We start from the raw sequence: 43,872 nt of genomic DNA, 5'->3' as shown, positions 1-43,872 counted from the left end.
CACCTCGCCCGGCCGGCTCCGGCTCCGGCTCCGGCTCCGGCTCCGGCTCCGGCTCCGGCTCCGGCTCCGGCTCCGGCTCCGGGGATGCTCCTCCGTGAGGGGGCGTCATCGCGACGGCGGGCGTCTCCTGGTGAGCGGGCGTCACGACGGCGGGAGGCGTGCCTCCGGCAGCAGCGGGGGCCACCGCCGTCCCTCCGGCAGCGGGCGCCACCGCCGGGCGAGCCAGTGCGAAGTCGCCGTCGTGGGTGGCTGGGGCGGCTGTCACGGGGGCGGGGGCTCGGCGGGCGGCGGTTTCGCGGGCGACGGTCTTGTGGCCGGCGAGGGCGCCGGAAGACTGTGCGGCCGGGGAGGCCGTCGCCGTGCCGGGGGCGGGCTCGGCCGGGCGGGCCGCCGATGTCCCGGGAACCGGTTCGGCGGGCGCCGGAATGCCCGGCCCCGACTCGTCGCGGGCCGTGTTCTCGCCGGACGGCGTCACCGTCGGCGCCGCCGTGTCCGCGGCGGGGGCCCGGTCGGCGGGACGCGGGGTCCGGTCGCCGTCGTGCGCGGGCTGCGGTGTCGCGGGTGCGGTCGGTTCGACGTCGCCGTCCGCGTCCCCGTCCCCGTAGGCGGCGCGGACGCGCTCACCCGCGCCGGACACCGCGGCCTCCTCAAGGCCGCCCCGCGGCCGGTTCCACCACTTCGCCTTCGGGGGCTTGCCGTCGTCGCCGTCGTCCATGCTGTGCTTCCCGCTCCCTGCTGACCGCGGCAGACGGGCGGGCCGCCTCCCGGCACGCCCCGGCGCCCGCATGCCTGCTCGACTCCGCGCTGTCGCCGCGGGATCCCTGCGGATACCGGCGGCTCCGTGCCGCTCCCCGTCCGGCGCTCGGCGTCCGAGGTCACCGCGGCTCGTGGACCACGCGCACCCGGCGGACGAGCACGGCGAGCGGCCCACCCCGGATTCAACCAGGTTCGTGGGCCGCTGCGCAGAGAGGCCGGGTCAGCGCCCGGCGGGAGGGAAGGACGGGAAGGGCGTCGCCTCGGGGGCGGGTGCGGCGGACAGCGAGGGGAGGGCCGTGATCCCGGTGTCCGGGGACCACGAGGTCAGCGTGAGCGGAGGCGCGGCGCTGAGCGGACGTATCAGCGGGGACATGGCGGCGGCGCCCGCCACCACGGGTGCCGTCAGGGTGTCCATCGTCATGTCGGCGGGCCGGACCGGCATGCCGGGCAGCAGCGGGGCCGACACCTGGGTCGGGGCGACCCGGGTCTCCTGCGACCGCTGGCCCTGGCCCTGGGCGAGCAGGGGTCCCCCGCCACGGCGGCGCTGGCTGTCGGGGGTGGTCGCGGTACCGCCGCCCTGGGTGCGCGCCGGGGTGACGTTGCTGCCGCCCGAGCCGCCGCGTGCCTCCACGTCGGCGGGCGCGCTGGTGGTGACACCGCCGAGGGCCAGGGCGGCCAGCGACACCGCGCCGGCCGCGACGAACGCGAACCGCATCCGCGAGGAGGCGAAGCGGTCGGCGTCCTGACGGCCGCCCACGGGATGGGTGCGGAAGCCGCGCTCGGCGGCCGGGAGCGCCGGGGCGCGGGTGTGCGCGGGCACGTAGCCGAACGGGAAGCCCTCGTCGCGCTTGGTGCCGAAGACACCCCCGGCACCGGGCCGGCCGGTCAGCTGTCCGAACCCTCCCCCGCCCAGCGGCGGTCCGCCGCCGTCCAGGTCGCCTCCGCCGGGAAGGCCCTGGAGGCGGGCGAGGAAGCTCTCGGAGGGCGGCGGCGGGGCCGCCTCCGCGAAGACGTTCTTCAGCCGGCGCTGGGCGTCGACCTCCGACTTGCACCTGGCGCAGGTCGCCAGGTGCGCGAGGACACGTTCGCGCGCCTCGTGACCGAGTTCTCCGTCGACGAGCGCGGAGAGCCGGTCGCCGAGGTGCTGCTCGGCCAGGAGCCGTTCGGCGGGGTCGGGTCGGGAGCCACTCACGCGGTCGCGCCCCCTCCTCCCAGAGCGGCCACACGCGGCACGAAGGAGCGGCGCTCGGCGCGCGCCTCCGGCGAGCGGTGGGCGAGGGCCTTGCGCAGCTGCGAGCGCCCGCGGTGGATCCGGGAGCGCACGGTGCCGAGCTTGACGCCCAGCGTCGCGGCGATCTCCTCGTAGGACAGGCCCTCGATGTCGCACAGGACGACCGCGGCGCGGAACTCGGGCGCGAGGGTGTCGAGCGCCTGCTGGACGTCCGCGTCGAAGTGGGCGTCGTTGAAGATCTGCTGGGGCGTGGGCTCCTTGCTGGGGAGCCGCTCGGCCGCGTCGTCGCCGAGCGCGTCGAAACGGATGCGCTGCTTGCGGCGGACCATGTCCAGGAAGAGGTTCGTGGTGATGCGGTGCAGCCAGCCCTCGAAGGTGCCGGGTGTGTAGGTCGACAGGGAGCGGAAGACGCGGACGAAGACCTCCTGCGTGAGGTCCTCGGCGTCGTGCTGGTTACCCGTGAGGCGGTACGCCAGGCGGTAGACCCGGCCGCTGTGCGTGCTGACGATCTCCTCCCAGGTGGGCGGAGTCCACGCCTGCCCGTCCGCGTCGGTGGAGAAGCTCGCGGTCTGGGCGAAGTCGCCGGCGTGACTGTGGTCAGCGGTGTCGTTCACGGATTTCGGCCTGCCCGCCGATCCGAGGAAGCGCCGGAGCGTTCCCCTGCGATCCACAGGCGCAGCCGCACCTCCCCTGTCGGCTCTGGTGGTGTCCAGTGGAGCCCCTACCATAGCCACCTCGCCCGTTAGCTCCGGATAAGCGGTTTTACGAGAATTTGATGGGGGCTGAGACCCCTGGTCCGCCCGCTCCGCGGCCCGCTCAGGGCCCCGCTCGCCGTCGTGATCCAACCGTGTCCCCCCACTCCTCTTCCCACCCCTCTCAACGCGCGGTCCCATCTGCGGGTTCCCGGCCGCAGCGGATACAGTCACGCCCAGGCAACCACGGGGACAGGAGAGGGTCATTACCGGCAACCGGCAGACGAGCTGGGCGTTCGCCGACGCCTACGTCGCCGAGGACGACGTCCTGCTCTGGGCCCGTGACCGGGCCCGCGAGGCGGGACTGCGCTCGGTGTCGCCCGGCACGGGCGCCGCGCTGAGTCTGCTGGCCGCCGCCGCGGACGCCAAGGCGGTCGCGGAGATCGGCACCGGTACCGGTGTCTCCGGGATCCACCTCCTGCACGGCATGCGCCCGGACGGCGTGCTGACCACCGTGGACCCCGAGCCGGAGCACCAGCAGTTCGCCCGCCAGGCGTTCCGGGCCGCCGGCTTCGCCAGCAACCGCGCCCGCTTCATCCCCGGCCGCGCCCTGGACGTCCTGCCCCGCCTCGCCGACGCCGGTTACGACCTGGTCTTCTGCGACGGCGACCGGCTGGAGTTCCTCGACTATCTCGCTGAATCGTTGCGTCTGCTGAGGCCCGGCGGGCTCGTCGTGTTCGAGGGCGCCTTCACCAACGGGCGCACCGTCGACTCGGGGCCGCAGCCCACCGAGGTGATACGGGTCCGGGAGCTGCTGCGCGCGGTGCGCGAGAGCCAGGAGCTGGTGCCGTCGCTGCTGCCCGTCGGGGACGGACTGCTCTGCGCCGTGAAGCGCTGAGAGCCGCGGGCACGATCCGCCGGACAAAGCAGCGACCCCGGCGGATGAGGAATGCCGGGGCCACCGAAAGGGTAGGGTCGCGCCCGCGTCAGCCGACGACCTTCTTGAGGGCGTCGCCGAGCGCGTCGGCCTCGTCAGGGGTCAGCTCGACGACGAGCCGACCGCCGCCTTCGAGCGGAACGCGCATGACGATGCCCCGCCCCTCCTTGGTCACCTCGAGCGGGCCATCGCCCGTCCGCGGCTTCATGGCCGCCATGCTCGTACCCCTTCCTGAAACCAGCTCATCGCCAAAGCCGGCGGCCCCATGGAGGGCACGCGTGTCACGCGTGGGACACGCGTGACCGGCATCGAACACATTGCTTCCCGGCCATTATCCCGCATCTCAGGACCCGATGACCAACATCAGTCGGCATCGCTTGGACAACGCGCGCGAGCAAAACCACCCAATTCGGCGATGGGACTGCGATACTGCGCCACCGCACGCACTTCGGCCGTACGGAACCGGCCAGGATTCGTTTGACGCAGGTCACACGTCCGGCCGGAGCCGTCGCCTGTGATCTCCGCCATGCTGTCCTCAGACGAGGCGTACCGACGAGTACGCCGCCGAGCCGCGACACCCGGAGGGGATACGCCATGGCCGACACCGTGCTCTACGAGGTGAGCGACGGACTGGCGACGATCACGCTGAACCGCCCGGAGGCGATGAACGCGCTGAACGTCGCCGCCAAGGTCGCCCTGCGGGACGCGGTCCGGGCCGCCGCGGACGACGGCGCCGTACGGGCCGTGCTGCTGACGGCGGCCGGGGAGCGCGCGTTCTGCGTGGGGCAGGACCTCAAGGAGCACATCGGCCTGCTGACGGCGGACCGGGAGACCGGCTCGGGCGAGACCATGAGCACCGTGCGGGAGCACTACAACCCGATCGTGCGCGCGCTGGCCGGGATGGCGAAGCCCGTCGTCGCCGGGGTCAACGGCGTCGCGGCCGGCGCCGGCTTCGGCTTCGCGCTGGCGGCGGACTACCGGGTGGTGGCGGACACGGCCGCGTTCAACACCTCGTTCGCCGGGGTCGCCCTCACCGCGGACTCCGGGATCTCCTGGACGCTGCCGCGGGTCGTCGGACCGGGCCGCGCCGCCGACCTGCTGCTCTTCCCGCGCAACATCACGGCGCGGGAGGCGTACGAGCTGGGTGTCGCCCACCGCGTGGTGCCTGCCGGGGAGCTGCGCGCGGAGGCCGAGAAGGTGGCGCGCGCCCTGGCCGAGGGGCCGACGGTGGCGTACGCGGCGATCAAGGAGGCGACGGCCTTCGGGCTGTCGCACTCCCTGGAGGAGACCCTGGAGAAGGAGGACGAGCTGCAGACGCGCGCGGGGTCCTCCGAGGACCACGCGATCGCGGTGCGGGCCTTCGTGGACAAGGAGAGGCCGAGGTACCTGGGCCGGTGAGCCCGCCGCGGCGGACCCGGCCCCTCACCCGGCGCCGCGTGCGGCGCACTCCCGCAGGTGGTCGTCCACCAGGCCGCACGCCTGCATCAGGGCGTACGCGGTGGTGGGCCCCACGAACCGCAGTCCCCGCTTCTTCAGGGCCTTGGACAGGGCCGTCGACTCCGGGGTGACGGCGGGCACGTCGGCCAGGGTCCTGGGCGCGGGGCGGCCGGCCGGGTCCGGGGCGTGGGACCAGATCAGCTCGTCCAGCTCGCCGGGCGCCCACTCGGCGAGCACGCGCGCGTTGGCCAGGGTCGCGTCGATCTTCGCCCGGTTGCGGATGATGCCCGCGTCCCGGAGCAGGCGCTCCCGGTCGGCGTCCGCGAAGGCCGCGACCTCGGCGATGCGGAAGCCCGCGAAGGCGGCGCGGAAGCCCTCGCGGCGGCGCAGGATCGTGATCCAGGACAGGCCCGACTGGAATGCCTCCAGGCTGAGGCGTTCGAAGAGGGCCTGGTCGCCGTGGACCGGGCGGCCCCACTCCTCGTCGTGGTACGCCACGTAGTCCGCGGTGGACAGGGCCCAGGGGCAGCGCAGGGCGCCGTCCGCGCCCGCGACCGCCGCGCCCTCGCTCACTGCTCGTCCTCCGGGGCGGGCTTGTCCATCGGCACACGGTGGCCCGGGGCACGGGCGCCGGACAGCGCGGACTCCAGGTCGGCGATGCGGGAGTCGCGCTCGGCGAGTTCGGCGCCCAGGCGGGTCAGGGCGTCGTCGACGTCGGCCATGCGGTAGCCGCGGGCGGCCAGCGGGAAGCGCAGGCTCTCCACGTCGGTCCGGACGACCGGGCGGTCCGGGGGCAGCGCGTCCTGGAGGTGCTCGGGCGCCACGTCGGGCAGCGGTCCCTCGCCGTCGCCGCCGCCCACCACGGCGAGGGTCACCGCGGCGACGACGACGGCCAGCGCGACGACCAGGAACAAGAACATAACCATCGCGGTGGCCCCCACGGTCGGTGATGCGAGCGGTCGAGTGTGTCAGGGGACGATCGTGCCATGCGAGGCTGGCGGTTAGGGTCGCAGGCGGCCCGAAGGCCGGGACGGACCGGCACGATCGAGGAGAGGTCACAGGGGATGCTCAGGCTGGGCAGGCGTGAGTTCGGCACGCACGAGCCGGTGATCATGGCGATCGTGAACCGGACCCCGGACTCCTTCTACGACCAGGGGGCGACGTTCCGCGACGAGCCCGCCCTCGCGCGCGTGGAGCAGGCCGTGGCCGAGGGGGCCGCGATCGTCGACATCGGCGGGGTCAAGGCGGGACCGGGGGACGAGGTGAGCGCCGAGGAGGAGGCGCGGCGCACGGTCGGGTTCGTGGCCGAGGTCCGGCGGCGCTTCCCGGAGGTCGTGATCAGCGTGGACACCTGGCGTGCCGAGGTCGGGGCCGCGGTGTGCGAGGCGGGCGCCGACGTGCTGAACGACGCGTGGGGCGGGGTGGACCCGGGCCTCGCGGAGGTCGCCGCCCGCTACGGCGCGGGGCTGGTGTGCACGCACGCGGGCGGCGCCGAGCCGCGGACCCGGCCGCACCGGGTGACGTACGACGACGTCATGGCGGACATCCTGCGGGTGACGGTGGGACTCGCGGAGCGGGCGCTGGCCCTGGGGGTGCCCAGGGAGTCGATCATGATCGACCCGGGGCACGACTTCGGGAAGAACACCCGGCACAGCCTGGAGGCGACGCGGCGGCTCGGCGAGATGGTGGAGACGGGGTGGCCTGTGCTGGTCTCCCTGTCGAACAAGGACTTCGTCGGGGAGACGCTGGACCGGCCGGTCAAGGAGCGCGTCCTCGGGACGCTCGCGACGACCGCGGTGTCGGCCTGGCTGGGTGCGCGGGTCTACCGCGTCCACGAGGTGGGCGAGACCCGGCAGGTGCTGGACATGGTGGCCTCGATCGCGGGCCACCGCGCTCCCGCGGTGGCCCGGCGGGGGCTGGCGTAGGACACGCGCCCCCGCGGTGCCGCTCCCCCGCGACCCTCCTGAGCCGGTGGCCGCCCTGGTGCGTGCGATCGCAAGACGGAGGGTCGCCCCGATACCGGATGTATCGGGGTGATCCCGACAACGCGGCGAGCGTGCGTGCCAGACGCCGCCGGGCAGGCGGGGCTTTCGAAGCACGCCCTAGCGGCCGGCCTCCTTGGACACGAGGGCGACGGCCTCGTCCACGTCGTCGGTGACGTGGAAGAGCAGGAGGTCCTTCTCGGACGCCTTGCCCTCGGCCACCAGGGTGTCCTTCAGCCAGTCGACCAGGCCGCCCCAGTACGCGGCGCCGAACAGCACGATCGGGAAGCGCGTGACCTTCTGCGTCTGGACGAGGGTGAGCGCCTCGAAGAGCTCGTCGAGGGTGCCGAGCCCGCCCGGCAGGACCACGAAGCCCTGGGCGTACTTGACGAACATCATCTTGCGGACGAAGAAGTACCGGAAGTTCAGGCCGATGTCGACGTAGGAGTTGAGCCCCTGCTCGAAGGGGAGCTCGATGCCGAGGCCGACCGAGATGCCGCCCGCCTCGCAGGCGCCCTTGTTGGCGGCCTCCATGGCTCCGGGGCCGCCGCCGGTGATCACCGCGAAGCCCGCGTCGACCAGGCCCCGGCCGAGGCGGACCCCGGCGTCGTACTCGGCGCTGCCGGCCGGTGTCCGGGCGGAGCCGAACACACTGATCGCGGGCGGCAGTTCGGCGAGGGTGCCGAAGCCCTCGATGAACTCCGACTGGATGCGCAGCACGCGCCAGGGGTCGGTGTGGACCCAGTCCGTGGGGGCGCGCTCGTCCAGCAGCCGCTGGTCGGTGGTGCCGGTCTGCACCTGGTCGCGCCTGCGCAGCACGGGGCCCAGCCTCTGCTCGTCGGGCGGCTGCTGCTTCCCCTCGGGGTTACCGGTAGCCATGTGCGCTCCCTCCGTGTGCCGGGTCGTTCGACCTCATCGTAGATCCGCGCGGGTTACATACGAGGGACGTCAGCATGTCCGGGACACCGCGCCCGAAACCCGCCGGGCACCCCGTCCGCCTCACGAGGTGAGCCAGGCGCGCAGCCGCTCCTCGCCCGCGAGGATCTTCGCCGTGTCGACCCGTTCGTCGCGCTTGTGGGCCAGATGCGGGTTGCCGGGGCCGTAGTTGACGGCCGGGATGCCCAGGGACGCGAAGCGCGAGACGTCCGTCCAGCCGAACTTGGGCCGGGGCGTGCCGCCGACGGCCGCCGTGAAGGCCGCCGCGGCCGGGTGGGACAGTCCCGGCAGGGCGCCGCCGCTGTGGTCGTCGATCACGAACTCCTCGACTCCGCAGTCCGCGAAGACCTCGCGCACGTGCGCGACGGCCTCCTCCCCGGTGCGGTCGGGCGCGTACCGGAAGTTCACGGTGACGACGCACTCGTCCGGGATGACGTTGCCCGCGACGCCGCCCGAGACACCGACGGCGTTCAGGCCCTCGCGGTACTCCAGGCCGTCGATCACCGGGCGGCGCGGCTCGTACGAGGCCAGCCGGGCGAGGATCGGCGCCGCCGCGTGGATCGCGTTGGAGCCCATCCAGCCGCGCGCGGAGTGGGCGCGCTCGCCCGTGGTCCGCAGCAGCACCCTCAGAGTGCCCTGGCAGCCGCCCTCCACCTCGCCGTCGGACGGCTCCAGCAGGACCGCGAAGTCGCCCTCCAGCCAGTGCGGGCGGTGCTCGGCGAGGTGCTTGAGGCCGTTGAGGTCGGCGGCGACCTCCTCGTTGTCGTAGAAGACGAAGGTGAGGTCGCGGTTGGGGGCCGGGACGGTCGCGGCGACGCGCAGCTGGACCGCGACGCCCGACTTCATGTCGCAGGTGCCGCAGCCCCACAGGACGCCGTCCTCGTCGAGGCGCGAGGGCACGTTGTCCGCGAGGGGGACGGTGTCGATGTGCCCGGCGAGGATCACCCGCTGCGCCCGCCCCAGGTCCGTGCGCGCCACGACGTTGTTGCCGTACCGCTCGACCGTCAGGTGCGGCAGGGTCCGCAGCGCCTGCTCGACGGCGTCGGCCAGGGGCTGCTCGGTGCCGCTGACGGACGGGAAGTCGACGAGCCGCGCGGTGAGCCGGGCGGCGTCCAGCGTGAGGTCAAGGGAGGTGTCGGCCATGGTGCCGACCCTAACGCCCCGGTGCGCGGCCCCACTTTGCGCACCCGCCTCATACCACTCAGTAACCTCGGCTACCTTGTACGCGTGCCAGAGACGTCACCCTCTCAACGCCGTGGCCGCCTCCTTCGCCGGGGGGCGTCCTTCCTGGTCCTGCTCGCCGTCACGGGCTATCTCGTGGTGCAGTACGTCACCGGCAGCCGGAGCACCCCGGGCTGCGTGGTCGTCTCGGGCCGGGCCGACGGGGCGCGCTACGAGTTCAGCCAGGAGCAGGCCGTCAACGCCGCGACGATCGCCGCCGTCGGCACCGGCCGCGGGCTGCCCGAGCGGGCCGTGACGATCGCGCTGGCGACCGCGCTGCAGGAGTCGGCGCTGCGCAACATCGAGTACGGCGACCGGGACTCGCTCGGCCTCTTCCAGCAGCGTCCCTCGCAGGGCTGGGGCACCCAGCGGGAGATCCTCGACCCGGCCTTCTCGGCGGGCGCCTTCTACGAGCACCTGGTGAAGGTCCCCCGCTACACCGAACTGCCGCTCACCGTGGCCGCGCAGCGCGTCCAGCGCAGCGGATTCCCCGACGCCTACGCCAAGCACGAGCCGAACGCCGCCCTGCTGGCCGCCGCGCTGACCGGGCGCTCGGCGGCCACGCTGACCTGCCAGGGGCTCGCCGGGACCGCGCGGGCCACGGGCGCCGACGCCGTACGGGCGGCGCTGCTGCGGGACTTCGGGCGCGACGCGCTCCAGCCGGCCGCCGCGGAGGTGGGCCGCCGCGGGACCGCGCCCACGCCCACCGCGGTCGACGACGGCGACGGCGACGGGCAGACCGTGGTGCTGCCGGTGCCCCGCGACGGGGGCGGGGGCGCCGGGCGCGGGGCCCGTGAGCGGGGCTGGCAACTGGCCCACTGGGCCGTGGCCAACGCCTCCGATCTGCGGGTGACCCGGGTGGTGTACGCGGGGCGGCAGTGGACCGCCGGCAGCACCGACAGCCGGTGGCGGACGGCCGGGCCGGCCGAACCGGGCGGCCCGGGGGCGGACGGGGCGGCGGACTCGGTCCGGATCACGACGAGCCGGTAGTACGGTCAGGCGTTCACCCGATCCCTCGTCCGGGTTACGGGCGGTGTCGTCCGGCGCCGGGCCGGGCAGGTGTGCACGCGGGTACCCCCGTATCCGCCAACACCCTTGGGAACAAAGGGCTGTAAGGATTCGGCGCACCTCACACGGGGGTGCGCTTTGCCCATTTTTATCCGCAGGCGATTATGCGACGCATTGCCAACTCTTTACATTGCCGCGCCGCAACCTTCACGGCCTTCGAGCGGTAGTCACTGCGTCCGAGCCCGGAGATCAACAGCCAGTCGGTCAACTGCCCGGCGCGGTCGGACACTTCATCGTTCTCATCCGACTTACCCGTCGAAGGAGCATCATGTCCCTCCCCCTGACCCGCCGGATCGCCCGTGCCGCGCTCATCGTCGCCGCGGGAGCGGCTGCCGGGGTCGGTGCGGCCGGCTCCGCCAGCGCGGCCCCCGAGCTGCCCGCGGCCCCCAAGGTCGGCGGACTGACCGCCCTGGACGGCTCCAGCGTCGTCGACGGTGCGGCCCAGAACGCCACGGGCCTCGCGGGCGGTGCCGTCGACACGGCGGTGGACCAGGCGCTGCCCGCGGCGACGAAGGCCGGCGGCAAGGTCACCAAGACCGGCGGCAAGGCGGCCAAGAAGGCCGGCGGCAACGTGGCCAAGACCGGCGGCAAGGTCGCGAAGAAGGCGGCGCCCGCCGCGCAGGCGACCGCGGGCGGCGTGGCCGGGTCGGTCGGCTCCGTCCTCGGCGAGACCGCCGGTGCCGCGACCCAGGGCGGCCTGCCCACCGGTTCGCTGCCGGTGCAGGGCCTTCCGGTCGGCTGACGCCCGCCGCCAGGCAGGCAGGGGCCGGCGGGCCCGGGATCGTCCCGGGCCCGCCGGCTTTCGCATGGACGGGCGAAGGCGCCCGCGGCGCGGCCGGCACCGCAGCGGGCGGCGTTCGCCCCCGTCGCGACGCCCGGCACGCCCTCTCACCGCACCGGACGCCGCTCCTTGACGGGCAGACCCAGCCTGCCGCGGCCCTGGCCCAGCCGCTCGACCGCGGCGCGCACCCGCTCGTCCGTGGCGGTGAACGCCACGCGCACGTGCCGGGCGCCCGCCTCGCCGTAGAAGTCGCCGGGGGCAACGAGGACGCCCCGGTCGGCCAGGGCGGCCACCGTGGTCCAGCAGGACTCGTCCCGGGTCGCCCACAGGTAGAGGCTGGCCTCGCTGTGCTCGATACGGAAGCCGTGGCCCTCCAGGGCCGCGCGCAGGGCCGTACGGCGGGCCGCGTAGCGCTCGCGCTGGACACGGACGTGCTCGTCGTCGCCGAGGGCGGCGACCGCCGCCGCCTGGGTGGGCGCCGGTGTCATCATCCCGCCGTGCTTGCGGATCTCCAGGAGCGGGGCGAGGACCGCCGGGTCACCGGCGAGGAACGCGGCGCGGTAGCCGGCCAGGTTGGAGCGCTTGGACAGCGAGTGCACGGCCACGATGCCCTCGTACGAGCCGCCGTTCACGTCCGGGTGCAGGACCGAGACGGGCTCGGCGTCCCAGCCGAGCTCCAGGTAGCACTCGTCGGAGAAGACCAGCACGCCGTGCGCGCGGGCCCAGGCCACGATCCGGGTCAGCTCCTCGCGGGAGAGGACCTTGCCTGTGGGGTTGGACGGGGAGTTCAGCCAGAGCAGCTTCAGGCCGCGCGGGTCCAGCCCGGCAGGGTCGTCGTAGACCTCGTACGCGGCGCGGGCCAGGCGGGCGCCCACCTCGTAGGTCGGGTAGGCGAGGCGCGGGTGGGCCACCCGGTCGCCGGGGCCGAGCCCGAGCTGGGTGGGGAGCCAGGCGACGAGTTCCTTGGAGCCCACGACGGGCAGGACGTGCCGGTGGGTGATGCCGCGGGCGCCCAGGCGGCGCTCCACCCAGCCCGTGATCGCGTCCCGCAGGGCCGGGGTGCCCCAGACCGTCGGATAGCCCGGGGAGTCCGCCGCGTCGGTCAGGGCCCTCTGGATCAGGTCGGGGACCGGGTCGACCGGGGTGCCGACGGAGAGGTCGACGATGCCGCCCGGGTGCGCGGCGGCCGTCTTCTTGTACGGCTCCAGCCTGTCCCAGGGAAAGGTCGGAAGGCGGTCGGAGACTGCGGACACGGATCTGGCTCTCTTTCTGCTGCTGCCGGACACGACGACGCCCCGGTCCCGTACGGCGATCTCGGGGATCGGGGCGTACGGGACCGAGGCGGCGCGCGGTGCGGGTCGCCGACGGGGATTACTCGGCCTGCGGCGGCAGCGCGGCGACGAAGGGGTGGTCCCGCTCGATCAGGCCCAGCTTGCTGGCGCCGCCCGGGGAGCCGAGCTCGTCGAAGAACTCGACGTTCGCCTTGTAGTAGTCCTTCCACTCCTCCGGAGTGTCGTCCTCGTAGAAGATCGCCTCGACCGGGCAGACCGGCTCACAGGCACCGCAGTCGACGCATTCGTCCGGGTGGATGTACAAGGACCGCTGGCCCTCGTAGATGCAGTCGACCGGGCACTCCTCGATGCACGCCTTGTCCTTGACGTCGACACAAGGCTGCGCGATGACGTAGGTCACGCTGTCGTTCCTCCTCGATAGGGCGCTGGCGGGCCTCTTCAGGCTCCGCCGCCTGGCGCGCGGGAGCGCGGCGTCGTCGATGCCCGCCCCTAGTATCTCCGTTCCGGGGCATGATCCGAACAGGAGGGGTGAACTGACCCGTGGAAATCTCTGCGACGGGGCGGCTTGAGGTCCGTGTCACCGCCTCTGACGTGGGCAAACGCGTCTCAGTACGCCGCCTGAACGATCCTGCGTCCAAGGGTGAGAAGTTCACCGACACGGTGGGTGTTCTCGCATCATGGGACGACGGTGTGCTGCTGATCACACGGAGGAACGGCGAATCCGTCCGCATCCCGGAAGCGTCGCTGGTCGCGGGGAAGGTCGTGCCCGCCGCCCCGGCGCGGCGCCGGGGCCCGGCCGCCTCCTTCGAGGAGCTCGCACACGTGTCCTCGCGCGCGTGGCGGCCCCTGGAGAGCGAGCGGCTCGGCGAGTGGGAGCTGCGGGCCGCCTCCGGCTTCACCCGCCGCGCCAACTCGGCGCTGCCGCTCGGCGACCCCGGGCTGCCGCTGCCGGACGCGCTGGAGGCCGTACGGCGCTGGTACGGCGAGCGCGGGCTCCCCGCGTACGTGCAGGCCGCGACCGGCGCCGAGGGCACCCAGGAGCTGCTGTGCGCGCAGCTGGAGCGGCTGGGGTGGACGCGGGAGGTCAGCGCCGCGGTGTGGACCGGGGCCCTCGCGCCCGTCGCCGACCGGGACGGGGGTGGCGGGGTGGCGCTGTCCCGGCGGGCCGACGAGGCGTGGCTCGCGCGGTATCAGCGCAAGGGCCTGAGCGAGGTGGCCCTGGAGGTCCTGGGCGGGGGGCCGTCGGTGTGGTTCGCGACGGTTCCCGCCGCGGACGGCGGCCCGCCCGCCGCGATCGGCCGGTGCGTGGTGGACGGCCGGTGGGCGGGCTTCGCCGCCGTCGAGGTCGATCCGGCGCTGCGCCGCCGGGGGCTCGCCACCCGGGTGATGGCCGCGCTCGCCCGGCGGGCGCTGGACGAGGGCGCCTCGGCCGCCTGGCTCCAGGTCGAGTCGGAGAACGCGGGCGCCCGGACCCTGTACACCGGGCTGGGGTTCACCGCGCACCACGCCTACCACCACTACCGCGCGCCGCGGACGGCGGGCGCGGACGACGACGGGCGGCGGTGACGATTTCCGTGGAAGGACACGAGCCGGCCCCGTGTCCCCCGCCGCCCGGACGGTCCGCCGGGCTGCGGCGGCGGTTCGCCGAGGAGGCGCGGTCCGAGCGGCCCGATCTGGCGGAGCTGTGCCTGCTGGTGGCGGCGCAGGCCGACGGCACCCTCACGGACGACGGCGTGGACGCCGCGCAGATGGAGCTGGACGACCTCGCGGGCCGGCTGCCGTTCCGCCCCGGGGGGCCGCGCGCGTGGGCGGAGGCCCTGCGGGAGCTGCTCGGTGAGCGCCTCGGCTTCCACGGGGTGGCCGCGGACTACGGGCGGCTGGAGTCGTCGCTGCTGCATCAGGTGCTGAAGCGGCGCAGGGGGCTGCCGATCCTGCTGTCGGTGGTGTGGCTGGAGGTGGCGAGACGGGCCGGGGCGCCGGTCTACGGGGTCGCGCTGCCCGGCCACTTCGTGATCGGCTTCGGCCCCGCTGGCGAGCAGGTGCTCGCCGACCCGTTCGACGGCGGGCGGGTGCTGGCGGGCGGCGACGCGCGGCTCCTGGCGTCCGGGGCCACCGGCACACCGCTGGAGCCGTCGATGCTGACGCCCGCCGATCCGCTGGAGGTCGTGCTGCGCATCCTGAACAACGTCCGCGCCTGGGCGGCGACCCGGCCCGAGCGCACCGATGTGGCGCTGTGGGCGGTGGAGTTGTCGCTGCTGCTGCCCTCGCATCCGGCGAAGCTGCGCTTCGAGCGGGCCCGGCTGCTCGTGCGGCGGGGCGAGTTCGCCGACGGGGCCGTGGAGCTGGAGGAGTACGCGGAGCTGATCGGCGCGGTGGACGAGGGGGCCGCGGAACGGGTGCGCGGCGAGGCCAGGGCGGCCAGGGCGATGCTCAACTGACGCCTGCGCGCGGCGGTTCCCAGCGCCGCCCGCGCGGGCCGCGTACCGCCCGCCTCCGCCGGATGCGGGCCGCGTACCGCCCGCCTCCGCCGGATGCGGGCCGTGTACCGCCCGCATCCGGCGGAGGCGGCCAGCGCGGCAGCGCGAAGGCCCGTCCGCGCGGGACGGGCCTTCGGGGCGGTGGCGCGGCGCGCGTCAGGTGGGGTTGGTCTCGATGGCCTGGGTGCGCTCGGCGGGCGTCTTGCCCCGCAGCGCCGTGCGCAGCGCGGCGACGACGTCGTTCGGGAGCACCCCGCGCTTGCCGGTCGCCGTCTGGACCTGCACGCCGTCGAAGGTCGTGCCGTACGCCTCCTTGAGCGCGGCCAGGTCGTAGCTGTCCACCAGCTTGCCGCCGATCGCCTTGAAGCTGAGGATCTTCGGCAGCGAGACAGGGCCGAAGCGGATGCTGGGCCCGGAGTCGGCCTTGATCGTGACGATGGCGGACATCGCGGGCTGCGCGAACTCCTTCATCATCCGGTCGACCTCGGCGTTGGAGACCGTCGGCGCCTGGGCCGTGGTCGGGACGCCGACCGGGCCGGCCGCGCCGGTCTCCACCTGGGTGCGGTAGGCCCGGGTGATCGCCGCGGCGGACCCGGCGGCGTCGATGCCCTTGCCCGGCTTGCCGTAGACGGCGACGGCCTTGCCGTTGCGGAACTCGATCCCGCCCTCGGTGACCGAGCCGGAGCCGCCCGAGGCGGCCCTGAGGGCAGCCTGGAGCTTCTCCTCGTCGACCGGCATCACCGGGTCGACGACGCGCTGGTTGCCGAAGAGCGAGCCGATCACGGAGACGGGGTTGTAGTCGCTGCGCGCCGCCGCGCTGACCGTCCGCTGCATGTCGAACTGGAGTCCGGCGTTGTCGGGCTCCAGCGCCACGGTCTTCCCGCCCACGGAGAGCTTCACCGGCTGGCCCACCCGCTTGTCGAAGGCGTCGCCGAGCTTCTTGACCGCGTCGTCGCGGGTGCCGCCGCCGATGTCGACGCCGAGCACGGTGGTGCCCTTGGGCACGTCGGAGGAGTTCATCAGCAGCCCGGCGCCGTACAGGCCGCCCGCGAGGACGATCAGGCCGCCGCTGAGCAGGGCCAGCTTGCTGCGGCCCTTCTTCTTCGGCGCGCGCGGGGCGGAGGCGCCCGACGGGGCCGGGTCGGGCAGCCTGGGCGGGGTGTGCGGGCCGGGCGCGTCACCGGCACCGGATCCGAAGGGGCCGCTCCGGGCGCCGGTGACGACGGGGATGCCGCTGGTGACGGTGTCGCCGGAGACGTTGTCCTGGACGCCGTGGCGCCCGGTGGCCGGCTTCTGCGGGGTGAGGATCGCGGTGTCGTCGCTGAGCCCGCCGCCGGGGTGGTGCGGCACGGGGCCCGACGGGATGCCGGGGGCGCCGGGCCCGCCCTGGCCCGCGGGGAGGGCGGGTACGACGGGGCCGGTGCCGGTGACGGGACCGGTGGTCGGGCCCGAGGGGCCCTGCGGGCCGCCCCGGCCGGGGGAGCCGCCGAAGCCGGTCGGGCCGTCGAAGTCGCCCAGACCGCCGGAGTCAGCCGGGGGGTTCGGGGCGTTGAAGTCCGCGGCCGGGTCGAAGCCGCCGTGCCCGGCCGGGCGGGGCAGACCGCCCTGGGGGCCGTAGCCGCCCTGGCCGTCCTGGCCGCCCTGGCCGTTGTCGGCGAAGTACGGCAGGTCGTCGCGGCGTGCCTCGCCGCCGGGGCGGGCGCCGTTGCCGCCCGCCGCCAGGGCCTCGGTGACGTCGAAGGAGCCGGTGCCTCCGCCGTGTCCCGGGGCGACGGGTCCGCCGGTGGCGCCGGGAAGTCCCGCGCCGCCCGGCCGGGGTCCGCCGGGACGCGCGCCGGGCACGCCCATCGAGCGGACCACACCGCCGGGACGGGCGCCGCCGCCCGGACCCTGGGGCCCCGCGGCCGTGCCGGAACCGCCGCTCTGCGCGGCGCCGTTGGACTGCGGGCCGCCCTGACCGCCCTTGCCCGGGGCGGACTTGCGCGGGACGAACCAGTCGCTCGCCTTCTCCTCCCCGGGCGCTGCGGGTTCGGCCGGCGGCTCGGCGGCGCCGGGTCCGGCGGCCGGGGCGGCGGACTGCGCCGGCACCTCGGTCTCCGCGGTGTCCCGGGAGGAGTTGCCGACGACGGGCTTGCGCATGACGACCGGCGGAATGGGGCGGGATCCGGGGATGTTGATCCGGATCCTGGTCGTCAGCGTGGTCTCGGTCTTGCGTTCCTCCGGCTGCGTGCCCGAACGGCCCGCGTCCGCGCCGGTGTCGGAAACCATGGGGGTCCCGTACGGCGGCGTGCCCGAGGGGTATGCGGCTCCGCCGCGCCCGTCGGGCCCGGAGGACGGAGTGTCAGTTTCACGACTCAAGGCTGGTTCTCCCGGTTGGCTCCACCGCCCGTTGCGACCTTCATTGCGAGTGGGGGTCCCCCCTGCTCGAACGGATTCGAGCGCTGGGGGAGGCTCGGCGGCGCGCACCACCATACTGGCCACTTCTGGCGCGTATCCCACGACCGCCGGGGAAATACGCACGGGACTCGCACGTGTGCGGCAGGCGGAAGTGGTACGTCACTTGCCAAGTCGGGCGCCGTCCCCGTCCGGTTGCCGCAGCGGCCCGAGGGTGGCGCAGATCACAGCAACTGCCATACCGCCGAGCAGGAAGAGGTAGGAGGCGGCTCCCGTGCCGAAGAGGAAGTCGCCCTCGGGACGGCTGGCGGTGAGCAGGATGACGGTGATGATCCAGCCACCCGCGGGCGCGGCGGCGGCGCCCCGGCTGCCCAGGGCCAGGCCCGCGCCCAGCACGAGCCCGGCCTCTCCGGCGAGCGCGAGCAGCAGTCCGCCCGGGAACAGGGCGGGCTGGACGAGGGCCCCGGCGACCGCGGTGAGGGCGCCGAGCACGAAGAGCCCGAGGAGGGCGAGCAGGCGCGTGGCGGACGGCTTCCTCAGCGGCTGGGCGAGCATCGAGCTCATGCGGTCTCCCCGGTGTCGAGGCCGGCGAACAGGTCGGACTCCGGCCGGGCGGCGGGCGTCGCGTCGACCAGTTCGTAGTACTCGGTGGTGAAGAGGGGCTGTGCGAGGTCGTTGGAGAGCGCGAAGTACCGGTCGGCCACCTCGATCTGGGTGGCGTGCGCGCGCATCGCGGCGGCCTTGGCGGCGGCGTGGGCGGTGCCGTCGATCACGGTCGTGATCCGCTCGTCGTCCACCACGCCCGGTACGTCCTCGACGGCGGCGCTCTCGGTGAACGGCAGGGCGGGCAGGTCCACCCGGAGCCGGGCGAACGCCTCTTCGGCGACCGTACGCGGGACGCGGTTCCAGTAGACCTTGCGGATCCGCCAGCCGGCCCGCGCCGCCAGGTCGACCGCGCGCATGGCGATGCGGTGGGCCTGGATGTGGTCGGGATGGCCGTAGCCGCCGTGCGGGTCGTAGGTGACCAGGACCTGGGGGCGGACCTCCAGGATCACGTCGGTCAGGGCGCGGGCGGCGTCGTCGACGTCCGCCTGCCACAGGCTCGCGGGGTCGTCGTTGTCGGCGAGGCCCATCATGCCCGAGTCCGCGTAGCGGCCCGTGCCGCCGAGGAGGCGGACGTCGGCCACGCCGAGTTCGCGCATGGCGGCGGCCAGTTCGCCCAGACGGTGTTCGCCGAGCCCGGCGCCGCTCAGGTGCCGCAGCTCCGGCGGAATGACCTCGCCGCGCTCACCGAGGGTGCAGGTGACCAGGGTCACCTGGGCTCCCTCGGCCGCGTACTTGGCCATGGTCGCGCCGTTGTTGATCGACTCGTCGTCCGGGTGCGCGTGCACCAGGAGGAGCCGACGGGCGGCGCGGGGTGGGGTCCCCCCGTGCCCGGCGGGCGCGGGGGAGGGCAGATCCGTCATGGCCCCACCCTACGGAACGTGCGCTTCGCTCAGAACTTGAAGCTGCCGATCATGCCCGCGATGTTGGTCGTCAGCGAACTGATGGTGGGAGCGACGGTCGACGACGCCAGGTAGAACCCCAGCAGCATGCAGACGATCGCATGGCCGGCCTTCAGACCCGATTTTCTGATCAGCAGGAAGACGACGATCGCCAGCAGCACTACCGCCGAAATCGAGAGTGCCACGGCGGCTCACCTCCAAGAATCCCGGACGCGGGGGGTTCGACTGTGGGTGCAGATAAATCCATGCAGCAAGCCAGCAGGTTCATACCCACTATGCGACAGTGATCATAACTATCGGTACGTGCGCATCGATCGGCGCACAGCCGCACAAGGGGGCGCACTGGCCAATATGGTCGGGGCATGACGACCGAGCCAGTGTCCTTCCCCCGCCGCCACGCCCGCACCCAGCGGTTCACGCTCGGCGCGCCCCGCGCGTTCACCGTGGCGCCCGACGGTTCCCGTGTCGCCTTCCTGCGCTCCACCTCCGGTTCCGATCCGGCGAGTTCGCTGTGGGTGCTCGACACGGCGGACGGAAAGGAGCGCGTGGCGGCGGACCCGCGCGCCCTCCTGGGAGGCGGCGCGGAGGACCTTCCGCCCGAGGAGCGGGCACGGCGCGAGCGCAGCCGTGAGGCGGGCGCGGGGATCGTGGCCCATGCCACCGACAGCGCCGTCGAGTTGGCCGCCTTCGCCCTGTCGGGGCGGCTGTTCACGGCGGAGCTGCGGGCCGGCACGGCACGTGAACTGCCGGTTCGCGGGCCGGTGATCGACCCGCGCCCCTCCCCCGACGGCCGGCACGTCGCGTATGTCGCGCGGGGCGCGCTGCGGGTGGTGGGAGCGCGGGGCGAGGGCGACCGGGCGCTGGCCGAGCCGGAGTCGGAGGGGGTCACCTACGGGCTCGCGGAGTTCATCGCCGCCGAGGAGATGGGGCGCCACCGGGGGTTCTGGTGGAGCCCGGAGTCGGACCGGCTGCTGGTGGCGCGGGCCGACGACACGCCGGTCGACCGGTGGTGGATCTCCGATCCGGCCCATCCCGGGCGTGAGCCGCAGCGGGTGGCGTACCCGGCGGCGGGCACGCCGAACGCGGACGTCCGGCTGTTCGCGCTCGGGCTGGACGGGGCCCGTACGGAGGTCTCCTGGGACCGGGCGCGCTATCCGTATCTGGCGCGGGTGCACTGGTCGGCGGCGGGGGCGCCGCTGCTGCTGGTCCAGGCGCGCGACCAGCGCAGCCAGCTGTTCCTGGCCGTGGACACGGCGACGGGGGCGACCCGGATGGTGCACGCGGACGAAGATCCACAATGGCTTGATCTTTTCCCTGGTGTGCCGTGCTGGAGCCCTGCCGGGCAGCTGGTGCGGATCGCCGACGAGGGCGGGGCGCGGGTCCTCACGGTGGGCGAACGCCCGCTGACCGGACCCCAGTTGCACGTCCGCGCGGTGCTGGACGTCACCTCCGACGACGTACTGGTCTCGGCGTCGGCGGGTGAGGCGGCGGCCGAGCCCGAGATCGGCGAAGTGCATGTGTACCGGGTGAACGAACTCGGCGTGGAGCGCGTCTCGCGGGAGCCCGGGGTGCACGCGGCGGTGCGCGCGGGCGGTGTGACGGTGCTGGTGTCCCACACGCCGGACCGGCCCGGGGCCGCGGTCCGGGTGGTGCGGGAGGGAAAGCGGATCGGCCTGGTCCGCTCGCACGCCGAGAATCCCGGGCTGACCCCGCGCGTGACCCTCACCGAAGGGGGCGCACGGCGTATTCCGTGCGCCGTGCTTATGCCTCGTGACTACGCCGGTGACACCCCTCTCCCGGTTTTGCTGGACCCCTACGGGGGACCGCACGGCCAGCGGGTGGTGGCCGCCCACAACCCGCATCTGACCTCGCAGTGGTTCGCCGACCAGGGCTTCGCGGTGATCGTCGCGGACGGCCGCGGCACACCGGGACGCTCTCCCGCCTGGGAGAAGGCCGTCAAGGACGACATCGCGGCGATCGTGGTGCAGGACCAGGTCGACGCGCTGCACGGGCTCGCCGAGCGCTTCCCGCTCGACCTGACCCGGGTGGCGATCCGGGGCTGGTCCTTCGGCGGCTATCTGGCGGGGCTCGCGGTGCTGCGCCGCCCGGACGTCTTCCACGCGGCCGTCGTCGGCGCCCCGGTCACCGATCTGCGCCTGTACGACACCCACTACCAGGAGCGCTACGTCGGGCACCCCGGGGAACAGCCGGAGGTCTACCGGCGCAACTCGCTGGTCGACGACTCGGGCCTGGTGGAGCCGGCCGGGCCGCACCGCCCGATGATGATCGTGCACGGGCTGGCGGACGACAACGTGGTCGTCGCCCACTCCCTGCGGCTGTCCTCGGCCCTCCTCGCCGCCGGCCGCCCGCACGAGGTGCTGCCGCTGTCCGGGGTGACCCACATGACCCCGCAGGAGGAGGTCGCGGAGAACCTGCTGCTGCTCCAGCTCGACTTCCTGAGGCGCTCGCTCGGCCTCGGGTGACGGGCAGCGGGCCGGGGCGGCATCCCGCCCCGGCCCGCTCACGGCACCCGCACGGCCGTACGCGGTACAGCCTGACGCGTCCGTATATCGGAGCCGGGTCGGCCGGGTTGCCCGGGTGTTAACGCGGTCGACGCGCCGTCGTGCGGCCGCGGCCGCACCGGTCACGGCGTCGGCGCCACCACCCGCTTCTCCTCCGCGAAGTGGCACGCCGACTCGTGCCCCGCGAGACCGCCCCGCAGCCGCTGCGGCACCGCGAGCAGCGGCACCTCCTCGGCGCACACGTCCCGGGCCTTCCAGCAGCGGGTGCGGAAGCGGCAGCCCGAGGGGACGGCCGCCGGGGACGGGACGTCCCCGGTGAGGATGATCCGCTCGCGGCGGGCGCGGGCCCGCGGGTCGGGCACGGGGACCGCGGAGAGCAGCGCCTGGGTGTACGGGTGCGTGGGGTGGTCGTAGATCTCGCTGTCGCGGCCGCTCTCCACGATCCGCCCGAGGTACATCACCGCGACCCGGTCCGAGATGTGCCGCACGATCGACAGGTCGTGCGCGATGAAGACGTAGGAGAGGCCGAACTCCCGCTGGAGGCGGGCCATCAGGTTGATCACCTGGGCCTGCACGGAGACGTCGAGCGCGGAGACGGGTTCGTCGGCCACGATGATCTCCGGGCGCAGGGCGAGCCCGCGCGCGATGCCGATGCGCTGGCGCTGCCCGCCGGAGAACTGGTGCGGATAGCGGTTGATGTGCTCGGGGTTGAGCCCGACCACGTCCAGCAGTTCGCGCACCCGGCGCCGCCGCTCGCCCTTCGGGGCGGCCTCGGGGTGGATGTCGAAGGGCTCCCCCACGATGTCGCCCACCGTCATCCGGGGGTTGAGGGAGGTGTACGGGTCCTGGAAGACCATCTGGATGTTGCGCCGTACGGCCTTCAGCGCGCGGCCGGACAGCCGGGTGACGTCCTCGCCCCGGTACGTGATCGAACCGGCCGTCGGGCGCTCCAGGCTGACCAGCAGCCGGGCCGCGGTCGACTTGCCGCAGCCGGACTCCCCGACGACGCCCAGGGTCTCGCCGCGGCGCAGGGTGAGGTCGACGCCGTCGACGGCCCGCACCGAGCCGACCTCCTTGCGGAACAGCACGCCACGGGTGAGGGGGTAGTGCTTGTGCAGCCCGCGCACCTCCAGGATCGCCTCAGCCATTCAGGCACTCCTTCCAGAAGTGGCAGGCGGCGGCCCGCGTCGCGGAGACCTCGTGCGGCGCGGGCACGTCGGTGCGGCAGACGTCCCGGGCCATCGGGCAGCGCGGGTGGAAGGCGCAGCCGCGCGGGACGTCCGTGAGGCTCGGCGGCAGGCCCCTGATGGCGTGCAGCTCGCGGCCCTTGAGGTCCAGGCGCGGCACGGAGTCCAGCAGACCGCGGGTGTACGGGTGGGCCGGCGCCTTGTAGATGTCGTCGACCGGCGCCGACTCGACGACGCGGCCCGCGTACATCACCGCGATCCGGTCGGCGACGTCCGCGACCACGCCGAGGTCGTGGGTGATCAGGACCAGGCCCATCCGGTACTCGCGCCGGAGCTCGGCGAGCAGGTCCATCACCTGGGCCTGGACGGTGACGTCGAGGGCGGTGGTGGGCTCGTCGGCGATGATCAGCGCCGGTTCCAGCGCGATCGCCATGGCGATCATGACGCGCTGGCGCATCCCCCCGGAGAACTGGTGCGGGTACTGCCTGACGCGCTCGCGGGCCGCGGGGATGCGCACCTGGTCCATCAGTTCGACGGCCTTCGCACGGGCGTCCTTCCTGGACATCCCGCGGTGCACGGTGAACATCTCGCCGAGCTGGTCGCCCACGGTGAGCACGGGGTTGAGGGACGACAGCGCGTCCTGGAAGACCATCGCCATCCCGGCGCCGCGGACCCGGCGCCGCTCCTCCTCCTTGAGCTTCAGCAGGTCCCGCCCCTGGAAGAGCACCTCGCCCCCGGTGACGCGGCCCGGCGGGGTGTCGAGGATTCCCATGACCGCCTGCGCGGTCACCGACTTGCCCGACCCGGACTCGCCCAGCACGGCGAGGGTCTCCCCCGCGTCCACGCCGAAGCTGACCCCGTTGACGGCTCGGGCGACCCCGTCCCGGGTCCGGAACTCCACGTGGAGGTCACGCACGTCGAGCAGCATGGCGCCGCCTCACCTCAGCTTCGGGTCGAGGGCGTCGCGCACCGCGTCGCCCAGCATGATGAAGGCCAGGACCGTGACCGCCAGCGCGCCGGAGGGCCACAGCAGGGCGTGCGGGGCGTTGCGGACGTAGGGCGAGGCGGCGGAGATGTCGATGCCCCAGGACACGCTCGGGGGCTTCAGGCCGACGCCCAGATAGGACAGGGTCGCCTCCAGGGCGATGTAGGTGCCGAGCGCGATCGTCGAGACCACGATCACCGGGGCCACCGCGTTGGGCGCGATGTGCCGCAGCAGCACCCGGGGGGAGGAGGCGCCCAGGGCCCGCGCGGCCTGCACGTAGTCGTGCTGCTGTGCGGTGATCACCGCGCCCCGGGCGATACGGGAGATCTGCGGCCAGCCGAGCAGCACGATGAAGCCGATGACGGGCCATACGGAGGTGCTGGTCACGACCGACAGCAGGACCAGCCCGCCGAGGACGACGGGGATGGCGAAGAAGATGTCGGTGACCCGGGAGAGCACCGCGTCCCAGGGGCCGCCGAAGAACCCCGCGAGGGCGCCGAGCACCGAGCCGAGGACGGCGACCCCGAGGGTGGCGAGGACGCCGACGGCGACCGAGGTGCGGGCGCCGTAGACGGTGCGCGTGTAGACGTCGCAGCCCTGGCCGTCGTAGCCGAAGGGGTGGCCGGGGCCGGAGCCCTGCTGGGCCTTGGCCAGGTCGCAGGCGAGGGGGTTGCCCGGCGCGATGGCGGAGGGCCACAGGGAGATCAGGACGAGGAAGAGGATGATCAGCGACGACACCACGAAGACGGGGTTGCGGCGCAGGTCGCGCCAGGCGTCCGACCACAGGCTGCGCGGCCGGCCGCCGGCGGGGTCCGGCGCGTCGGGGCCGGGCGGCGGCGCGGGTGAGCCGTCCGCGCCGGGGTCGCGGGGGTGCCGCTCCAGCGTGCCCGCCTCGCTCGCGGTCAGGTCCATCGCCCCGCCCGGCCCGGCGCCGGCGATGGCCCCCTCGGGCGGGAACGGCTGCTCAGGCATAGCGGATCCTCGGGTCGAGTACGGCGTACAGGAGGTCGACGACCAGGTTGCACAGCAGGAAGACCAGGACCAGGACCGTCACGAAGCCGACGACGGTCTGGGTGTTCTGGCGCAGGATCCCCTGGTAGAGCTGGAAGCCGACGCCGTGGATGTTGAAGATCCGCTCGGTGACGATCGCACCGCCCATCAGGAAGCCGATGTCGGCGCCGATGAAGGTGACCACCGGGATCAGCGAGTTGCGCAGCAGATGCCGGGTGACGACCCGGCGGCGCGGCAGGCCCTTGGCGACGGCGGTGCGCACGTAGTCGGAGCGCCGGTTCTCCGCGATTGAGGTGCGCGTCAGCCGGGTGACGTAGGCGAGGGAGACCGAGGCGAGGACGAGACCGGGCAGCAGCAGTTCGCCGAAGGGCGCCGCGGAGGAGACGGACGGTCTGATCCAGCCCCACTCGACGCCGAGCAGCAGTTGGAGCAGCAGGCCGGTGACGAAGGTGGGGACGGAGATCACGACGAGGGTGAGCAGCAGGACGCCGGTGTCGACGGGGCGGCCGCGGCGCAGTCCGGTGACGACGCCGAGGGTGACGCCGACGACGACCTCGATGAGGACCGCCACGATCGTCAGCCGGAGCGTGACGGGGAAGGCCGTGGCCATCAGCTCGGTGACCTTCTGGCCGTTGAACGCCGTGCCGAAGTCCCCGGTGAAGACGTTCCCCATGTAGGTCAGGTACTGCTGCCACACGGGCCGGTCGAGGCCGAACTCCGCCCTGAGCCGGGCCGCCGTCGCCGGGTCGCACTGCCGGTCGCCGCACAGTCCCGCGACGGGGTCGCCCATCACGTTGACCATCAGGAAGATCAGCAGCGTGGCCCCGGCGAAGACCGGGACCATCTGCACCAGGCGCCGCAGGACGTAGCGGCCCATGGCGCGCTCAGCCGACCTTGATCTGGTCGTAGACCGGGACGCTGAAGGGGTTGAGGGTCACGTTCGACAGCCGCTGCGACCAGCCCGCGCTGCCGTTCTGGTACCAGAGCGGGATGGCCGCCATCTGGTCCCGGACGACCTCCTCGGCCTGCTGGAACATCCGCACGGACCTGGCGGGGTCGGTCTCGGCGTTGGCCCGGTCCACCAGCCGGTCGAACTCGGGGCTTGACCACTTGCCGTCGTTGGAGGAGGCGTTGGTGTAGTAGAGCGGCTGGAGGAAGTTCTGCGTCAGCGGGTAGTCCATCTGCCAGCCCGCCCGGAAGGGGCCGGAGAGCTTCTGGGTGGTGGACTTGCTGCGGAAGTCGGCGAAGGTGCCGATGGGGTTGCCGACGCAGGCCCGGTCGTTGCCCAGGGCGTTGTTGATGGAGTTGCAGACGGCGTCCACCCACAGCTTGTGGGAGCCGGTGTCCGCGTTGTACGTGATCTTCACCTGCCCGCCGGGCAGGCCCCCGCCCTCCTTGATCAGCTTCTTCGCGGCCGCCGCGTCGTACTCGCACCACGCGCCGCACAGCCCGGCCTTGTAGCCGCCCTCCGCGCCGAGGACGGGCGAGGTCCAGTCGGTGGCCGGGGTGCGGGTCTTCTGGAAGATGGTCTCGGTGATCTGCCGGCGGTCGATCGCCCGGGACAGGCCCTGGCGCACCTTGACCGAGCCGGCCTTGTTCCAGTTCTTGTCGTAGTAGGGGAAGGCCAGGGTCTGGATGATGCCGGCCGGGGTGTTGAGGTAGCGGTCGCCGAGGTCGCCGCGGACGTTCTTCAGCTGCTGGGCCGGGACGTCGTCGACGAGGTCGAGGTTGCCGGCCATCAGGTCGGTGTAGGCCGTGTTGTTGTCCGTGTAGACCTTGAGCGTGACGCCGTCGTTGCGGGCGGCGTCCGGGCCCGGGTAGTCCCCCCACTTCGTCAGCCGCATCTCGGAGCCCTTGGTGTACGACTCCACCGTGTACGGGCCGTTGCCCACCGGCTTGGCCAGCCAGCCGGCGCGGTCGTCGTAGAAGGCCCGGGGCAGCGGCACGAACGCGTTGTAGCCGAGGGTGTCGGGGAAGCCCGAGAACTTCTGGCTGAGCGTGACGGTGAACGTCCTGTCGTCGACCGTCCTCAGCCCGGACATCGTCTCGGCGCTCTGCTCGCCGCGGGCGGGGTGGACCTTGTCGTAGCCCTCGATGTAGCTGAAGAAGTAGGCGTTCTTCTGGTTGTTCCTCAGGCTCGCGCCGTAGTTCCAGGCGTCCACGAAGGACTTGGCGGTGACCTTCTCGCCGTCGCTGAAGGTCCAGCCGTCCTTCAGGGTGACGGTGTAGCGCCGCGAGTCGGAGGTCTCGATCCGCTCGGCCAGCATGTTCTTCGCCTCGCCGGTCCTCGGGTCGTACTGCTTCAGCCCCCGGAAGATCATGGAGAGCACCTTGCCGCCCTGCACCTCGTTGGTGTTGGCGGGCTCCAGGGGGTTCTGGGGGTCGGTCCACGAGGAGCTGAGCACGGCGCCGGAGGCACCGGCGCTGTCGCTCCCGCCTCCGCAGCCGGTCGCCGCGAGCGCGACGGCCGTCACACAGGCGGCCCATCGGGTGGCTGTGGCTCCACGCATGGTGCCTCCTCCTGAGGGCGCCGCCCTTGTGCGTCGCGCCTTACCCGCAAATATCGGCAACCGCTGCGGGCCGGGCATGTCCACGGCACCCATCCGGGGCGGCGTTACCCCTATCGGCGGCATCCGCCGACCGCGCGGGGCCGGTGCCGCGCGACCTGCGTCCGGCGAGGGCGGAAGGCGCGGTGCGCGCGACCGGGGTGCGCCGCTGTGGACGGACGGCCGGGCGCCCTGCCGCCAGGGCCCGGTCGGCAGGGCTTCAGCGGTGTGGACCACTGCCTGCCTCACTCGCATGACTTCAGTTTTTCCGCGGGTCACACGGGGTTTCACGGGCCGCCGTCACGCGTGGCCGGGATCTCGCGGTGCTGGACGCGAGCGCACCCGCCCGGACGGCGTGCCCCTGGGCCGGGAGCCGAGGGCTGAACCCGGCGGTCCGGACCGGCCGTGAAAACACCTGTTCCCGGCACCTCGGTGGAGGTGCCGGGAACCGGGGCGCACGAGGTCGTCAGGCCGCGTTGACGACGTCCTTCTCCTCGGCGAAGTGACAGGCGGACTCGTGGGCCGCGGGGGTGTCCACGCCGCTGAAGCGCTCGGGGACGGCCAGCAGGGGCACCTCCTCGGCGCACTTGTCCTCTGCCTTCCAGCAGCGGGTGCGGAAGCGGCAGCCCGACGGCGGGTTGGCCGGTGAGGGCACGTCGCCGGTGAGGATGATGCGGTCGCGGTGCTCGCGGGCATCCGGGTCGGGGACCGGGACGGCCGACAGCAGCGCCTGGGTGTACGGGTGGGTCGGGTGGTCGTAGATCTGCTCGTCGGTGCCGATCTCCGCCATCTTGCCCAGGTACATGACCCCGACGCGGTCGGAGATGTGCCGGACGATCGACAGGTCGTGCGCGATGAAGATGTAGGACAGGTTGAACTCGTCCTGCAGCCGCTCCATCAGGTTGATGACCTGCGCCTGCACCGACACGTCCAGCGCCGAGACGGGCTCGTCGCAGACGATGATCTCGGGGTTCAGGGCCAGTCCTCTGGCGATGCCGATGCGCTGGCGCTGACCGCCGGAGAACTGGTGCGGGTAGCGGTTGATGTACTCGGGGTTGAGACCGACCACGTCCAGCAGATCCTGGACCTTGCGGCGCCGGTCGCCCTTCGGTGCCACCTCGGGGTGGATGTCGAAGGGCTCCCCGATGATGTCGCCCACGGTCATACGCGGGTTGAGCGAGGTGTACGGGTCCTGGAACACCATCTGGATGTTGCGCCGCACGGCCTTCATGGCCCGCCCGGACAGCCGGGTGATGTCCTGGCCCTTGTAGAAGATCTCGCCTGCGGTCGCCCGCTCCAGGTTCATCAGCAGCTTGGCCACGGTCGACTTGCCGCAGCCGGACTCGCCCACGATCCCCAGCGTCTCGCCCTGGTACAGGTCGAAGGAGACACCGTCGACGGCCTTGACCGCGCCGACCTGCTTCTTGAACAGGATGCCCTGGGTGAGCGGGAAGTGCTTGACCAGGTTGCGCACCTGAAGGATCGGCTCGCCCCGCTCGACCGGCGCCTCGATGGCGGCGACCGCCTCCGACTCGGAGTGGGCGTCCACGACCTCGACCTCGGAGACGTTCGGCGTGGACTCCTGCGACTCGTCGCTCTTGCTGAGCTCAGCCATGGATCGTCTCCTTCCAGAAGTGGCAGGCCGAGCCGCGGCCGTCCAGTTCGGTGCCGTCCTGCTCGGCGACCGGCTGCAGCGCCGGGACCTCGGTGCGGCAGATGTCCTGCGCCTGCGGGCAGCGCGGGTTGAACGCGCAACCGGTCGGGATGCGCAGCAGGTTGGGCGGCAGACCCTTGATCGCGTAGAGCTCCTGGCCCTTCTGGTCCAGGCGCGGGATCGAGTCCAGCAGGCCCTTGGTGTACGGGTGCGCGGGACGGTGGTAGAGACCGTGCACCGGAGCGCGCTCCACGATACGGCCCGCGTACATCACGGCGATCTTGTCCGCGACGTCGGCGACGACGCCGAGGTCGTGGGTGATGAGGATCAGGCCCATGTTGTACTCGCGCTGGAGATCGGCGAGCAGGTCCATGACCTGGGCCTGGACGGTGACGTCGAGGGCCGTGGTGGGCTCGTCGGCGATGATCAGGTCAGGCTCCAGGGCCAGCGCCATCGCGATCATGATGCGCTGGCGCATACCGCCCGAGAACTGGTGGGGGTAGTCGTTCACGCGGGCGGCCGCGGCCGGGATCTTCACCCGGTCCATCAGCTCGATCGCCTTGATCTTGGCGTCCTTCTTGGACATGCCCTGGTGGACCCGGAACATCTCGCCCAGCTGGTAGCCGACGGTCAGGACCGGGTTCAGCGAGGACAGCGCGTCCTGGAAGATCATGGCGATGCGCTGGCCGCGGATCTTGCGGCGCTCCTCGCCGGACATCTTCAGCATGTCCTGGCCCCGGAAGAGGATCTCGCCCCGCGGGATCCTCGCCGGCGGCATGTCCAGGATGCCCATGACGGCCTGCGCGGTGACGGACTTGCCGGAGCCCGACTCGCCAAGCACGGCGAGGGTCTCACCCGCGTTGACGCTGTAGTTGACGCCGTTGACTGCCTTGGCGACACCCTCTCGGGTATGGAACTCGACGTGCAGGTCGCGCACTTCGAGCAGCGGCACCCCGTCGCCGCCGGCGGGCGACTCCACGGGAACGACTTCTTCGATGGTGGTCACGTACGCCTCCCTCAGCGCATCTTCGGGTCGAGGGCGTTGCGGACGGCCTCACCGAGCATGATGAACGCCAGCACCGTGATGCTGAGCATGATCGACGGATAAAGCATGATCCACTGGGCCACACGGATCTGGTTGCCGCCGTCGGAGATGTCGTTGCCCCACGAGACGCCGGTCAGGCCCAGTCCCAGGAAGGACAGGGTGGCCTCGGCGGCGATGTAGACGCCGAGCGAGATGGTGGCGACGACGATCACCGGGGCGAGGGTGTTCGGCAGGATGTGCCGGAACATCACCCGCGGCGTACTCGCTCCCAGCGCCTTGGCGGCCTGGACGTAGTCCGACTGCTTGGTCGTGATGACCGCGCCGCGCATCACGCGGGCGATCTGGGTCCAGCCGAAGAAGCCGAGAGCACCGATGACGACCCAGGTCGTGCGGTCCTGGAAGGAGTTGAGCACGACCATGGTGCCGAGCAGGAACGGGATGCCGAAGAACACGTCGGTCAGCCGCGAAAGGACCGCGTCGACGACGCCGCCGAAGTATCCGGCGATCATGCCGACCACACCGCCGAGCAGCGTCACGGACAAAGTCGTGCCGAAGCCGACGGCTATGGAGGCCCGGGTGCCGTAGATGACGCGCGCGTACACGCTGCGGCCCTGCTGGTCGTAGCCGAGCCAGTCGGGCGAGCCGATGTTGCCCAGCCTGGGCTTCTGCAGATAGTTCTTGGCCAGGTCGCCGAGGATCGGATCCGTGCCGGTGAACATGCCCGGGAAGAAGGTGATCAGCAGCAGGATGAAGATCAGCGCGCTGGAGATCAGGAAGATCCAACTGCGGCGCAGATCGGCCCAGGCGTCGCCCCAGAGACTGCGCGCCTTCTCCGGCTTGGCCGGTTGGGGGGCGATCTCCGCGGCCACGGCCGCGTCCTGCGCCACCACGGCCGTCTTGGTGAAGTCAGGCATAGCGAATCCTCGGGTCCAGAACCGCGTACAGCAGGTCGACGAGCAGGCTGGCGAGGAGGTAGACGATGACCAGGATGGTCACGAGGCCGACGACGGTCGTTCCCTCGCGGCGCACGATGGACTCGTAGATGGTGCCTCCGACGCCCTTGATGTTGAACAGGCCCTCGGTGACGACGGCACCGCCCATCAGCGCGCCGATGTCGATTCCCAGGTAGGTGACCACCGGGATCAGGGAGTTGCGCATCAGGTGCACCCCCACCACGCGTCGCCTGGGCAGGCCCTTCGCGATCGCGGTACGGATGTAGTCGGCGCGCAGGTTCTCGGCGATGGAGGTACGCGTCAGCCGCGTCACATAGGCCAACGACGCCGCGGCCAGCACAAGGGCCGGCATCAGCAACTCGTTGATGTTCGAGGGATCGTTGACGTTCGGCGGCAGCCAGTTCAGCTGGAAGGCGAAGACCACCTTGAGGATGTAGCCGAGCACGAACACCGGGACCGAGATGAACAGCAGCGCGACCACGAGGATCACGTTGTCCGTCAGCCGGCCGGCGCGCATGCCCGCCACGATGCCGAGCGAGATGCCGAGGACGACCTCGATGGCGAACGCCAGGGAGGCGAGGCGCAGGGTCACGGGGAAAGCGTCGCCCAGCACGTCGGTGACCGGACGGCCACTGGCGATCTGCGTGCCGAAGTCGGCATGCAGGAGCATGCCCTTCATGTATTCGTAGTACTGCACCAGGATCGGCTGGTCCAGGCCGTACTCGCGTCTCAGGCTCGCGATCACCTGCGGGCTGCCGGCCTTGTCCCCGAACAGCCCTCGCACGGGGTCGCCGGGCAGGGCGTAGACCATGAGAAAGATGAGCAAGGTGGTTCCGAAGAACACCGGGATCATCTGGAGCAGTCGTCGTGCGACGTAGCGCCCCATCGTGCCTCCATGTCAATTCCAGCAACGGCAGCCGACGGGCCCCTTCCATACGCTCCCCGGAAGGGATGCATAGGGAAAGGGCCCCCCAGCCGCTGCCGTCCCCCCGAGGGCGGCGCCGTTCGGCGCCGCCCTCGGGCTCGCGGACTTCTCTGCTCTTACTTCTTCTTGACCTGAACCCCGGTCAGAACCGGGTCGCCGTCCTGGGCGTACGCGACGCCGGTGACGTTCTCGGAGTAGCCCGCGTTGACCTTGTAGTACCAGAGCGGGATGCTCGGCATGTAGTTCGGGAGCTTCTTCTCCAGATCCTGGTAGAGCTTCATCGACTCGTCCTGCGACTTGGCGGCGTCGGCCTGCGCGATCAGGTTGTCGACCTCCTTGTTGGAGAAGCCGCTCTGGTTGCCGGACGACTTGGTGCCGAAGAGGTCACGCAGGAAGTTGGCGTTGAAGGGGTAGTCCAGCACCCAGCCCGAGCGGTACATGGACTTGACCTCCTGCGCGTCACGCGCGTTGAGGTCGGCCTGGAAGTCCGCCTTGGAGTCACCGGTGCACTTCACGCCGGTGGCCTTGGTGATGGAGTTGCAGACGGCCGCGACCCACTCCTTGTGCCCGCCGTCGGCGTTGTACTGGATGGAGATGGCGTTCTTGGGAACACCGCCGCCTTCCTTGATGAGCTGCTTCGCCTTGGTGGGGTTGTACGTGAAGATGTCGGAGCCCAGGCTGTCCTGGTAGCCGAGAACACCCTTCGCGACCCAGCCGGTGGCGGGCTCACGCGTGCCCTGGAGCACCGTCTTGGTGATGGTCTGGCGGTCGATCGCCATCGACAGGCCCTGCAGGACCTTGGGGTCGATGTCCTTCCACTGCTTGGTGTAGAAGGCCGGGGCGATCGTCTGGACGGCGGAGTACGCCATGTCGACGCCGCGGTCGCCGAGGTCCGTCTTGTAGACCGGCAGGTCCTTCGGCGCGATCTGGCGCAGGACGTCGACGTTGCCCGACTTCAGGTCCTCGTAGGCCGTCTCCAGGTTGGTGTAGTTCTTGAAGATCACACCACCGTTCTTGGCCTTGTTCGGACCCTGGTAGTCGTCGTAGCGGGCGACCTCGATCTGCTTCTTGTTGTCCCAGCTGACGAACTTGTAGGGACCGTTGCCGATCGGCTTCTTGCCGGCGGCGGCCGGGTCCTTGTAGAAGGACTCCGGCAGCGGCGAGAAGACCTCGTAGCCCAGCTTGTAGACGAAGTACGGGATCGCGGTCGTGAGCTCGATGGTGAAGGTGGAGTCGTCGACGACCTTCAGGCCGGACATCTCCGTCGCCTTCGGCTTGCCGGACTCGGGGGCCACGTCGGAGTAGCCCTTGATGTCGGCGAACCAGAAGCTGTTGGTCTGCTTGTTCGCCGGAGTGGCGGCCCAGTTCCACGCCTTGACGTACGACTCGGCGGTGACCGGCGTCCCGTCGTGGAACTTCCAGCCCTTCTTGAGCTTGACCGTGAAGGTCTTGTTGTCCGTGGTGTCCACCGAGTCGGCGTTCACCATGACGATCTTGCCGCTCTTGTCGTAGTCGACGAGCGTGGAGAACAGCGCACGCGTGACGATGCTGCCGTTGGACTCCATGGTGTTCGCCGGCTGCAGCGGGTTCTGCGGCTCGCCGACCTCGATCGAGAACTTGCCGTTCGGGTCGATCGCGGCAGACTTGTCACCACTGCCGCTGTCACCACTGCCACCACCACAGGCGGTCGCGCCCAGCGCCACAACCGCGGCTATCGCGACCCACTTGGCGCTCTTGGCACCGCGCATGGGTTCCTCCTCATGAGTCCATTGGTACACCGCAAGAGGGGGCACAAGACACAAGCCCGCCACCGTGTTCGGTGGCGGAAACCGCCAAGTGCGACCCCGCGCTCGCAAGCCAGCACCCCGTCGATGCATGACCCGTTCGTCCGAGCTCTACGCGCCTAACTATCTGCCATGCGACCAGACCGAACCACATCCCTAAGGTCTCGGTTCGATCACACCTGGCGCGTACTTCTTCCAAAATCCGGACAAAGGGTTTGGCGAAAGATCCCTCCGAAACGGACTTGTTACACATCTATCGGGAATGAGTGTCCGTATTCCGGACGCATGTGTGTGAAATCCGATTGCGGCGACCCCTGTCGCCGTGCAAGGCGAGATCCAGCCCGCTTCCCCCGCGCGACTGCGCCGTTCGCCACCGTGGCTCCATGCCGCCGGGCGGACAGCCGCGTACCGCAGCGTAGTGGGCATCGCGTGAAGGCTGCCCGTCACACCTGTAAATAGAGGGTTATCCCTACCCCGTGACAACACCCGGCCCGCTGTCCGACGGCCGCCCCGAACGCAGCGACCTCGGGCACCCCGCCCGAAGGGGGTGCCCGAGGTCGCTGTGCCTGGAGGAGAGCCGGCGTCAGCCGTGCTTCGCGCGGCTCGCGGCGCGGGCGCGCTCGCGGGCGTCCAGGTTCACCTTGCGGATGCGCACCGCCTCCGGCGTCACCTCGACGCACTCGTCGTCGCGGCAGAACTCCAGGGACTGCTCCAGCGACAGCTTGCGCGGCGGGACGATCGACTCGGCCACGTCGGCCGTGGACGACCGCATGTTGGTGAGCTTCTTCTCCTTGGTGATGTTGACGTCCATGTCGTCGGAGCGGGAGTTCTCGCCGACGATCATGCCCTCGTACACCTCGGTGCCGGGCTCGGTGAAGAGCACGCCGCGCTCCTGGAGGTTCGTCATCGCGAAAGCGGTGACGGCGCCGGCGCGGTCCGCGACCAGGGAGCCGTTGTTACGGGTCTGCAGCGCGCCGAACCAGGGCTCGTGGCCCTCGTGGATGGAGTGGCCGATGCCGGTGCCGCGGGTCTGCGTGAGGAACTCGGTCCGGAAGCCGATGAGGCCGCGGGAGGGCACGACGAACTCCATGCGCACCCAGCCGGAGCCGTGGTTGGACATGTTGTCCATGCGGCCCTTGCGCACGCCCATCAGCTGGGTCACGGCGCCCATGTGCTCCTCGGGCACATCGATCGTCATGCGCTCGACGGGCTCGTAGACCTTGCCCTCGACGTCCTTGGTGACCACCTGCGGCTTGCCGATGGTCAGCTCGAAGCCCTCGCGGCGCATCTGCTCGACCAGGATGGCCAGCGCCAGCTCACCGCGGCCCTGGACCTCCCAGGCGTCGGGGCGCTCGGTGTCGAGCACGCGCAGGGAGACGTTGCCGATCAGCTCGCGGTCGAGGCGGTCCTTGACCTGGCGGGCGGTGACCTTGCGGTCCTTGACGGCCGACTTGGCCTCGGCGCCCTTGCCGGTGCCGCCGCGGCCGACCAGCGGGGAGGTGTTGGTGCCGATGACCATGGAGATCGCGGGCTCGTCGACCGTGATCAGCGGGAGCGGTACCGGGTTCTCCGGGTCGGCCAGCGTCTCGCCGATCATGATCTCGGTGATGCCGGCGACGGCGCAGATGTCACCCGGGCCTGCCACCTCGGCGGGCTTGCGGGTGAGCGCCTCCGTCATCATCAGCTCGCTGATGCGGACGTTGGCCACCGAGCCGTCGCGCTTCATCCAGGCGACGGTCTGCCCCTTCTTCAGCTCGCCCTGGTGCACGCGCAGCAGGGCGATACGGCCGAGGAAGTTGTCGGCGTCGAGGTTGGTGACATGGGCCTGGAGCGGGGCGTTCGCGTCGAACGTCGGGGCCGGGATGTGCTCCAGGATCGTGGAGAAGAACGGCTCCAGGCTGGTGGAGTCGGCGGGCACGGTCCCGTCGTCCGGCTTGGTCAGCGAGGCGATGCCGTCACGGCCGCAGGCGTAGACGATCGGGAACTCGATCTGCTCCTCGTCGGCGTCCAGGTCGAGGAAGAGGTCGTAGGTCTCGTTGACGACCTCGTCGATACGGGCGTCGGGCCGGTCCGTCTTGTTGATGCAGAGGATGATCGGCAGCCGGGCCTGGAGGGCCTTGCGCAGCACGAAGCGGGTCTGCGGCAGCGGCCCCTCCGAGGCGTCGACCAGCAGCACGACACCGTCGACCATCGACAGGCCGCGCTCGACCTCGCCGCCGAAGTCGGCGTGGCCGGGGGTGTCGATGATGTTGATCGTGATCGGGTCCCCGCCGTCCTTGGGGTGGTACTTCACCGCCGTGTTCTTGGCGAGGATCGTGATGCCCTTCTCACGCTCCAGGTCGTTCGAGTCCATCATGCGGTCGTCGACGGAGTCGAGCTGGTGCGCGGCGAAGGCACCGGCCTGCTTCAGCATGCCGTCGACGATGGTGGTCTTGCCGTGGTCGACGTGGGCGACGATGGCGACGTTGCGGATGTCGTGACGCGTGGACAACGCAGTCATATTGCGGCGTACTCCCGGAGTGTGTGGACGGCCCTGGTGTGTACGTCGGTGACGCGGGCCCTGCCGGGCGGTACAAGCCACGGCCTCACCCCATGGTACGGGGCGGCGGCGGCCGGGGCCTCGCGGGCTGCTGCCACGCAGGTCAGGGATGTGATCGGGGCAAAAGGAGGCGCCGGACGGGCCGTGTGCCCCGTCCGGCGCCCGTGATCGGCCAAGGGCCGGACGTCCTACCCGGCCGACGCCGTGGCCGCGGGCTTGAAGTCCTTCTTCAGGAAGCCCATGTCCTCGTAGACCGGGGTGCCGAAGCCGAAGGCGCCCGCGTTGGCGACCGAGGTCCGCGCCGCGGTGAGCTCGGGACGCTGGTACAGCGGGATCGAACCGACCGACGCCCAGATGCGGGAGTCCGCCTTGCGGATCAGGGAACGCGACTCGGACTCGTCGAGCGTGCCGGCGGCCTGGTCGAAGAGCTGGTCGACCTGGTCGGTGCCGATCCGGGTGTAGTTCTGCTCGACGTTCAGGGAGCCGTCGGCCGCCGGGACGGGCTTGGCGTAGACGGGCCGGGCGTCGGTGGCCGGGTAGGGGGAGCTGGGCCAGGAGTAGAGGGCGAGGTCGTACTGGCCGGAGGCGATGTGGTCCTTGAAGTAGCTCTCGTCCGGGACCTTGGTGACCTCGGTGCGGATGCCGACCCGGCGCAGCATCAGCCCGATCCGGTCCGCGACCGTGCGCAGGGTCTGCGAGCCCTCGCCCGCCGGCACCACGAACCGCAGCGTCAGGGCCTTGCCGTCCTTGGCGAGCGGGCGGGCCGCCGCGCCGGCCGGTGCGGCCGTGCCCTGCGGGGCGTAGGCGCCGGGTGCGCCGCCCTGCGGGAGCTGGTTGCCGCCGTACTGCCTGCCGTCCTGGGCGAGCTGCTCGCGCTTGCCGTCGTCGCCGGACTTGCCGTCCTCGCCGACGATATAGGTGTCGCTGCCGGAGCCGGAGTCCTTCGCGTCGGAGTCCTTGTCCTTGCCCTTGCCCTTGCTCTCGTCCTCGCTCTTCTTGTCCTTGTCTTTGCCCTTGTCCTTGTCCTTCGCGCTCTTCTCGTCCTTGTCGGCCTCGCCGCCCGCCGCCTTCTCGCCCTTCTCGCCCTTCTTCTTCTCCTTGACGGGCCCGCCCGGCACCCAGCCCGCGTCCGCGAGGAGGGCCTGCGCCTCGGCGGTGTCGGGGCCGCCGATCGCCCCGCTGTTGTCGGCGTAGGCGGCCTGGCCGGACAGGGCGAGGTGGCTGCCGACCGGCTCGGCGGGCAGGCCGAGCGGGGACAGCACCAGCTTCGCGAGCTCCTCGCGGTCGAGCGCGCGGGCCACGGCCCGCCGCACCCGCTCGTCGTTGAGCGGTCCGTCGTCGCCCCCGTTGAGAGCGAGCTGGGTGAAGGACGGCTCCAGCGACTTGCGCATCTCGACGCCGCGGAACCTCTTGCGGTCCCGCTGCTGCGCGGGCGTCAGCGGCGCGGGCCGGTCCGGCCCCATCAGCTGCGTCGCGCCGGCGCTCGCGCCGGCCGTCGGGGGCTTCGGGCGGGGGGCCGCGACGGCGATGCGGCGGGCCGCCGCGGGGTCGACATCGGCGAGGTCCAGCTCGCCGGCGGCCAGTTCGGCGGCCCGCCGGTCGCGCGGCACCGCCCGCAGCACGATCTCCTCCAGCCTGGCCGGCCGCCCCCACCAGCGGGGGTTGCGGGTCAGCCGGACCTGGTCCGCCTTGCGGTCGACCTTCTTCACGGCGAACGGTCCGGCGCTGACCTTGAGCTTGCGCCGGGCGCCGTCGTTGAAGGAGTCCGGGGTGCCCATGACCTCCTTCGGGTACAGCGGCGAGAACAGCGAGCGCCAGTCGGCGTAGGTCCGCGCGAAGGTGACCCGGACCTCCAGGTCGTTCGCACCCCGCTCGATCTTCTCGATGCGGTCGTAACCGGCGTTGCGGGCGGTCCAGTAGGCGCTGTCCTTGCCGGACAGGGCCCGCCACTGGGCGGCGAAGTCGGCGGCGCCGATCTCCCGGCCGTCGCTCCAGACGGCCTGCTGGTTGAGCTTGTAGAGCACGACCTGCCTGGGCTCGGTGGCGACGGTCTTGGCGGACTCCAGGTAGTCCGCGTTGCGCGCGGGGCGCCCGTTCGCGTCGAGCCGGAACATCGAGGGCAGCGTGGCCTGCGCGATGCGGGTGGTGGTCGCGTCGGCGTCCGACTGGAAGGTGTTCAGCGTCTCCGGCACCGCGTCGACGGCCCAGCGCAGGGTGCCGCCGTCGGCGAGGTCGGCGCGGGCGGCCGGGGCGATGTCCTGGCCGGCGAGCGGTTTGCCGGCCGGGTCGGGGTCGCTGCACCCCGCGAGCGCGGGCAGCGCGAGCGCCCCAGCGGTCAGAAAGGCGACCGAGCGCATGACCGCGCTGCGGCCCGGCCTGGTTGCGACGCCGTCGTGGGACATCTCTGTACCTCCGGGGAGCGGCTCCCGCCGATGACGATGTGTGCGTTCTGATCACTTTTGGCGGTATTTGGATTTGATCAGATCTATGGCACCCCACTGAAGAGGAAAGGATTCGCCCGGCCGGGGCGACACGGCGGCACGGGCACGGGAGCCCACCCGTACGGAGCAGCTCGGGCCCGGGGACGGCTCCGGCCCGGCCCGGTCCGCCCCTGGTTCGCCCCCGGCCCGCCCCGGCGCGCACCGAGCGCTCGCGGGCGTGCGCCGCGGTGCGCGCCGCGGCGCACGCCGCGGGTGTGCAATCCGCCAATCGCTGCACATGACTTCACAGCGACAGGTGTGACGCGCAACACTCGCAGGCGCATGAACGTTGCCACCCCGGGCCGCAGGGCCCACGGAAGTGAGGTCACGTCATGTCCGTGCACGACGACCTGACAGCGATTCAGCGCTGCCTCGACGAGCTGGCCCGGTCCGTGGGCCGGCTGGAGAAGCAGCTGGGCACCGGCGGGATCGAGATGCGCCGCGTCCGCACCGACGTCAACCATCTGCGCGAGAGCGTCGCGCTGCTGCGGGACGCCTCGGCGGGCCCGGCCCCGCAGCGCAAGCCGGAGCTGGTCACCATCCCCGACACGCCGTACGACGACTCACTGTGGGTCGACACGGACGACGAGGGTCTCGGCGCCCGGGACCGCCGCGCCCCCTGATCCGCACCCACCCGACCCGACCGGAGTCATGCATTGGCCACTGGTACGGAACCCCATCCGAGCAGCGGCGGCGTACGCACCGGTACGCGCGCCGCGATCGCCGCCCCGCACCTGCGGACCGACCGCTGGTGGCTGGCCCCGGCCGCCACCGCGGCCGGTCTGTTCGCGTTCATCGTGTACTCGACCTGGCGGGCCTTCGCCAACGCGGACTACTACGCGGCGCCGTACGTCTCCCCGTTCTACTCGCCCTGCCTGGCCGAGAACTGCGCGCCGATGCGCGGCGGTCCCAACTGGGACCTCCTCGGCGGCTGGTGGGGCGTCTCCCCCGCGATCATCATCCTGATCTTCCCGCTCGGCTTCCGCCTGACCTGCTACTACTACCGCAAGGCGTACTACCGCGGCTTCTGGATGTCGCCGCCGGCCTGCGCGGTGGCGGAGCCGCACGAGAAGTACTCCGGCGAGACGCGCTTCCCGCTGATCCTGCAGAACGTCCACCGGTACTTCTTCTACGCCGCGCTCCTGGTCGCCGGCATCCTGACGTACGACACGGTGCTCGCGTTCCGCGACGAGAACTACGCGTGGGGCCACATGGGCCTCGGCACCCTCGTCTTCCTCCTCAACATCGTGCTGATCTGGGCGTACACCCTGTCCTGCCACTCCTGCCGGCACATCGTCGGCGGCAAGCTCAAGCACTTCTCCAAGCACCCCGTGCGCTACCGCGTGTGGCAGTGGATCGGGAAGCTCAACGCCCGCCACATGCAGCTGGCATGGGCGTCGCTGCTGAGCGTCGCGCTCGCCGACTTCTACGTCTATCTCGTCGCGTCCGGGGTCTTCGACGATCCGCGCTTCTTCTAATCGTGAGTGGGGACTGAACAGATGTCCGTGGTCGAACGGCAGGAGTGGGACGTCGTCGTGGTCGGCGCCGGGGGCGCGGGCCTGCGGGCGGCGATCGAGGCGCGCGAGCGGGGCGCCCGTACGGCCGTGATCTGCAAGTCGCTGTTCGGCAAGGCGCACACGGTGATGGCCGAGGGCGGCATCGCGGCGGCCATGGCCAACGCCAACGAGCACGACAACTGGCAGGTCCACTTCCGCGACACCATGCGCGGCGGCAAGTTCCTCAACCAGTGGCGGATGGCCGAACTGCACGCGCGGGAGGCCCCGGAGCGGGTGTGGGAGCTGGAGACCTGGGGTGCGCTCTTCGACCGTACGAAGGACGGGCGCATCTCCCAGCGCAACTTCGGCGGCCACGAGTACCCGCGCCTCGCGCACGTCGGCGACCGCACCGGCCTTGAGCTGATCCGCACGCTCCAGCAGAAGATCGTGGCGCTCCAGCAGGAGGACGAGAGGGAGACCGGCGACTACGAGTCCCGGCTGAAGGTCTTCCAGGAGTGCACGGTCACCCGGATCCTCAAGGACGGCAGCCGGGTCTCCGGGGTCTTCGCCTACGAACGCGAGACGGGCCGCTTCTTCGTCCTGGAGGCGCCGTCCGTGGTGATCGCGACGGGCGGCATCGGCAAGTCCTTCAAGGTGACGTCGAACTCCTGGGAGTACACGGGCGACGGCCACGCGCTGGCGCTGCTCGCCGGTGCGCCGCTGCTGAACATGGAGTTCGTGCAGTTCCATCCGACGGGCATGGTCTGGCCGCCGTCGGTGAAGGGCATCCTCGTCACCGAGTCGGTGCGCGGCGACGGAGGGGTGCTGCGCAACTCCGAGGGCAAGCGGTTCATGTTCGACTACATCCCCGACGTCTTCAAGGAGAAGTACGCCGAGTCCGAGGCGGAGGGCGACCGCTGGTACGAGGACCCGGACCACAACCGGCGCCCTCCCGAACTGCTCCCCCGCGACGAGGTGGCGCGGGCCATCAACGCCGAGGTGAAGGCGGGCCGGGGCTCCCCGCACGGCGGGGTCTTCCTCGACGTGTCGACCCGGATGCCGGCGGACGTGATCCGGCGCCGGCTGCCCTCCATGTACCACCAGTTCAAGGAGCTGGCGGACGTGGACATCACCGCCGAGGCGATGGAGGTCGGGCCGACCTGCCACTACGTCATGGGCGGGATCGCCGTCGACTCGGACACCGCGGCGGCGCGCGGGGTGCCGGGGCTGTTCGCGGCCGGCGAGGCGGCCGGCGGCATGCACGGCTCGAACCGGCTGGGCGGCAACTCCCTGTCCGACCTGCTGGTGTTCGGCCGCCGGGCCGGCCGGCACGCCGCCGAGCACGCGGCGGCGTCGGCCGGCGGGCACCCCGCGGTCAGCGACGTGGAGATCGACACGGCGGCAGCGGAGGCCCTGCGGCCCTTCTCGGCCGAGGGTCCGGCCGCCAGTGCCGGCGAGGGGCGCCCGCCGGAGAACCCGTACACCCTGCACCAGGAGCTCCAGCAGGCCATGAACGACCTGGTGGGCATCATCCGGCGCGAGGCGGAGATGGAGCAGGCCCTCGAGAAACTGGCCGACCTGCGGGTACGGGCCCGGCGGGCCGGAGTGGAGGGGCACCGCCAGTTCAACCCCGGCTGGCACCTGGCGCTGGACCTGCGCAACATGCTGCTGGTCAGCGAGTGCGTGGCCCGCGCGGCGCTGGAGCGCACCGAGTCCCGCGGCGGCCACACCCGCGAGGACCATCCGACGATGGACCGCGCCTGGCGTGCCGTCAACCTGCTGTGCCGGGCGCCCGACCCGACGGGGGGCCTCGCGGCGACCGACCCCGAGCGCGGCCAGATCACGCTCGACCGCGAGGCCACCGATCCCATCCGCCAGGACCTGCTCGCCCTCTTCGACAAGGAAGAGCTGGTCAAGTACCTCGCCGAGGAGGAGCTCCACCCGTGAGCAGCTACGAGGCCCGCTTCAGGGTATGGCGCGGCGACGTCGGGGGCGGCGGCCTGGAGGACTTCGCGGTCGAGGTGAACGACGGCGAGGTGGTCCTCGACATCATCCACCGCATCCAGGCCACCCAGGCACCCGACCTGGCCGTCCGCTGGAACTGCAAGGCGGGCAAGTGCGGTTCGTGCTCCGCCGAGATCAACGGGCGGCCGCGGCTGCTGTGCATGACGCGGATGTCGGTGTTCACCCGCGAGGAGACGGTCACCGTCACCCCGCTCCGCGCCTTCCCGGTGGTGCGGGACCTGGTCACCGACGTCGGCTTCAACTACGACAAGGCCCGACAGGTCCCGGCCTTCGTACCGCCCAAGGGCCTCGCCCCGGGCGAGTACCGCATGATGCAGGAGGACGTGGACCGCTCGCAGGAGTTCCGCAAGTGCATCGAGTGCTTCCTGTGCCAGGACACCTGCCACGTGGTGCGCGACCACGAGGAGAACAAGCCGGCGTTCGCGGGACCGCGCTTCCTGATGCGGGTCGCGGAGCTGGACATGCATCCGCTGGACGCGGCGGACGAGAGCGGCCTGGACCGCAAGCGGACCGCCCAGGACGAGCACGGTCTCGGCTACTGCAACATCACCAAGTGCTGCACGGAGGTCTGCCCCGAGGGCATCAAGATCACCGACAACGCGCTGATCCCCCTGAAGGAACGGGCCGTGGACCGCAAGTACGACCCGCTGGTGTGGCTGGGGTCGAAGATCAGGAGGCGCTCCTGACGATCCGCCGGGTGCGCCGCGGCCGGGTGCGCCACCCCTGACACCCCCGGTCGCGCGGGCGCCTTTGCCCCTTTACGCTCCGGAATGTGACGTCCTCCTTGATCCGCGGCCGGCCGCGGCGTGCGCGCGCGCAGATATCGGCGCGGGTGGCGCACGCCCTGGTGGGCGGGCTGATCGGGGTGGCCTGGCTGGTGCTGCCGGGGATGACCGCGGGCGGTGCGGTGGCGGGCGGTGCGGTGGCGGGCGGCGGCGCCGAGCGTGCGGCGGCCGGTGCGCCGCGCCGGGTGGAGAACGAGCGGACCTCGCCGGTCGACCTCGTCCTGCCGGTGGCCGCCGTGGCCGCGGCGGGCATGCTCGCGGGCTACGGCTTCTGGCGGCGCGGACGACGCGCCACGGGGCGGACGACACCCGGTGGGGCGGCGGTGCAGGCCGCGGAGCCGACCGCTGGGGAACTCGACGAGCGGGCCCGCGCCGCGCTGGTCGGCGCCGACGACTGGGTACGCGTCAGCGGCGAGGAACTCGGCTTCGCCGCGGCGGCCGCCTCCGGCGGGACCGAGGACGTCGCACGGGCGCTGCGGGAGGCGCGGGCCGAGCTGGCGGTCGCGTTCCGGATGCGCCGCCAGTACGAGGAGGGCGTCCCCGGGGAGGCCGCGGCCCGCCGGCACGCGCTGGCGGGCGTCGTCGGGCGGTGCGAGGAGACGGGGCGGCTGCTGGACACCAGGGCCGCCGCCTTCGACCAGCTGCGCGGGCTGGAGGAGGGTCCGGGCGGGGGGCTCGGGGCGGCGCTCGCGGTCGCCGAGAGCCGGTTCCGGGAACTGACGGGCCGTACGGGCGCCGCCGAGGCGCGTCTTCGCGAGCTGGCCGGGTGCTACGCGCCCGCCGCGCTCCTGGGCGTCACGGGCCATGCCGAGCAGGCCAAGGACCGGCTGGTGTTCGCGACGACCCGGCTGAACCTCGCCCGGCAGAGCGCGGACCGGGACGACGTGGAGGCGGCGGCGGGCCGGCTCAGGGCGGCCGAGGGCGGTGTCGCGCAGGCCGGCGTCCTCGTCGGCGGCGTGGAGCGGCTGGCCGGTGAGCTGACCGCGGCGGCGGCGCTGGTCGGGGCCGCGCTGACCGGCGGCGAGGCGGAGATCGCGGCGGCCCGCAGGCCGGGCGAGGGCGCGGCGGACCCGTACGCGGACCTCGCCCCGGGTGAGCTGCGGGCCCGCGCGGACCACGCCGACGCCGTGCTGGCGGGCGTGCGCGCGGAGATCGTGTCGGGGCGGCGGCAGGACCCGCCGGCCCTGCTGCGGCGGATCGTGGGGGCCGTCGCCCCGATCGCCGCG

Annotated in this window: 38 protein-coding genes and 1 pseudogene; 13 read left to right on the top strand and 26 right to left on the bottom strand. The window is 72.2% G+C overall.

Annotation, left to right across the window (positions count from 1 at the left end; all coding sequences use genetic code 11):
- The 3 genes and pseudogenes from SZN_RS43180 to sigE all read right to left on the bottom strand — a co-directional run.
- A pseudogene (locus SZN_RS43180) lies at positions 1-715 on the bottom strand (hypothetical protein); the annotation flags it as partial.
- Positions 716-976: 261 nt separating this feature from the next.
- Positions 977-1,948, bottom strand: coding sequence for an anti-sigma factor family protein (locus tag SZN_RS15505; RefSeq protein WP_007495998.1), 972 nt, complete (start codon positions 1,946-1,948; stop codon positions 977-979).
- Positions 1,945-2,715 carry an RNA polymerase sigma factor SigE gene (gene sigE / locus SZN_RS15500; protein ID WP_208865806.1) on the bottom strand — a complete coding sequence of 257 codons (771 nt, stop codon included), beginning with the start codon at positions 2,713-2,715 and terminating at the stop codon, positions 1,945-1,947. Before sigE ends, SZN_RS15505 begins: the two co-directional genes overlap by 4 nt.
- 229 nt (positions 2,716-2,944) lie before the next feature.
- On the opposite strand from sigE, the gene SZN_RS15495 reads away from it, so the two are divergent.
- Complete coding sequence (locus tag SZN_RS15495; RefSeq protein WP_078508628.1) at positions 2,945-3,577, top strand: O-methyltransferase; 633 nt, start codon at positions 2,945-2,947, stop codon at positions 3,575-3,577.
- 88 nt (positions 3,578-3,665) lie between these two features.
- Here the strand turns inward: SZN_RS15495 and SZN_RS38650 are convergent, their stop codons facing one another.
- Entirely contained in the window at positions 3,666-3,833 is a 168-nt protein-coding gene (locus SZN_RS38650) for a DUF3117 domain-containing protein (RefSeq protein ID WP_003966491.1), read from the bottom strand.
- A 377-nt stretch (positions 3,834-4,210) separates the two neighbouring features.
- Between SZN_RS38650 and chcB the strand changes: the two genes are divergently transcribed.
- Complete coding sequence (chcB, locus tag SZN_RS15490) at positions 4,211-5,014, top strand: 2-cyclohexenylcarbonyl CoA isomerase (protein WP_007495995.1); 804 nt, start codon at positions 4,211-4,213, stop codon at positions 5,012-5,014.
- 24 nt (positions 5,015-5,038) lie between these two features.
- On the opposite strand, the gene SZN_RS15485 is transcribed toward chcB, so the two are convergent.
- Both SZN_RS15485 and SZN_RS15480 read right to left on the bottom strand, forming a co-directional pair.
- The gene (locus SZN_RS15485) at positions 5,039-5,626 is read right to left on the bottom strand and encodes a DNA-3-methyladenine glycosylase I (protein WP_007495994.1); all 588 of its coding nucleotides are present in this window, start codon (positions 5,624-5,626) and stop codon (positions 5,039-5,041) included.
- The gene (locus SZN_RS15480; protein ID WP_078508626.1) at positions 5,623-5,979 is read right to left on the bottom strand and encodes a DivIVA domain-containing protein; all 357 of its coding nucleotides are present in this window, start codon (positions 5,977-5,979) and stop codon (positions 5,623-5,625) included. Before SZN_RS15480 ends, SZN_RS15485 begins: the two co-directional genes overlap by 4 nt.
- A 138-nt stretch (positions 5,980-6,117) precedes the next feature.
- Between SZN_RS15480 and folP the strand changes: the two genes are divergently transcribed.
- Complete coding sequence (folP, locus tag SZN_RS15475) at positions 6,118-6,978, top strand: dihydropteroate synthase (protein ID WP_007495992.1); 861 nt, start codon at positions 6,118-6,120, stop codon at positions 6,976-6,978.
- A gap of 177 nt (positions 6,979-7,155) precedes the next feature.
- Here folP and SZN_RS15470 read toward each other — a convergent pair whose 3' ends face one another.
- On the bottom strand, positions 7,156-7,914 hold the full coding sequence (locus SZN_RS15470) for an LOG family protein (RefSeq protein ID WP_007495991.1): 759 nt from the start codon (positions 7,912-7,914) through the stop codon (positions 7,156-7,158).
- 120 nt (positions 7,915-8,034) lie between these two features.
- On the bottom strand, positions 8,035-9,114 hold the full coding sequence (gene dapE / locus SZN_RS15465; protein ID WP_007495989.1) for a succinyl-diaminopimelate desuccinylase: 1,080 nt from the start codon (positions 9,112-9,114) through the stop codon (positions 8,035-8,037).
- Between the two features lie 84 nt (positions 9,115-9,198).
- Between dapE and SZN_RS15460 the strand changes: the two genes are divergently transcribed.
- Positions 9,199-10,182 (top strand): VldE C-terminal domain-containing protein, encoded by a 984-nt coding sequence (locus tag SZN_RS15460; protein ID WP_106432659.1) that lies wholly within the window; start codon positions 9,199-9,201, stop codon positions 10,180-10,182.
- Between the two features lie 346 nt (positions 10,183-10,528).
- Positions 10,529-11,002, top strand: coding sequence for a hypothetical protein (locus tag SZN_RS15455; protein WP_007495986.1), 474 nt, complete (start codon positions 10,529-10,531; stop codon positions 11,000-11,002).
- A 146-nt stretch (positions 11,003-11,148) separates the two neighbouring features.
- Here the strand turns inward: SZN_RS15455 and SZN_RS15450 are convergent, their stop codons facing one another.
- Together SZN_RS15450 and fdxA are read right to left on the bottom strand one after the other, a co-directional pair.
- Positions 11,149-12,294, bottom strand: coding sequence for a bifunctional succinyldiaminopimelate transaminase/glutamate-prephenate aminotransferase (locus SZN_RS15450; RefSeq protein WP_007495985.1), 1,146 nt, complete (start codon positions 12,292-12,294; stop codon positions 11,149-11,151).
- Positions 12,295-12,412: 118 nt separating this feature from the next.
- Complete coding sequence (fdxA, locus tag SZN_RS15445) at positions 12,413-12,733, bottom strand: ferredoxin (protein ID WP_007495984.1); 321 nt, start codon at positions 12,731-12,733, stop codon at positions 12,413-12,415.
- 140 nt (positions 12,734-12,873) lie between these two features.
- Here fdxA and SZN_RS15440 point away from each other — a divergent pair, with 140 nt between their 5' ends.
- Positions 12,874-13,899: a GNAT family N-acetyltransferase gene (locus SZN_RS15440; protein ID WP_043730846.1), complete on the top strand. Its 1,026-nt coding sequence runs from the start codon at positions 12,874-12,876 to the stop codon at positions 13,897-13,899.
- On the top strand, positions 13,896-14,771 hold the full coding sequence (locus SZN_RS15435; protein ID WP_007495982.1) for a transglutaminase family protein: 876 nt from the start codon (positions 13,896-13,898) through the stop codon (positions 14,769-14,771). The genes SZN_RS15440 and SZN_RS15435 overlap by 4 nt, the downstream gene beginning before the upstream one ends.
- A 195-nt stretch (positions 14,772-14,966) precedes the next feature.
- On the opposite strand, the gene SZN_RS15430 is transcribed toward SZN_RS15435, so the two are convergent.
- The 4 genes from SZN_RS15430 to SZN_RS15415 all read right to left on the bottom strand — a co-directional run bounded on the left by SZN_RS15430 (position 14,967) and on the right by SZN_RS15415 (position 18,894).
- Positions 14,967-17,168 carry a membrane protein gene (locus SZN_RS15430; protein ID WP_043730841.1) on the bottom strand — a complete coding sequence of 734 codons (2,202 nt, stop codon included), beginning with the start codon at positions 17,166-17,168 and terminating at the stop codon, positions 14,967-14,969.
- A gap of 198 nt (positions 17,169-17,366) precedes the next feature.
- Complete coding sequence (locus tag SZN_RS15425) at positions 17,367-17,768, bottom strand: DUF6113 family protein (protein ID WP_007495980.1); 402 nt, start codon at positions 17,766-17,768, stop codon at positions 17,367-17,369.
- Entirely contained in the window at positions 17,765-18,670 is a 906-nt protein-coding gene (mshB, locus tag SZN_RS15420; protein ID WP_007495979.1) for an N-acetyl-1-D-myo-inositol-2-amino-2-deoxy-alpha-D-glucopyranoside deacetylase, read from the bottom strand. Before mshB ends, SZN_RS15425 begins: the two co-directional genes overlap by 4 nt.
- Positions 18,671-18,699: 29 nt before the next feature.
- Positions 18,700-18,894, bottom strand: a complete 195-nt coding sequence (locus SZN_RS15415) for a hypothetical protein (protein WP_007495978.1) — start codon at positions 18,892-18,894, stop codon at positions 18,700-18,702.
- A gap of 177 nt (positions 18,895-19,071) precedes the next feature.
- Here SZN_RS15415 and SZN_RS15410 point away from each other — a divergent pair, with 177 nt between their 5' ends.
- Entirely contained in the window at positions 19,072-21,192 is a 2,121-nt protein-coding gene (locus tag SZN_RS15410) for a prolyl oligopeptidase family serine peptidase (protein WP_043730836.1), read from the top strand.
- Positions 21,193-21,353: 161 nt separating this feature from the next.
- Here the strand turns inward: SZN_RS15410 and SZN_RS15405 are convergent, their stop codons facing one another.
- The 12 genes from SZN_RS15405 to SZN_RS15350 all read right to left on the bottom strand — a co-directional run bounded on the left by SZN_RS15405 (position 21,354) and on the right by SZN_RS15350 (position 38,262).
- A complete protein-coding gene (locus tag SZN_RS15405; protein WP_007495975.1) occupies positions 21,354-22,379 on the bottom strand; it encodes an ABC transporter ATP-binding protein in 1,026 nt (341 codons plus the stop codon).
- Positions 22,372-23,346 (bottom strand): ABC transporter ATP-binding protein, encoded by a 975-nt coding sequence (locus SZN_RS15400; RefSeq protein WP_007495974.1) that lies wholly within the window; start codon positions 23,344-23,346, stop codon positions 22,372-22,374. Before SZN_RS15400 ends, SZN_RS15405 begins: the two co-directional genes overlap by 8 nt.
- Positions 23,347-23,355: 9 nt before the next feature.
- Positions 23,356-24,375 (bottom strand): ABC transporter permease, encoded by a 1,020-nt coding sequence (locus SZN_RS15395; protein ID WP_007495973.1) that lies wholly within the window; start codon positions 24,373-24,375, stop codon positions 23,356-23,358.
- Entirely contained in the window at positions 24,368-25,291 is a 924-nt protein-coding gene (locus SZN_RS15390) for an ABC transporter permease (RefSeq protein ID WP_007495972.1), read from the bottom strand. The genes SZN_RS15395 and SZN_RS15390 overlap by 8 nt, the downstream gene beginning before the upstream one ends.
- Before the next feature lie 7 nt (positions 25,292-25,298).
- Positions 25,299-26,924, bottom strand: a complete 1,626-nt coding sequence (locus SZN_RS15385; RefSeq protein ID WP_043730832.1) for a peptide ABC transporter substrate-binding protein — start codon at positions 26,922-26,924, stop codon at positions 25,299-25,301.
- A 502-nt stretch (positions 26,925-27,426) separates the two neighbouring features.
- Positions 27,427-28,575, bottom strand: a complete 1,149-nt coding sequence (locus SZN_RS15380; protein WP_007495970.1) for an ABC transporter ATP-binding protein — start codon at positions 28,573-28,575, stop codon at positions 27,427-27,429.
- Positions 28,568-29,620 (bottom strand): ABC transporter ATP-binding protein, encoded by a 1,053-nt coding sequence (locus tag SZN_RS15375; protein ID WP_007495969.1) that lies wholly within the window; start codon positions 29,618-29,620, stop codon positions 28,568-28,570. The genes SZN_RS15380 and SZN_RS15375 overlap by 8 nt, the downstream gene beginning before the upstream one ends.
- An 11-nt stretch (positions 29,621-29,631) precedes the next feature.
- Entirely contained in the window at positions 29,632-30,573 is a 942-nt protein-coding gene (locus tag SZN_RS15370) for an ABC transporter permease (protein ID WP_007495968.1), read from the bottom strand.
- Positions 30,566-31,498, bottom strand: coding sequence for an ABC transporter permease (locus SZN_RS15365; protein WP_007495967.1), 933 nt, complete (start codon positions 31,496-31,498; stop codon positions 30,566-30,568). Before SZN_RS15365 ends, SZN_RS15370 begins: the two co-directional genes overlap by 8 nt.
- A gap of 155 nt (positions 31,499-31,653) precedes the next feature.
- The gene (locus SZN_RS15360; protein WP_007495966.1) at positions 31,654-33,285 is read right to left on the bottom strand and encodes a peptide ABC transporter substrate-binding protein; all 1,632 of its coding nucleotides are present in this window, start codon (positions 33,283-33,285) and stop codon (positions 31,654-31,656) included.
- A 619-nt stretch (positions 33,286-33,904) separates the two neighbouring features.
- A complete protein-coding gene (gene typA / locus SZN_RS15355; protein WP_007495964.1) occupies positions 33,905-35,812 on the bottom strand; it encodes a translational GTPase TypA in 1,908 nt (635 codons plus the stop codon).
- 236 nt (positions 35,813-36,048) lie between these two features.
- Positions 36,049-38,262, bottom strand: a complete 2,214-nt coding sequence (locus tag SZN_RS15350) for an ABC transporter family substrate-binding protein (RefSeq protein WP_007495962.1) — start codon at positions 38,260-38,262, stop codon at positions 36,049-36,051.
- Positions 38,263-38,672: 410 nt separating this feature from the next.
- Here SZN_RS15350 and SZN_RS15345 point away from each other — a divergent pair, with 410 nt between their 5' ends.
- From SZN_RS15345 to SZN_RS15325, 5 genes are all read left to right on the top strand, one after another.
- On the top strand, positions 38,673-38,963 hold the full coding sequence (locus SZN_RS15345) for a hypothetical protein (RefSeq protein WP_007495960.1): 291 nt from the start codon (positions 38,673-38,675) through the stop codon (positions 38,961-38,963).
- A gap of 33 nt (positions 38,964-38,996) precedes the next feature.
- Positions 38,997-39,818: a hypothetical protein gene (locus tag SZN_RS15340; RefSeq protein ID WP_007495958.1), complete on the top strand. Its 822-nt coding sequence runs from the start codon at positions 38,997-38,999 to the stop codon at positions 39,816-39,818.
- 21 nt (positions 39,819-39,839) lie between these two features.
- Positions 39,840-41,783, top strand: a complete 1,944-nt coding sequence (locus SZN_RS15335) for a fumarate reductase/succinate dehydrogenase flavoprotein subunit (protein ID WP_007495956.1) — start codon at positions 39,840-39,842, stop codon at positions 41,781-41,783.
- Positions 41,780-42,547, top strand: a complete 768-nt coding sequence (locus tag SZN_RS15330) for a succinate dehydrogenase/fumarate reductase iron-sulfur subunit (protein ID WP_007495954.1) — start codon at positions 41,780-41,782, stop codon at positions 42,545-42,547. The genes SZN_RS15335 and SZN_RS15330 overlap by 4 nt, the downstream gene beginning before the upstream one ends.
- 86 nt (positions 42,548-42,633) lie before the next feature.
- The coding region (locus SZN_RS15325) for a hypothetical protein (protein ID WP_043730852.1) at positions 42,634-43,872 on the top strand (1,239 nt) is incomplete at its 3' end.

It is taken from the genome of Streptomyces zinciresistens K42 (assembly GCF_000225525.1).
Classification (GTDB): Bacteria; Actinomycetota; Actinomycetes; order Streptomycetales; family Streptomycetaceae; genus Streptomyces; species Streptomyces zinciresistens.
Note: the sequence above shows the minus strand (reverse complement) of the source record. Positions and strands in the feature narration are given on the sequence as shown.

What these genes read in the sequence shown, in the direction of transcription:
- SZN_RS15370 (WP_007495968.1), bottom strand. Translation starts at nt 30,573, where the DNA reads ATGCCTGACTTCACCAAGACGGCCGTGGTGGCGCAGGACGCGGCCGTG.
- chcB (WP_007495995.1), top strand. Translation starts at nt 4,211, where the DNA reads ATGGCCGACACCGTGCTCTACGAGGTGAGCGACGGACTGGCGACGATC.
- folP (WP_007495992.1), top strand. Translation starts at nt 6,118, where the DNA reads ATGCTCAGGCTGGGCAGGCGTGAGTTCGGCACGCACGAGCCGGTGATC.
- dapE (WP_007495989.1), bottom strand. Translation starts at nt 9,114, where the DNA reads ATGGCCGACACCTCCCTTGACCTCACGCTGGACGCCGCCCGGCTCACC.
- SZN_RS15410 (WP_043730836.1), top strand. Translation starts at nt 19,072, where the DNA reads ATGACGACCGAGCCAGTGTCCTTCCCCCGCCGCCACGCCCGCACCCAG.
- SZN_RS15390 (WP_007495972.1), bottom strand. Translation starts at nt 25,291, where the DNA reads ATGGGCCGCTACGTCCTGCGGCGCCTGGTGCAGATGGTCCCGGTCTTC.
- mshB (WP_007495979.1), bottom strand. Translation starts at nt 18,670, where the DNA reads ATGACGGATCTGCCCTCCCCCGCGCCCGCCGGGCACGGGGGGACCCCA.
- SZN_RS15380 (WP_007495970.1), bottom strand. Translation starts at nt 28,575, where the DNA reads ATGGCTGAGCTCAGCAAGAGCGACGAGTCGCAGGAGTCCACGCCGAAC.
- SZN_RS15455 (WP_007495986.1), top strand. Translation starts at nt 10,529, where the DNA reads ATGTCCCTCCCCCTGACCCGCCGGATCGCCCGTGCCGCGCTCATCGTC.
- SZN_RS15425 (WP_007495980.1), bottom strand. Translation starts at nt 17,768, where the DNA reads ATGAGCTCGATGCTCGCCCAGCCGCTGAGGAAGCCGTCCGCCACGCGC.
- SZN_RS15350 (WP_007495962.1), bottom strand. Translation starts at nt 38,262, where the DNA reads ATGTCCCACGACGGCGTCGCAACCAGGCCGGGCCGCAGCGCGGTCATG.
- SZN_RS15395 (WP_007495973.1), bottom strand. Translation starts at nt 24,375, where the DNA reads ATGCCTGAGCAGCCGTTCCCGCCCGAGGGGGCCATCGCCGGCGCCGGG.
- SZN_RS15360 (WP_007495966.1), bottom strand. Translation starts at nt 33,285, where the DNA reads ATGCGCGGTGCCAAGAGCGCCAAGTGGGTCGCGATAGCCGCGGTTGTG.
- SZN_RS15335 (WP_007495956.1), top strand. Translation starts at nt 39,840, where the DNA reads ATGTCCGTGGTCGAACGGCAGGAGTGGGACGTCGTCGTGGTCGGCGCC.
- SZN_RS15345 (WP_007495960.1), top strand. Translation starts at nt 38,673, where the DNA reads ATGTCCGTGCACGACGACCTGACAGCGATTCAGCGCTGCCTCGACGAG.
- sigE (WP_208865806.1), bottom strand. Translation starts at nt 2,715, where the DNA reads ATGGTAGGGGCTCCACTGGACACCACCAGAGCCGACAGGGGAGGTGCG.
- SZN_RS15470 (WP_007495991.1), bottom strand. Translation starts at nt 7,914, where the DNA reads ATGGCTACCGGTAACCCCGAGGGGAAGCAGCAGCCGCCCGACGAGCAG.
- SZN_RS15365 (WP_007495967.1), bottom strand. Translation starts at nt 31,498, where the DNA reads ATGGGGCGCTACGTCGCACGACGACTGCTCCAGATGATCCCGGTGTTC.
- SZN_RS15385 (WP_043730832.1), bottom strand. Translation starts at nt 26,924, where the DNA reads ATGCGTGGAGCCACAGCCACCCGATGGGCCGCCTGTGTGACGGCCGTC.
- SZN_RS15400 (WP_007495974.1), bottom strand. Translation starts at nt 23,346, where the DNA reads ATGCTGCTCGACGTGCGTGACCTCCACGTGGAGTTCCGGACCCGGGAC.
- SZN_RS38650 (WP_003966491.1), bottom strand. Translation starts at nt 3,833, where the DNA reads ATGGCGGCCATGAAGCCGCGGACGGGCGATGGCCCGCTCGAGGTGACC.
- SZN_RS15405 (WP_007495975.1), bottom strand. Translation starts at nt 22,379, where the DNA reads ATGGCTGAGGCGATCCTGGAGGTGCGCGGGCTGCACAAGCACTACCCC.
- SZN_RS15480 (WP_078508626.1), bottom strand. Translation starts at nt 5,979, where the DNA reads ATGGTTATGTTCTTGTTCCTGGTCGTCGCGCTGGCCGTCGTCGTCGCC.